Origin of the sequence: Cupriavidus necator, assembly GCF_040578825.1 — a bacterium.
Lineage (GTDB): Bacteria > Pseudomonadota > Gammaproteobacteria > Burkholderiales > Burkholderiaceae > Cupriavidus > Cupriavidus necator_E.
On record NZ_JBEFLI010000023.1, the window covers coordinates 1 to 56180 of the forward strand.

Consider the following 56180-nt stretch of genomic DNA (forward strand, 5'->3'; position numbering starts at 1 on the left):
TGGCGCCGCCGTATTCCTCGGCCACGGTGATGCCGAGCACGCCCAGGTCGCCCATCTTCTTCCAGGTGTCCATCGGGAACTGGTCGGTGCGGTCGATCTCGGCGGCGCGCGGTGCCAGTTCGGCCTGGGCCCAGGCGCGCACGGAATCGCGCAGCATTTCAATGTCTTCGCCGAGGTCGAACTTCAGGCCGGGCAGGGTGTTCATAGCGGTGTCGTCTCTGGTGTTGTCTGTGGAATCGGGGGAAAGGCCGGTGGCGCGCACCGGCGCCAGCGCGTCAGGCCGTCCTGGTTTCGCTGAGCTTCAGTTCCTGCGTCATGCGCTCGCGCATCACGAACTTCTGTACCTTGCCGGTAATGGTCATCGGCATCTCGTCGACAAAGCGGATGTAGCGCGGCACCTTGTAATGCGCGATCTGGTCGCGGCAGAAATCGCGGATCTCATCTTCCGTGGCAGTCGCGCCGGGCTTGAGCACGATCCACGCGCAGACCTCCTCGCCAAACTTCGGATCGGGAACGCCGAACACCTGCACTGCCTGGACTTTGGGATGGCGGAACAGGAACTCTTCGATCTCGCGCGGATAGATGTTCTCGCCGCCGCGGATCAGCATGTCCTTCACGCGGCCGACGATATTGCAGTAGCCTTCTGCGTCGATGGTGGCGAGGTCGCCGGTGTGCATCCAGCCGTCGCGGATCGCTTCGGCGGTACGTGCCTCGTCATCCCAGTAGCCCAGCATCACCGAATAGCCGCGGGTACACAGCTCGCCGGTTTCGCCGACCGGCACCGTGGCCCCTGCGTGATCCACGATCTTCACTTCCAGATGCGGCTGGATGCGGCCCACCGTGGTGGTGCGCTTGTCCAGCGGATCGGTGGTGCTGCTCTGGAACGAGACCGGGCTCGTCTCCGTCATGCCGTAGGCGATGGTCACCTCGGACATATGCATCTGCGACACCACGCGCTTCATGGTCTCGATCGGGCAGGGCGACCCGGCCATGATGCCGGTGCGCAGCGAAGAGAAGTCGTACTGCGAGAAGTTCGGGTGATCGAGCTGGGCGATAAACATGGTCGGCACGCCATGCAGTGCCGTGCAGCGTTCTTCGCTGACTGCCTGCATGGTGGCTTCCGGCTCGAACGCCTGCCCCGGGAACACCATGGCCGCGCCGGTGGACACGCAGGCCAGCACCGACAGCACCATGCCGAAGCAGTGATAGAAGGGCACCGGGATGCAGAGCTTGTCCTGTTCGGAGAAACGCATCGCCATGGCAATGAAGCGTGCGTTGTTGACGATATTGCGATGGGTCAGCGTGGCGCCCTTGGGCGCGCCCGTGGTGCCGCTGGTGAACTGCACGTTGATCGGGTCATGGCGGTCGAGCTGTGCCGTGATGGCATCCAGCGTCGCGCGCGCCACGCCGGTGCCGCGCGCCATCACGTCGGCATAGCGCAGCATCCCGGGCGTAGGGTCGTCGCCCATGCGGATCACGCAGCGCAGCGCCGGCAACCGCGCCGCCTGCAACGCGCCCGGCTCGCAGGCGGCCAGTTCCGGGGCGAGCACCTGCAGCATCTCCAGGTACTTCGAGGTCTTGAAGGCTTCCGCCGCGACGATCGCCTTGACGCCCACCTTGTTCAGCGCGTACTCCAGCTCGGACAGGCGGTAGGCGGGATTGATGTTCACCAGCACCAGCCCCAGCCGCGCGGTGGCGAACTGCGTCACCAGCCATTCGACCCGGTTGGGAGACCAGATGCCGACCCGGTCGCCTTTCTCCAGCCCCAGCGTGTGCAGCCCTGCCGCCAGCGCGTCCACGGCGTCGGCGAATTCGCGCCAGTTCCAGCGCACCCCTTGTTCGCGAAAGGCAACGGCTTCCCGCTCGGGATAGCGCGCCACCGCTTGCGCCAGCAACTCCGGCACGGTCTGCTCCGACAGCGGAATGGTGGTGTCCCCCCTCACATGCGACAGCCCGCCGATCGGCAGGATGGTGGGAGAGGACTCGGCCTGCATCGTCATACTTGTCTCCAAAGCCCGGTTGTGGTTCGTCTCGCCGGATATATGTGAGTGTTCCTCAACAAAATATCGGATCGGTGGATTCTTGGGCGGCGTCTCCGGGTTTTCCCGGATGTTTGGGCGGCCAAGCCGGATTATTGCGCAATTCTTCCGTCGTCCGCCTGACGCCTGTTGGTGCGCTGGTTGAAAAATACATGGTGCCAATCGAAATGGCAACCTAAACTTGAGTAAAGCTCAAGTCGCAGCCCGGGCCGCCCTATAATCTCGCCTTCGGGCAAGCAAGGACTCAATCAAGATGGAAGACGTCACGTCGCCCCGCCGTGTGCCCGCAGGCGCCAAGGCGGAACAACGCATCCGGGACATCCTGCGTGTCAGCCGCGAGGTATTCGCCGAGCTCGGCTATGAGCGCACCACCACCACCGAGATCGCGCAGCGCCTGGGTATCTCCGAAGGCACGGTGTTCACCTACTTCCATGGCAAGCGCGAGCTATGCGTACGCGTGATCGAGGACTGGTATGACGAGATCATCGGCACCGTCGAGCAAGGCATGCCGCACGGGCAGAGCACCAAGGTGCAGCTGGAGTTCTTTGTCAGGACCCACCTGCGGCTGTTCCTGATCCAGGGCACAGGCTTGTGCGCGCTGGTGCTGTCAGAGGGCCGCGCCAGGGGGCCGGGGCTGGGAGAGGTGTTCGTGCCGCTGCAGCGCCGCTACACGGCGCCGTTGATGGACTTGCTGGCGCGGGCGCGGGACAACGGCGAGATCCGCGATGACCTGCCGCTGAGCCTGCTGCGCTCGGCCATCCTCGGGCCGATGGAGCACATCCTGTGGGATGCGATCGCCCGGCAGCGGCAGGTGGATATCGACAAGACCGCCAGAGATATGGTGGCGTTGCTGTGGCCTGCCTTGCTGCCGGTGGATGTCGAGGTGGAGAAACTGCGGGCCTTCTACGGAGAAGTCGGCGCGGCGTTGAGAAGGGCAGGCAATGGTTGATGCGTCGGAGCGCCATGGAAGCGCCGCTCCACTAACTTGCGAGGGACTTTTGCCCGATTCACAAGCCGCCATGCGCGATCGCCTGCGGGAAGCGCCGTGGATGCAACACCTCACTCCAGAACAGCTCGCGCGCGTTGAGCGCGACACGCGCGTGTCTTGCTACCCCGCGGGCGCGGTAGTCTGCCAGCAAGGCGCGGCGGCGCTGCATTGGGTTGGCGTGCTGGACGGCATGGTGAAGGTCAACACCGTAGCGCCGGATGGCCGTGGCACGACGTTTATCGGCGTTTCCGCCGGTGGATGGCTGGGAGAAGGGGCGCTGCTCAAGCGCGAGCTTCGCCCCTACGAAGTGGTCACGCTGCGCGACAGCTGGATCGCGTTGGTGCCGGCGGAGACCTTTGACTGGTTGTTTGAAACCAGTCTGGGCTTTAACCAGTTCCTGGTGCGGCAGTTGAACGCGCGCCTCGGCCAGTTTGTTGCGGTGGTGGAGAGTTACCGCATGCAGACCACCACGGCCCAGGTGGCGATCTGCGTCGCGGAACTGTTCAATCCGGCCTTGTGCACCGCGACCTCGGAGGTCCTGCGCATTTCGCAGGAGGAGATCGCCCGGCTGTGTGGGCTGTCGCGCCAGGTGGTGAACCGTGCCCTGCATGAACTGGAGGCAGGGGGCCTGGTTCGCATGCAGTACGGCACGATCCATGTGCTCGACGTCTCGGCGTTGCATGCCTTTGGGAGAGGCATGCCCGACGGCCCTAAGCCGCCGCAGTCACAATAATCTCGACCAGCAATTCTGGCCGCGCCAGCTTCGCTTCGCAGGTGGCGCGGGTCGGCACCGCATCCTCCGGGATCCACGTTTCCCACGCCGCATTCATGCCGGCGAAATCCTTGTCGATGTCCTTGAGCCAGATCTGCGCGGACAGCAGTTTCGTCTTGTCGCTGCCGACGCTGGCGAGATAGCTCTCGATCTTCGCGAGCACGTCGCGCGTCTGCGCGCCGATATCGCCTGAGTTGTCGCTTGCGGTGACCCCGGCAACATAGACCACGCCGTTATGCACGACCAGGCGGGACAGGCGTTTGCTCGATTCGAAGCGCTGGATATTGCTCATCTGTATTTCCTCAAGAGTCAGGGTTGAACAGCAACGATGTCTAATCCCGCAACGCACCGGCAACGGCGGCGCGGGGATGGTGGAAGCGGTCGATGGCGAATGCGTCGATCGGCAATGTACTGCGTCCTTCGGTAACCAGCTCGGCGACGATCTGCCCGACAACAGGGCCCAGCTCGAAGCCATGCGCGGAAAACCCGAACGCATGCACCACGCCAGGGGCCGTGCGGCTTGGACTGATGACCGGGATCTGGTCGGGCATGAATGCTTCCACGCCGGCCCATGCGCGATTGATGCCAAGCGGCCCCAGATGCGGAAAGAGGGCGGTCACGGTCTGCGCGCTGGTGCCGAGTTCGAGCATGTCGACCTCACCGTGGCGCGCCTGCACATCGGCCGCGCAGCGCAGGCCGCCGCCGATCAGCACCGTGCCGTTGGCAAACTGCTTGAATGACAGCGCCCGTCCGGTCGCGCCAAGTACAGGCTTGACGAACGGCGCGACGCGATGGGTGATCATCAGCATCAGGCCACCGGCCTCTACCGGCACGGGCTCGCCGATCTGCGCCGCGAACTCGCCGGCCCAGGCGCCGGCTGTATTGACCAGGCGGCCGGCGCGGAACACGCCGCGCGGCGTGCTGACCTGCCACTGGCTCCCGCTGTATTCCACGCGCTGCGCCGGCGTCGCCTCGTGGACAGTCACGCCCGCGCGCTCCGCGGCCCGGCGAAAGGCGGTGACGGCACGATAGGGCAGCGCATGGCCATCGTCGCGCACCCAGATCGCGCCGGTGACATGCGGCGCGATGGCGGGGACGAGTTCGCGCACGGTATGGCCGTCGACGAGGGTCTCGTGGGTGAAGCCGTGGGCCTCGAGTTCCGCCACGCGTTGGCGCAGCACCACGAGTTCCGCATCGGTTTCCGCCACCTTCAGCTGTCCGCTCGGCACGAAGTCCGCATCGTCGCCGGTCAGCTCGGCAAGCCGGTGCCACAGCTCGCGCGACGCAAGCGCCAGCGGGATCTCGGCGAGATGCCGGCCCAGCGTGCGCACGCCGCCCGCATTGACGCCGGAGGCATGGCGGCCGCAATACTCGGCTTCCAGCAGCGTGACGCGCAGGCCGCGGCGCGCCAGGTGCAGCGCGCTGGAGGTGCCCTGCAGCCCGCCGCCGATGACGATGACGTCGGCGCCGGTGGCGCTGCCGCGATCAGTTTGAGGCTTCACGGGCCAGCTCCCCGAGCGTGATCGGCTTGATCGGCGGGCGGATGCGGTAGTAGCCCACTTCCTGCGGCGAGACCTTGCGCGCGTCGGCGATGATCTCGGTCACGGTCAGTCCGCACTGGCGGCCCTGGCACGGGCCCATCCCGCAGCGTCCGAACGACTTGGTCTGGTTGGGGCCGCTGCAGCCAAGCGCCACAAAACCACGGATATCGCCGGCGGTCACTTCCTCGCAGCGGCAGACGATCACGTCGTCGGCCGGCACGCGGTTGGCCGGCTTGGGCCGGTACAACGCATCGAGGAAAGGCCGGATGCTGAGGTGCGATCGCAGCGCCGCGCGCAGCGGCGCCGCCAGGCGGTCGCGTCGTGCGGCGTCGAGTTTGCCGACATGGTGCGCGGCGGCAAGGCCCGCCAGCTCGCCCTGCAGCGCCGCCGCCACGGCGCCGCCGATGCCGCGGCCATCGCCCGCGACCAGGATGCCGGGGATATCCAGCGCGCCCCAGTCATCGACCACCGGCTGCCAGCAAAGCTGCGCGTCGTCCCAGCGATGCGCGGCGCGCAGCGCCCAGGTGAACTGGGTGTTCGGCACCACGCCCTGGTGCAGCAGCACGGCGCGCGTTGCGATGCGCTGGGCGTGGCCGCCGCTGCTGAAGCGCAGTGCCTGCACCGCATCCTCGCCTTCCACCTGCAGGCCGGTCGCGCCCTTGTAGAACGGCACGCCGCTGCGTTTTAACGCGCGCATCAGCGCCAGCCCCTTCTTCAGGTAACGCCAGCCGGCGAGGGCGCTGCCCAGGTGCGCAAGCGCGCGCTGGTGGTCGGCGCCGTCGGTCGTATCGACGATGGCGCGGATCGGCACCCCGGCGCGCACATACTGCCACCCCAGCAGGTAGAGCAGCGGCCCGCAGCCCGCCAGCACCACCGGCTCGGCCGGGACCACATCGGCGCTCTTGAGCAGGATCTGCGCGGCCCCCGCGGTCAGCACGCCGGGCAGGGTCCATCCCGGGATCGGGAAGGGACGCTCCATCGCGCCGGTGCACAGGATGACCTGCCTTGCCTGCAGGCTGGCGACGCTGCCGCCGCGCAGATAGTGCACGGTGTGCTCGCGCGTGACCTGCCAGACCGCGGCTCCGGTGAGATGCAGCGCGCCGCAGGCGGCGAAGCGGTCGGCCAATGCACGCCCGGCGGCATAGTCGGGGCCGAGGATGCGCACGCGTTGCGCCGGCGCGCTCTGGATCGCGCGATAAATCTGGCCGCCGCAGGCTTCCTGCTCGTCGAGCAGCGCCACGCGCGCGCCGTTGGCGGTGGCGGCGATCGCGGCGGCCATGCCGGCCGGGCCCGCGCCGATGATCGCGATATCGACGTCGAGATCAGCCATGTTCGACCTCCGCTGCGCGATCGATCTGCACGGGCGGCAAGGGCAGCGTGCGGGCGCCGTCCTGCGTGCGCACCCGCATCCCTTCGCGTACCGTGACCAGGCAGCTCTGCCGGCTGGGCTCGCCGTCGATCTCCATCAGGCATTCGAAGCACACGCCCATCATGCAGTACGGCGCGCGCGGTGCGCCGCTGACGGGGGAATTGCGCAAGCGCGTGACACCGCTGGCCAGCAGTGCCGCGGCGACGCTGCATTGTGCCGGCACCTGCAGCGGGGCGCCGTTGAAGTCGATGGTGACCGTCGGAGCGGGCGCGGCGATCCTCTGGAACAAGGTCTCAGTGGGCATGATGGAGTGGCTGGTTGGCGTTCAGGAAGCGGTCGCCCGCAAAGACGTCGATGCCCGGCGGCTGCGCGCCGCCGGCCACCCATGGGGCGACCAGCAAGGCATGCGCGGCCGCCAGCGTGACGCCGCTGTGGCAGGTAGTGACGAAAGCGCCCGGATGACTGGCGCTCTGCTGGTAGATCGGATAACCGTCCGGGCTCATCACGCGTAGCGCGCCCCAAGCGCGCACCAGCTTGAGTCCGGCCAGCGCCGGGAAGCTGCGCACGCCGCGTTGCGCGATGCTGGCGAGCACGTCAACGGTGGTGCCATCGTCCAGACCCACGTCCTCCATCGAGTCGCCGAGCTGGATCGTGCCTTCGTCGGTCTGGCGCACGTAGGTCGTGGGGAAGTCGAGGAAATGCGCCGCGCGCTCGCCGATCAGCACCTGCCCGCGGTTGGGTGCCACCGGGGCATGCAGGCCCACCTGTGCGGCCAGCGCGCGATTGCCCAGGCCGGCGGCAAGCACGATGCGCGGTGCCGCGAAGCGGGTCTTGCCGGCCTGGACGGTAAAACCGCCCGCTTCGGGCGTGATCCGCTGCGCGCCGTGCCGGCCCAGGATGCGCACACCGCGGCGCTGGCAGGCGGTGTGCAGCGCGCGCAGCAGCTTCAGCGGATTGGTGTGCCCGTCCATCGGTGTATAGCTGGCGCCGATCACATCCGGCCCCACGCCGGGCAGCCGTTGCGCCAGCGCATGATGATCGAGCATCTCGAACGGATAATCGCCGCCCAGGTCATGCTGGATGCGTTGCAGGCGCTGCTGGCGTTCCGCCATGTCCTGCGCGGAGAAACACAGGTGAAAGCCGCCTGGCTGCCTGAGCTGCACGTCGATGCCGGTTTCGTCGCGCAGCGCGTCGCGCAACTGCGGCCAGAGCCGGGCCGAGCCCACGGTCCAGCGCGCATAGGGCGCCATGCCGAAGCCCTTGCCCTGCACCCAGACCAGCCCGAAGTTGCCGCGCGAGGCACGGAAGGCATCGTCGCCCTCGTCGAGCACGGTGACGCGCGCGCCGTGCCGGGCCGCGCCATAGGCGATGGCGGTGCCGACCAGGCCGCCGCCGATCACGATCAGATCGCTTGTCGTCATATGAATGGAAGTTGTAGGGAGCCGTGCCGCTCAATGCCTGCCGATCAGCACGCGGTCCAGGCCCACGATGCGGTCGAGCAGCACCATCAGCACCAGCGTGCCCACGATCAGCACGGTGGAGACCGAAGCCACCAGCGGGTCGATGGTCTGGGCGATCTGGTGGTACATTGCGACCGGCAGCGTGGTCGTGCCGGGCGTGGCCACGAACACCGTCATGGTCAGTTCGTCGAAGCTCTGGATAAACGCGAGCATCCAGCCACCGGCCACGCCGGGCAGGATCAGCGGCAGCACCACGCGGCGGAACGCGGTGAAGCGGTTGGCGCCCAGCGACAACGCGGCGCGCTCGGCATCGCGATCGAGCCCCGTGGCCGCGGCCAGCACCAGCCGCAACGCGTAGGGCATCACCACCACCACATGCGTCAGCGCCAGCCAGAGGAACGAGCCGGTCACGCCCAGCGTGGTGAAGAAGCGCAGGAACGCCACCCCAAGCACGACGTGTGGAATCATCAGCGGCGACAGGAAGAACCCCATCAGCGCACCGCGGCCGGGAAAGCGATGGCGCGCCAGCGCCAGCGCCGCCGGCACCGCCAGCGCCACGGCGATGGTGGCGCTGACCAGCCCGAGCGTCAGCGACAGCCGGAACGCGCCGACGATTTCGCGCGCGTCGCCGATGGCGCGGAACCAGCGCAGCGACAGGCCGTCGGTGGGCATCGAGATATAGCCCTTGCCGGTGAAGGACACCGCGATCACCACCAGCAGCGGCGCGACCATGAAGGCGATAAAGAGGCTGTGGTACAGCAGCGAGAGCAGGCCGTTCTTGCGCATGATGGTGGCTCCTTAACCTTCGAAGACCTGGCGGAAGCGGCGCTCCACCAGCCGGTTGCAGCCGACAATGACGATCACGTTGGCAATCAGCAGCAGCACCGCGATCGCGGCGCCCAGCGGCCAGTTCAACGTATTGAGGAATTCGTCGTAGGCGGCGGTGGCAACCACCTTGAGCCTGCGCCCGCCCAGGATCGCCGGCGTGGCGAAGGCCGAAGCGGACAGCGCGAACACGATGATGCTGCCCGACAGGATGCCCGGCATGATCTGCGGCAGCACCACGCGGCGGAACACGGTGAAGGGCGAGGCACCGAAAGCCTGGCCGGCCTGCTCCACCTGCGGATCGAGCTTCTGCAGCGAGGCCCACACCGAGATCACCATGAACGGCATCATCACGTGCGTCAGCGCGATGATCACGCCGGTCTGCGTAAAGACCAGCTTCACCGGTCCGTCGACAAGGCCCAGCCATTGCAGCGCCTCGTTGATCAGGCCGTTGTTGCCCATCAGGATGGCCCAGCCCAGCGTGCGCACCACCACCGAGATCAGCAACGGCCCGAGAATCACGATCAGGAACAGGCCGCGCCACGGGCTGCGCATCCGCGCCAGGATGATGGTCTCCGGCACGCCGAACACGATCGCCAGCAACGTGACCGCCAGCGCCATGCCCGCGGTGCGCAGGAAGATCTCGTGGTAATAGCTGTCGCCCACGATCTCCAGGTAGTTGGCCGCGGTCATCTGCGGCAGCACGCCGCGGGTGCCGTCGAAGGCGTGCAAGGACAGCAACGCCGTCAGCGCCAGCGGGATCAGCAGCAGGCCGCAGAACAGCAGCAGGGCAGGGGCCGACAGCAGCCACGGCGCGGCGTTGGCGAGCGGCTTGTGGTTGGTGGACGTAGAGGCAGGGGCGGCGACGCCGCCGTGCAGGTCCGGCGTAGCGGTATCAGCCATGGTGCGACTCCGTCGTCAGCACGCGCAGGTCGTGATCGGCCCACAGCACGCTTACCGCCGCGCCTTCCGCCGGCGGCGCGTCGCCGAGGTTGGGCTGGCTTACGCGCAGGCGGCCCAGCGCGCTGTCGACTTCCAGCATCCAGTGGTTGCCGAGGAAGAGCCGCGTCTGCACCGTCGCGGGAATGCCGCCGTCGCCAGCCTGGCCTAAGCGGATTTTCTCGGGGCGGACGTAGACGTGCACGTCGCGCCCGACTTCGCGGCCTTCGTGGGGTACGTGCGCCAGGGTGTCGCCCAGGCGCACCTCGCAGCAGCGTGGGTTGATGTTCTCGACCACGCCACGGATGCTGTTGGTCTTGCCGAGGAAGCCGGAAGCAAACGCCGATTGGGGCCGCTCGTACGCTTCGAACGGCGTCGCCAGTTGCACGATGCGGCCGCCGTGCATCACCGCAATGCGGTCGCTCATGGTCATGGCCTCGACCTGGTCGTGCGTGACCAGGATGGTCGTGATGCCCAGGTGCCGCTGGATCGCGCGCAGCTCGATATGCATGTCCTCGCGCAGCTTGGCGTCGAGATTGGACATCGGCTCATCGAGCAGCAGCACTTCCGGCCGGATCGCCAGCGCACGGGCAATGGCCACGCGCTGGCGCTGGCCGCCGGACAGCTCCTTCGGATAACGCTTGCCGAGGCCACTGAGGCGTACCAGCTCCAGGGCCTCGTCAATGCGCCGCGTGCGGTCGCCCGCCGGCACGCCGCGCATTTCCAGGCCGAAGCCGATATTTGCCGCGACCGTCATATGGGGAAACAGCGCATAGCTCTGGAACACCACGCCCATGCCGCGCTTTTCCGGACGCAGCCCGGTGATGTCGCGCCCATCCAGCACGATGCGCCCGCGTGTCGGCTCGATAAAGCCCGCGATCATCTGCAACGTGGTGGTCTTGCCGCAGCCCGAAGGCCCGAGCAGGGACAGGAATTCTCCGCGCTGGACGTCGAGGCTCAGGTTATCGACGGCAAAGGCGCCGCCGTAGGCCTTGGCGAGGCCGGTCAGTGTGAGGAAGCTCATGGTTATCCGGATGCTGTCGTGGGGGGCTCAGGGCTTTTTGCTTGCTGACAAAGCCAGCACGCCACTTGTTTGCTGCCCTCTCCCGCGTGCGGGAGAGGGGCGGGGGAGAGGGCGGGCGCGGGCAGAACTGCGGGATACCAACGCACCGACGCCCCGTGCGGCGAGCAAACCGACGCGGTGATGGATGCCGTTAGCGTTCCACCGTCCGGTTCCACCGATTGGTCCACTCGGCCCGCTTCTCATTGACGAGCGTCCAGTTGGTCGGCAGCAGCTTGTCGATCTGCTCCTTGCCGTATGGCACCTTCGCCGCCACCTTTGGCTCGAGCTTCACCTTGCCGTTGATCGGCCCCCAGCCCTGGCTGTCCGCCAGGATCGCCTGCACCTCGGGGGACAGCAGATACTGCAGCAGTGCCTGCGATGGCTCGGGCACATCGCTCTGCACCACCGGGCAGGCGGCGGTCAGCAGCGCCGGCGCGCCTTCCTTCGGGTAGACGAACTCGACCGGGAAGCCCGTGTCCTTCAGGCTCTGCACGCGGCCGCTGCCCCAGACCGCCAGCGTGATATCGCCGTTCTGGAACAGCTCGGTCATCTTGCCCGGCGACGGCTCCCACGCCAGCACATTGGGGCCGACCTCCCTGGTCAGCGCGGTGAAGCCTGGATCGATGTTCTGGTCGCTGCCCTTGCGCATCTTGGCGAACTGCATCAGCGTCTGCAGGCCGTAGGTATTGCTGATTGGCGGGATCGCGATCTTCTGGCGGTACTTCTTGTCGGTCAGCACTTCCCAGGAATCCGGCTTCGGCAGCCCGGCCTTTTTGAAGGCCTCGGCGTTGTAGGCGAGGCCGGTGGCCACCACGCCGATGCCGGTGGCCTTGTCGCCCATCTTCGCCAGCGGGTACAGGTCCTTGTAGACCGGCGCATCCTTGATGGTGTCGCAGAAGCCGAACTGCATGGCCTGGTACATCGGGCCATCATCAAGCAGCACCACGTCGAGCTCCTGCTTTGCCTTCTGCGCCTGCAGCTTGGCCAGCGTGTCGGTGGAATTGCCGGGGACGTACACCACCTTGACCTTGTGCTTCGCCTCGAACGGCGGAAGGATCTTCTCCTTGAACACCTTCTCGGTCGAGCCGCCATAGGCTCCGACATACAGCGTGGGTTGCTGGGCCAGGGCGGCGGTCGTGCCGCACAACGTGGCAAGGGCTGCCGCCAGAACTTGTGGTTTCATGTTTTTCCTCCCTTCTGTGCACCATCAAAATGCAATCGATCACCAAATCCATGCATACCCGTTATGGTTGCACCGCAACGAAAAAAAGACTGCAGGCATACGGTCTGGGCATAGAGTAGGGCGATGTTTTGGCGCTGGAAAATTCTTTTTTTTGCGACGTCCATAACATCGTGCTATAGAATTGCCGCATGAAAATCCGCCAGCTCGAAGCCTTCCGGGCCGTGATGCTTTGCCAGACGGTCACGCGCGCCGCCGAGATGCCTGCATATCTCGCAGCCGGCCACGACGCGGCTGATCGCCGACCTGGAAGAGCGCGTCGGGTTTACCCTGTTCGAACGGATGCGCGGCCGGCTGCACCCGACCGCCGAGGCGCAGGCGCTGTTCGAGGAAGTGCAGCGCTCGCTGGTCGGCATCGACCGCATCGCGCAGACCGCGCTGGAGATCCGCGACATGCAGCGCGGCTCATTGCAGATCGCCGCGGCCCCGGCGCTGGCGCTGTCGTTCCTGCCGCGTGCCATCGCGGCCTTCATGCAGCAGCACGCGCAGACGCAGATCACGTTGCTGGCGCATTCGTCCCGCACCGTGGTGAACATGGTTTCGGAGCAGCGCTGCGACGTGGGCTTCGCCATCCTGTCGATGAACCATCCCAGTACCCATGGGGAGCGGCTGCTCAGCACGCGGATGGTCTGCGCCTTGCCGGTGGGGCACCGGTTGTGCAGCCAGGAGGTAATCACGCCCCAGGACCTGGCGGGCGAGAGTTTTGTGTCGCACCCGCGCGTGCTGGATTCGCGGCTGCAGATCGACGCGCTGTTTGCGTCCTACGGCATCGAGCGCAAGCTGCAGGTGGAGACGCAGGTGTCGTGGAGCATCTGCGCGTTCGTCGAGGCGGGGCTGGGCGTGGCGCTGATCGATCCGATCACGGCGCTCGATTATCACGGGACCGGCGTCTGCTTCCGGATGTTCGAGCCGCTGCTGACGACGGACTTCTCGGTGCTGTTCTCCGCGCAGCGGGTGCCTTCGATCCTGCTGAAGTCATTCGTGACCCATACGCGGGAATTCGCCGTGTCGCGGCTGGATCCGCGCCTGGTGGTGAGTTGAGGACGAAAACGCGGCTCACCCGTTGCAGCGGCTTACCATTGCAATTGAGTTGCGTTAATATAGCCGTCCTCGACACAGCCACCGCTTCCCCGAATGCGCAAGCCTGCGGACTTCGTCCGTCTCGTCTGGGCCATGCTCCTGCTCGCTCTCGTCCAATCGTGGGGCGCGGTGACGCACATGCATGCCTTGCCGGAAACGCGGGCCGCGGCGGTGGTGGCCGACGCCAATGCCGTTGCCCCGGCCGCGGCCGCAGCGGCAGCGGCAGCCACCGCAGCGATCGCGGACACGGACGAAGCGCCTGACGACGGCACCACGGATTGCCATTGCCTGTGGTGCTCGCCGCGGCTGCATCTGCTCCTGAGCGTGGCCATCGTCGCGCGGCTGCTCCGTATCGTGCTGCGCCTGCTGTCGCGGGTGTGGATCGATTTAACGGTGCCGACCTGGCGCACCCGTTTCCTCTCCCCACCTCCCTCGCGCGCGCCTCCGGCGCTGCACTGCGCCGCCGCCTGATCCCGCGGCGCTGCACCGCCGACCTTTTCGGCGTCCTCGTCCGTTTCGCCTGATCCCGCTCCCGATGCGCCACGCAATACCGGGAGGCTTACTCACGTCCGTCGATCCTGTACGGCAAGCCCTTGGCCCCTAGCAGATACGGCCGGCTGCCGCGCGCCTCATGAAGAACAAACCAAAACAAAACCCTCGTCCCGCACGCCCCATGGCTTGCGCGCTGATCTCGCTTTCCTCCGGCGCGCTGAGCCAGGCCGCCTATGCCCAGGCCGATCATCCCGTCCTCCCCGAAGTCAACGTCGTGGCGCAGAGCGACGTCAACCTGCAGGGCAAGCGTACCGTGGTGACCACGGACAGCACCGGGCTGCCGGCCCCGGTATCGGTGGTTACGGCCGAAGAGCTGGGCACCATCAATATCGGCCGCGATATCTCCAACATGTTCCGCCGGGTTCCGGGCGTGGTCGCCAACAACATCGACCAGGGCGATACGGGCAACGGCTTGCGCATGCGCGGCTTCGCCACGCAAGGCACGCACGGCGCGGACACCGCGGTGTATGTCGACGGGGTGCCGCAGAACATGCCGTCCAGCCAGGCCGGCGCCGGCCATGGCCCGGCGTTCCTGGAATGGCTCACGCCGGACATGATCGGCCAGATCGATGTCATCAAGGGCCCGGTCTCCGCGCTGTATGGCGACCAGAACCGCGCGGGCGCGGTGCCGATCAGCACGCAGGCGGGCGAGGTCCCATCCAGCATCGGCATCGCGCTGGACCGGTACGAGGGCAAGCGCGCGTCGCTGGTGTTGTCGGGCAGCTATGCGATGCGGCCCGAGTCGCCGCCGATCCAGTCGCTGTTCATCGCCGACATCTACCGCACGCACAGCTATCGCCACGATGGCAGCACCGACCGCGACAACTTGTTCTGGAAGCTGTCGGCCAGGATCGGCGACGGCGTCTACAGCCTGCGGCTGAACCACTATCGCTCCGAATCGACGGCCGCCGGCTACCTGCTGCTGAGCGACCTGCAGTCGGGCAAGGTGGACCCGCGCTCGACCCAGTACGGGCTGCCGGGGTTCGGCAGCGGCAAGCGCTCGATGTTCGCGCTGAACCGCGCACCGGCAAATGGCCAGGACGGCTGGTACGCCACGCTGTACGGCGAAACCTTCGAGCGCGAGCGCGGCATTGCCACCAGCAGCGTGCAGCATACGGTGGGGTCGGATGACCGCAATATCTTCGGCGGACGGCTCGCCAGCAACTTCACGTTCGGCGAGCGGGCCGCGCTGATGGTGGGCGCCGAGGTGCGCCGGGACCGCGGCGACGCGCAGCGCCAGATCCGGGTCCGTGGCGTGCCCAGCGCGAACTACATCAATGCGCAGGGGCTGGACCTGCTGACCTACGGGCTGTTCGTCCAGGGCCAGGTCAGGCCAGTGGATACGGTCAAGCTGACCGGCGGCCTGCGGCGCGACTGGTTCGACTACGACATCGTCAACCGCAAGCTGCCGGCGGCAAGCACCGACTATTACGCCGGCGTGACCACGCCCAAGCTCGGCGCGGTCTGGTCGGTGCTGCCACGGCTGGACCTGTTCGCCAATGTCGCGCAGGGCTTCCGCTCGCCGGCCGCTGAGCAGATCAGCAGCAGCGGTCCGGTCGGCCCGCTGGGCGCGCCCGGGGGGACCCTCTACGACGTGTCGCCGTCGAAGGTGAAATCCTACGATGTCGGCTTCACCGCCACGCCGGCCACCAACCTGACCGTCACCGCCGCGGCCTACTACACGCTGAACGAGGACGAGATCGTGGCGCAGCCGGATGGCTCGTTCAAGTCCGTCGGCGATACCACGCGCAAGGGATATGAGCTCGAAGCCCGCTGGCGGCCCCTGCGCGCGGTATCCGTGTACGCCAGCTACGGGCACATCATCCAGGCCGAAGCGAACAACCCGCTGCCCAACACCGGGGCGCGGCTGTCGGTGCCGCGGCACCAGGTCAAGCTGGGTGCCGAGTACCGCCAGCGGCTGCAAGGCGCGCAACTGACGGTCAATGCCGATGCCTACCTCACCTCGGGCATTCCGTACTACATGGGGACGCCGCAGACGCAACTGCGTTTCATGCCGGCCTACACGCGGTATGACCTGCGTGCGGTGCTGGACTGGAAGCAGTACCAGCTTTCGCTGTTTGCCGTGCTGCAGCCGCACCGCTTCTCATCCGAAGCCGCGTACGGAGCGCCGGCCGGGCTGCTGGTCTCGCCGCAGCCGAAATGGCAGTTCGGCATGGCCGCGCGTTATTTCTTCTGAGCGCAGAGGTACAACGATGCTTGAGATCACAGACCTGGTCCTGCGCCGCGACGGGCGCACGGTGGTGAACCGCCTGAGCCTTGCCGTACCGAAAGGCTGCGTCTACGCCTTGCTGGGCGGCAACGGTGCCGGCAAGACCACGACGATCGATGCGGCGCTGGGGTTTATCACGCCGGCGCAAGGCACGGTGCTGGTCGACGGACTGTCGCCGGCGGACGATCCCGCGGGGGTCAGGCGGCGCGTCGCCTATCTGCCGGAGAACGTCGCGCTGTATCCCTACCTGTCCGGCCTGGAAAACCTGCATTATTTCTGCGCCATCGGCGGGATCCGGCTGGCGCGCGGCGAAGCTTCAGCGCTGCTGGAACGAGCCGGGCTGCCCCGCGATGCGCACGGGCGGCGTGTGGCGAAATACTCCAAGGGCATGCGGCAGAAAGTGGGCCTGGCCATCGCCCAGGCCAAAGCGGCGTCACTGATGCTGCTGGACGAGCCGACCTCCGGGCTGGACCCGGCCGCGGCCGACGACATGGCACGCCGTGTCCGCCAGGCGGCGGATGCCGGCATGGCGGTGCTGATGGCCACCCACGACCTGTTCAATGCGAAGCAGCTCGCCGACCGGATCGGCATCCTGCGCGCCGGCGTGCTGGTGGCGGAGTTCGACGCGCGCACGGTCGATCACGAGGCCCTGGCGCTGACTTACCTGGCCTATGCGCGCGGGGAGGGCATCGCCTCATGATCGGGACCGTCATCCGCAAGGAAATCCGCGCAATGGTCAGGGACGGGCGCTACCTGGTGCTGCTGCTCGTCGGCGCGGCGGTACTGGCCGTTGCGCTGATTGCTTCCTTGCAAAAGCAGGCGGCGGTTGCGCGCGAGGTGGCTCAGGTCGCCGCCGCGACACGGCAGCAATGGGACGACCAGGGCGACAAGCATCCGCATCGCGGCGCGCACTTCGGCCTGTACGTGTTCCGGCCGGGCTCTGCGCTGACGGCGATCGAACCGGGGCTGGGCGATTACTTCGGGCAGGCGCTGTGGCTGGAACCGCATCGGCGCAATATCGCGCGCTTCGAGCCGGCGCAGGACGCGCTGCCGTCCACGCGCTTCGGCGACCTGAGCGCAGGGTTTGTGTTCGCCACGCTGTTGCCGCTGCTGGTAATCGCCGTCACGTTCGATGCGATCAGTGGCGAGCGCCAGCGCGGCGCACTGCGCATGATGCACAGCGTGGGGCTCGCGCCGGGCCATCTCGTCGCCGGCAAGTTCGTGGCGCTGGCCGCGAGCTTTGCCGTGTTTGCGCTGATGCTGGCGATGGTGCCGGTGATCGCGGCTTACGCCGGTGGCGAGCGGGAGAGCGGCTTGCTGTGGCGGGCGCTGGGGCTTGGAGCGGGTTATTTGCTATACACCGGGATCCTGGTCGGGCTGGGCCTGGTGGTATCGGCCTGGGCCGCCGACGGCAGGAGCGCGCTGCTTGCGCTCGTGGGCCTGTGGCTTGCCTTCGTCTTCGTGATTCCGGGATTGGGCGCGGCCGCGGCGCGACATGCGGTGCAGCTACCGTCGGCACAGGCGTTCTGGGCGGCGATCCAGCGCGACTACACGGAGGGCTTGCCGGGCGACGGCAACCTGGCCGCGCGCCAGCAGCGCCATGACGCGGCACTGCTGGCGCGCTATGGCGCCAGCCGCCTCGAGGACCTGCCGGTGGGCGCGGCCCCGCTGCGACGGCTGGCGCGCGACGCCTATGCCGACCGCGTCCATGCCTTGCATTTCGACAGGCTGTGGCAACGCTACGCGGCGCAGGAGAACGTGATGCGCGCTGCTGCGTTGCTGAGCCCCACGCTGGCGATCCGCAACTTCTCCATGAAGATGGCCGGCACCGATCTCGCGCATCAGCGCGACTACGAAGCCGCAGCGGAGCGCTATCGCCGCACGGTCAATACGGCCATCGACCAATGGGATGCCAGCCATACGCGCGGGCTGACCTCGTTTGAAGACAAGTACGCGGGCGCGGCGCTGTGGCGCGCGATCCAGCCCTTTGCCTACGCGATGCCGCCGGCGAATTTCGCGCTGCGTGCCGCGTTGCCGGAGATTGCGATCCTGTGCCTGTGGTGCGCGCTGGTCGTGGCCGGCCTGTCTTTCTCCCTCCGCAAACTGCAGCCATGAGTCATTTGAAACAGACCTTTATCGCGGAATGGCGTCGCTTCTTCGCGGCCGGCACTGCGCGCCGGGCGATGCAGTTGTTCGCTGTCGCCCTGTGCGCCTGTGCCTTGGCGTCGGGGTTCGGGGCACGGGCCTGGCATGCGAAGTTCCAGCAGCTGGAGGCAAGCGGCCACGCCGCGCCGCGGCTTGCCGAGGCCCGGGCCGCACCGGCATCGCCCGGTCAGTCGCCCGACCAGGCAGCCATGGCGGCATTCCGCTTCGCCAGGTCCGAGGCCCCGCCGGCGCTGCTGCGGCCGGCAGGGGGCCTTGCGCTTGGCAGCGGCCTGTTCGATCTGCTGCCGCCGGCGATCCGCGTCACCGTGGAAAGCCGCCACACGGATGCGCGCAACGAGGAGAAGCTGGCCAATCCGCTGTTGCAGCGCTACGGTACCTTCGACCTGGCAACGGCCATCGCGCTGCTCGTGCCGCTTGTGCTGGTGTGCCTGTGCGCGGGAATCGTGCAGGGCGAGCGCGAACGCGGCACGTGGCGGATGTCGGTGGCCAACGGCGCAGCGGCCGGGTGCGTGCTGGCTGCCGCGATGGCGGTGCGGGCCGGCGCGGTGTGGGGGATTGCCGCGCTTGCCTCCGCGCTGGCATTCCTGCTGGACCCGGCCGCGACACTGGTCGCGTATCTCGCATGGATGTTCTGCGTCACCGCGTTCGTTGCATGCTGGAGCGCGGCCAGCGCTGCGCTTAACCTGCTGCCCGGCCCGGGTGCCACGGCGGTACTGGCGGGGCTGGGCCTGTGGGCCATCGCCACCTTCGGCACGCCGGCCATGATTTCCGCGCTGGCCGACCGCTCGGCGCCGATGCCGTCGCGGCTGGCTGCGATCGTCCAGATCCGCTCGGCGCAGCAGCACGCTGAGACCAGCATGCCGAAGCTGGTGGAAGACTGGTACCGGGCGCATCCCGGCTGGCTGCCGGGAACAGCCCGCCAGCACACCTGGCCGGTCACCTACATGCCGCGCTACCTCGACCAGCAGGCGCGGATCCAGCCGGTCGTGTCCGCGTTCGACCGCGTGCGCGCGGCGCGTTTCGAGCAGGCACAGCGCTGGGCCTGGCTCTCGCCTTCGCTGTCGCTGCTGCTTGCCGCCGACCGGCTGGCGGGCAGCGACGCGCCGCGCTATGCCAGCTTCATGGCACAGGTGGACAGTTTTGAAGCGCGGTGGCGGGCGTTCTTCGTGCCGCGCATCATGAGCTATCGTGGCGTCGCGCCCGCCGAATACCGGGACGTGCCCCGCTTCGCATGGACCGAAGGCGCGCGCACGCCGGCCTGGCATGGCGGCCTGCAGCAACTTGCGCTGGCTGCGGCGATACTCGGCCTGATCTTCCTGTTGCGCGCGCGCCTGGCGCGCCCGTGAGCGGACAGCCTTCACTCGATCATGGAATCAAGACAACCTCCACCCACTGCGATGCTGACCGGCATCGCTTTCACCTGGCCGGGGCAGGACGCCCCCTGCCTGCGGCTGGACCGGTTCCGCGTGGCCGCCGGCGAACACGTGTTCGTCTCGGGCGCCAGCGGCAGCGGCAAGAGCACGCTGCTGGGACTGCTGGCGGGCGTGCTGGTCCCCGAGCAGGGGCAGGTCGTGCTGAACGGGACGGCGTTGAACCGGCTGACCGGTGCGCAACGCGACCGCTTTCGCGCGGACCATATCGGCATCATCTTCCAGCAGCTCAACCTGCTGCCGTACCTGTCCGTGCTCGATAACGTGCTGCTTGGCTGCAAGTTCTCGGCCCGCCGCCGGCAGCGGACAGTGGAGCAGGGAGGCGGACCCGCCGCCGCTGCCGCGATGCTGCTGGCACGGCTGGATCTGCCGGAAGCGATCTGGCGCCGGCCGGCGGCGCAGCTGTCGGTGGGACAGCAGCAGCGCGTGGCAGCCGCGCGCGCATTGCTGGGCCGGCCTGAACTGGTACTGGCCGACGAACCCACCTCGGCCCTCGACGCTGACCGGCAAGACGCATTCATGGACCTGCTGCGGCAGGAATGCAGGGCGGCCGGCGCCAGCCTGGTCTTTGTCAGCCATGACGCCAGCCTGATGCCGTCGTTCGACCGGCATGTCGCGCTGGCGGCCGGCATCGTCACGGAGGCGGCATGATGACCCTGGCAGGCCTGGCGGCGCGCAGCGCCTGGAGCCGGCGCTACAACCTGTTGCTGATGGTGCTGGCCATTGCGCTGTCGACCGCGCTGCTGCTTGGCGTGGAGCGCGTCAGGCATCAGCTTCGCGTCAGCTTCTCGCAGTCCGTTTCGGGTACCGACCTCGTCGTGGGGGCGCGGGCCAGCCCGGTGCAACTGCTGCTGGCCACGGTGTTCCGCCTCGGCGGCGTGCAGCACGACATCGGCTGGGACAGCGCGCAGCGGATTGCCGCGCATCCGCTGGTGGCGTGGACCATTCCGCTCTCGCTGGGCGATTCCCATCGTGGCTTTCCGGTGCTGGCGACAACGGCGGAGTACTTTCGGCACTATCGCTATGGCGACCGGCGCGCGCTGGAGCTGGCCGCGGGCAAGCCTTTCCAGGCGGTGTTCGATGCCGTGCTGGGTGCCGAAGTGGCCAGGCGGCTGCACTATCGCGTGGGCGACCGCATCGTGCTCAGCCACGGCGATGCAGAAGGGCCGTTGGCCGGCCATCATGACCATGCCGACAAGCCGTTCGTGGTGACCGGGATCCTGGCGCCGACGGGAACGCCGGTCGACCGCACCGTGCATATCCGGCTCGATGGCATGGAGGCGATCCACCTGGACTGGCAGGCGGGCACGCCGATGCCGGGGCTGTCGATCCCGCCGGACCAGGTCGGCAAGTTCTCGCTGGTGCCCGAGCATGTCACCGGCGTCCTGGTCGGGCTGAAACTGCGTTCGCGCGTGTTCGCGTTGCAGCGAGACATCGCCGACGATGCGCACGAGCCGCTGATGGCGGTGCTGCCCGGCGTGGCCCTGGACGAGTTCTGGCGGATCGTCAGTATCGGCGAGAAGGGTTTGTTGCTGATGTCCGCGTTGATCGTGGTGGTGGGGCTGGCGGGACTGGCATCGTCGATCCTCGCTGCGCTGGGCGAGCGGCGGCGCGAACTGGCGCTGCTGCGCGCGGTGGGTGCGCGGCCAATGGACCTGCTGGTGCTGCTGGCGACGGAAGGGATGCTGCTGATGCTGGCCGGTACACTTGCCGGTTTCTTGCTGCTCACGGTGGGAAGTATTGCGCTGGCACCGTGGCTCGAAGCCAGCCTCGGCATGGCGCTGCCGGTGGCATGGCCGCATGCGGGCGAGTGGCCGCTGCTGGCGGCAATCATTGCGGCCGGAGCCATCGCTTCGCTGTTGCCGGCATGGCGGGCGTACCGGCTCAGCCTGCATGACGGGCTGACGCCTTCTATCTGAGGATCGTATGGGAAGACAAGCGGGGCGCGTATCGGCACCGGTGCTGGCCACGATTGGCATTGTCGTGGTCGTGCTGTGCGCTGGCGCTGGGCATTGGCTGCTGTCGCGGGGTGAGGGCGTGAAAGGCAAGGCGGCGGATACGTATGCGGTGGGCCAGGCGCTGACACCGCCTCAAGCTTCCGCGGTAGCGGCTGATGCTGTCTATCGCGAAATTGGCTGGAAGGATCTGCTGCCGAAGGCGTGGGACCCGATGGCGCCGTTCAAGGGCCTTCGGCTTCAGGACATGGCTGACGATGACCCGCGCGCGCAGGCGGCCCTTGAAAAGGCGAAGGAATACTGGCGTGATGCGCCGGTGGAGCCCGCGATGGACGGGGTGGCGGTACGGCTGCCGGGGTTTGTGGTGTCGCTGGACGGGGAGGGGGAAGCGATTCGGGAGTTCTTGCTGGTGCCGTATTTTGGCGCTTGTATTCATGTGCCGCCGCCGCCGGCTAATCAGGTTGTTCACGTACGCGCTGGCAAGCCGCTGGAGGGGTTGCGGACGATGGATACTGTCTGGGTCAGCGGCACCATGCGTGTGGAGCGTGCCGAGACCATGATGGGGGATGCGGGGTATGCGATTAGCGGGGCGCGGGTGGAGGCGTATGTGCAGGGGCGGTGAAATGCGTGCGGTGTGGTTTGCTCTCCTCTCCCGCGTGCGGGAGAGGGGAGCGTTCACCAGCGGTGGTGGCTTCGTTCGGCACGCAGGTGAACAAGCGCTCTACTACCACCGTGTCTCTGAAACTCAGACTTAAACCCCGTCTAATTTCAAAAATCGCAGCATCGCCTAGTATAGATGCGCATGGCATCTCACGGCGTTCCCGGCACATTCACGCCTGGTTCGAGGGAGGGAAATCTTGGACGAGGCTGCGCAATCCCGGTTCCAGATCCTCGCGCTGTCTGGCGGCGGCTACCGTGGCCTGTACACGGCGAAGCTGCTTGCCGATTTCGAGGATGAGGTCGGCGCGCCCATCGCGACCCGCTTCGACCTGATCGCCGGGACCTCGATCGGCGGCATCATTGCGCTGGCCCTTGCGCTGGAGGTGCCGGCGCGCCGCATTGTCGATCTGCTGACCGAGTACGGCGAGGAGATCTTCAGGCGCCGCTGGTCGCTTGCGGGCATCTGGCGCGCGCCGTTTTCTTCGCGCCGCCTGGCGGAGTTGCTGTCGGGCAGCGAGATGTTCGGCGACCGCGTGCTGGGCGCCTGTTCGCACCGCGTGGTGATTCCGGCGATCAATTACTCCACCGGCCGGCCGCAGATCTTCAAGACGCCGCACCATATCAATTTCAAGCGCGACCACAAGTTCCGGATCGTCGATATCGCGATGGCCACCAGTGCCGCGCCCGCTTACTTCTCGCGCTACACGTTCAACCACAACCAGTTTGTCGATGGCGGCCTGTACGCCAATGCGCCGGGCCTGCTGGCCGTGCATGAAGCCCAGTATTCCTTGCTGCAGTCGCCCGCCGATATCCACGTGATGGCGATCGGCACCATGTCGTCCAAGTTCACCGTGAACCCCCGGCGCAATCGCGAGGGCGGTACCTATGACTGGGGCGGCATCAATCCCTCCAATATGCCAAAGCGCCTGTTTGGCCTGTCGATCTCGGTGCAGGAGGCGCTGAGCGATTTCGTGCTCACGCATCTTCTGCCCGGACGGTATGTGCTGGTCGACGACGAACTGACGGACCAGCGCTCGCGCGCGGTAGGGATGGACAAGGCCGACCGGGCCGCGCGGGAGGTCCTGCTGGGCGCGGCGTCGGAGCGGTCGAAGATATGCATCGGCAGCCGGGATGTCCAACGGTTCCTGCGGCATGTCGTGCCGCCCGCGACCTTCTTCTACGGGGAGCATGCGAACTTGCCGACGGGGCGCGTCGCCAGCATCACGGCGCGGCTCCAGACGGCCGCACCGTCGAGATAGGTAGCGAGGAACTTCCGCCGCGGCCGTGGTACCGTTAATGCCTGCCATGGGCGAGACAAGCGATGAAGACGGTGAAACGATCGGCGGGACTGGTCGTGCTGCGGCCGCAGGCAGGCGAGTGGCGTTGCCTGATCCTGCGCGCCTACCGGAACTGGGACTTCCCGAAGGGGTTGCCGGAGCCCGGCGAGACACCCCTGCAGGCGGCGTTGCGCGAGACCGAAGAGGAGACCGGGCTGACCGGCCTGCAACTTCCCTGGGGCGAGGACTACCGCGAAACCGCGCCTTACGGTGCCGCGGGCAAGATTGCCCGCTTTTATCTGGCAGTCTCGGCCCGGGGCGACGTTGCCTTGCCGGTCAGCGCGGAACTGGGCCGCCCCGAGCATCATGAGTTCCGCTGGGCGACGTTCGACCAGGCGCGGCAACTGCTGCCGCCCCGGTTGTTGCCAATGATCGAATGGGCGTGCGCGGTGGCCGGTACTGAACGCTAAGCGACGCTCACATCCGGCACTTCCAGGGCACCAGCACTTTCGCCAGCTTGCGCATCAGCAGATCGAAGACATAGGCGATCAGCCCGATCAGCACGATGCCCATGATCACCACGTCGGTACGCAGGAAGTTGGAGGCGTTGAGCACCATCTGGCCCAGGCCGGCGGTTGCCGCCACCATTTCGGCTGCGACCAGGGTGGTCCAGCCGAAGCCGATGGCAATGCGCATGCCGGTAAGGATATCGGGCAGCGCCGCGGGGATCACCACATGGCGTACCACCTGCCATGGCGTGGCACCCATCGAGTAAGCCGCATTGATCTGCTCGATCGTGACCGAGCGCACGCCAGCCTGCGCCGACATCGCCAGCGGCGCGAAGCAGGCCAGGAAGATCAGCAGCACCTTCGAGGTCTCGTCGATGCCGAACCAGATCACGATCAGTGGCAGGTAAGCCAGCGGCGGCAACGGGCGGTAGAACTCGATCGGTGGATCGAAGATGCCGCGCGCGATGCGCGATACGCCCATCATCACGCCGATCGGCACCGCCGTGACCGTGGCCAGCCCGAAGGCGCCGAACACCCGCAGCATGCTGGCCGTGAAATGCTCGGTCAGGGGCTGGCCGCCTTGCAGGTTGCCCTGCCAGGCGTCGATGAAGGCGGTGACGATGGACTCCGGTGTTGGCAGGAACAGTGGCGGGAGCCAGCGCAGATGGCTGGCCAGCCACCACAGCGCGAGCAGCAGGATCACGGTGACCGTGGAGATGCGCGAGCTTGACCCTTCTCCCGGCAGGCGATAGCCCGAGACGGTCTTCATGGGCGTGCGCGTCGTTGCTGTCCCCGCTGCGGCAACGGCGGGGCCGGGCGGCGTGGGTTCGATGCGTTGGACGGAAGCTGACATCTTGTGTTCCTCAGGCGGTGGCATGGATCAGATCGACGATCTCTTCGCGATAGCGGATGAACTCGGGGTCGGACTTGACCGCGCGGGCATCCCCGCACTCGATGAAGCGCCGCGCGAACGGCAGCTCATAGGTATGCGCGATGCGCCCGGGCGAGGGCGTCATGACGATCAGCCGCGTGGCCAGGAACAGCGCCTCTTCCACGCTGTGGGTGATGAAGAAAACGATCTTCTGCTCCCGCGCCCAGAGCTTGAGGATCAGCGCCTGGATCGACTCGCGCGTCAGCGCGTCGAGCGCGCCAAGCGGCTCGTCCATCAGCATCACCGCGGGATCGCAGGCAAGCGCCCGCGCGATGCCGACGCGCTGCTGCATGCCGCCCGACAGTTGATAGACCGGCTTGCCGGCGACTGCTTCCAGTCCGACCTCGGCCAGCTTCTGTTGCGCGATCCGCAGCCGCTCGGCACGCGCCACGCCGCGCAGGCGCAAGCCCAGTGCCACGTTGTCCACCACGCTGAGCCATGGCATCAGCGCGTGCTTCTGGAATACCACGCCACGCTCGGCACCCGGCCCGCGCACCGGCTTGCCGCATAGCCGGATCTCGCCTTCGGAGGGTTCCATAAAGCCCGCGATGCACGACAGCAACGTGGTCTTGCCGCAGCCGGAGGCACCCAGCGCCACGACGAAATCGCCGCGCGCCATCTTGAGGTTGACTTGTGAAAGGGCCAGCGTCCTGGCACCGCCGCCAGTGCCGTAGTTGACACTGAGGTTATCGATTTCTAGTTGGTACATGATGGGCTTCCCAGACTTCCGATATTCCGATACGGGACTTGCGGGGCCGCCGCGCGGCGGCCATCTTCAGCGACACGGACACGGCGTCAACGCATGGCCCGCTTCGCCCATTCCGCATTGACGCCGGCGCCGTAGTCCGGCAGGACGGTCTGGATCGTGCCTTGCTCCTTGAGGAACTGCGCCGCGGACTGCAGCGCGCGCGCCGCGCCGCCGCCCAGCCAGCGCGCCGATACCTGCTCCTCCAGCGTGGGGAAGGCGTACAACGCCATGCTCGCCGGCACCGTCTCAGCCTTGGCGCCGGACCGCTTCGCTACCGCCTTGACCATGGGCGAATCGGCGGTCCACGCAGCCTTGTTCTTGCGGTAGTTCTCATCGGCGGCAGCCAGCACGCGCACCAGCCTGACCATGAACTCAGGGTTCTCGCGGGCGAACTTCTTGTTGGCGATCATGCCGTCGAAGGTGGCCTTGCCCGTGTCGGCGGCGATCTGGCCCGAGGTGGTCAGCACGGTGCCCGACTGCTTGAGCTTGGCCAGTACCGGGTCCCAGATGAAGGTGGCATCGATGTCGCCGCGCTCCCAGGCGGCGGCGACCTCAGGGGGCCGCATATTGACGATGCGGACCTCCTTGGGATTGACCCTGGCGCGCTCCAGCGCGACCAGCATGTGGTAGTGCGTGGTCGATACGAACGGCACCCCGACGCGCTTGCCCTTCAGGTCGGCGACACTGGCGATCTTGCTGCCGTTGCGCGCGACCATTGCCTCTGCCGCATTGATGTCGTCGAGGATCCAGAACAGCTCGACGTCCAGCCCTTGCGACAGGGCCGAAGCAATCGGCGAAGTGCCGGCTTCGCCGATGGCGATCTGGCCCGAAGCCATGGCGCGGATCACATCGCCGCCTCCCGCGAACTGGCGGAATGAAACGGTGTAGCCGGTCTGCTTTTCCAGCTCCTTCATTTCCTGCGCGTAACGCCAGGGCACCACCATGTCCTGGTAAGCAATCACTACATTCTTGCCTTGCGCGTGCGCGGCTGGCGCCAGCGCTGCTACCAGGGCCAAACACGTTGCAATCTGCCTGATCCACCGCATGGTTGTGCTCCTCGAAAAGGAAAAAGTTGGGTGTCCCGGGTTTATAGGTGAGGGCCGGGACAGGCCAATAGGTCCAGTTCGGGCAATTCGCTGGGGCCAGGATGCCGCGCGCGGGCGCAAGCCGCCGCGGGCCGGGCGGAGCGGTGGCGCCCGGCGGCGTCAATCATGGAAATCCTGTAGGGGGGTTGGGGGCGGTGAGGTGCGGTGGCGTGCTGAGGCTTAAAGGGCCAGCCTGCTGCGGGTTTGTTCCCCTCTCCCGCGGGCGGGAGAGGGAGCGTTCACCTGCGGTGGTGGCTTCGGATCAGCGTGCAGGTGGACGAACGCTCCTCACCTGGCTACCGAGCGCCTGCACCGCAATCAAATGTCAAAGTACAGATAAAACTCCCACGGATGTGGCCGCAGCTTCAACGTATCGATCTCGCGCGTGCGCTTGTACTCGATCCAGGTGCTGATCACATCTTCCGTGAAGACATCTCCCTTGCGCAGGAACGCTGAGTCGGCTTCCAGCGCGGCAAGCGACTCTTCGAGCGAGCCCGGCACCTGCCGGATGCCGGCGGCTTCCTCCGGGGGCAGGTCATAGATATTCTTGTCGAGCGGATCGCCGGGGTCTGTCTGGTTTTCAATGCCGTCAAGGCCGGCGAGCAGCATGGCCGCGAACGCAAGGTAGGCATTGGCCGACGGGTCAGGGCAGCGGAATTCCACGCGCCGGGCGGCCGGGGAATCCGAATACATCGGAATCCGCGCCGCGGCAGACCGGTTGCGCTGCGACATGGCCAGGTTGACCGGCGCCTCGTAGCCGGGCACCAGCCGCTTGTAGGAGTTGGTGCTCGGCGCGCAGAAAGCCATCAGCGCGGGCGCGTGCCTGAGCAGGCCGCCGATGTACCAGCGGCACATCTGGGACGTCAGCGCCCAGCCGTTTTCGTCATAGAACAGGTTCTCGTCGCCGCGCCACAGGCTCTGGTGGCAATGCATGCCGCTGGCGTTATCGGCAAACAGCGGCTTCGGCATAAACGTGGCGACCTTGCCGTGGCGGCGCGCGACGTTCTTGCAGATGTACTTGTACATCATCACGTTGTCCGCCATGCGCGTCAGTGGCGCAAACCGCATGTCGATTTCATTCTGGCCCGCCGTGGCGACTTCATGGTGATGCACTTCGACGCGGATGCCGGCCTGCATCAGCGCCAGTACGATTTCGGAGCGGATGTCCTGCAGCGTATCGCTTGGCGGCACGGGAAAGTACCCCTCCTTGTACCGCTGCTTGTAGCCAAGGTTGCCTCCGCCATAGGCGCCTTCGTCACGGCCCGAGGTCCATTCGCCTTCGGCCGATTCGACATGGTAGTAGCCCGAGTGCTGGTCCTGCCCGAAGCGAATGGAGTCGAAGATAAAGAACTCCAGTTCCGGGCCGACGTAGCAAGCCGTGGCAAGGCCGGTCTGCTCGAGGTACCGCTCCGCCTTTCTGGCGATGTGGCGCGGATCGCGCGAATACGGCTGCTTCAGCACGGGGTCCAGCACGTCGCAGATCAGCGCCAGCGTGGGTGTCGTGCAGAACGGGTCGATGAATGCCGTGGCCGGGTCGGGCCTGACCAGCATGTCGGATTCGTGGATTTCCTGGAAGCCCCGGATGGAAGAGCCGTCGAAGCCGATGCCTTCCGAGAACAGGTCGTCGCCGACTTCCGGCAGCGTGATCGAGAAATGCTGCCACACGCCGGGCAGGTCGGTGAACCTGAGATCGACGACCTGGATCGCATGCTTCCTGATCAGGTCGATCACTTCACCGGGGTTTTGCGGCGGGGCAAACTGATAGCTGCCAGGTTCTATTGAGACCATGCCCATGACTGCCTCCGTCGTCTTCCCGCGGCATAGTCCAACATTAGCCTGTCAGCTTGCGAATGCAAGGGTGGCCCCGCGGCCGCCTTCTACATCCCGGCGCTAGGACCGCAGGCCGAACAAGCCGTGCCAGAACGAATCGAAGGCGCCGGGGTGACGCCGGGGCCGCGTCGCTTCGTCGTGGTCTGGCGCCGCCGCGGCGCCGGGCGGCGGGGCCGCCTTGGCGTCGGATGCGTCCGCGGCCCGCGCAGCGGCGCGCCGCGACTCCTGCAACGCCCACACGCTGTCGGCGATCCGTGCGGCCAGTTCCGCGTCGCAGTCGCGGCCGAGCAGCACGCCGAACATGACGTCCCGGTTGTGGCCGTCGTCGCCAAAGCGCATCGCGATCGCGACCATCTGCTCGTAGTGCTCCTGCGCGACGCGCTGCGCCTCACGTTGCGCCTCGCGCTGCTGTGCTTCCTGCGCGTGGTGCTCTGCCTGCCAGCGTTGCATCTCGCGCTCGAAGACCTCGTCGTAGATCTGGCGCTGCACGGCATCGGAAAGAATGGCGTAGGCGTCGCGGATTTCCTGGAAGGCCGTGTGCGCTTCCTTCTCGCGGCCAAGGTTGCGGTCGGGATGCCATTTCATCGCGGCACGCCGGTAGGCGCGCTTGATCTCGTCCAGGGTGGCGTCCGGTTGTACGCCGAGGGTTGAGTAGAGGGTTGTCATGGCCGATGCGGCAGCTGCTGGGCGGGCATTCATCCTAGCACGGGGTGATGGCTGTCTCGCTGACGCGTGCAGGCCCTCCTAGAATGATCAAGGGCGCCTGGGCATCCGGCCGGGGCGCAGATGCCTGCGGAGGCGCACGAAACGGAGTGCGATATGACGATCGAAACCGAATATGACTCGCTCGCTGCGGAGGTTGAGCGTTTCTGGAAAGAGGACCTCGAGGGCAAGGGTCATGTCGAGGTGCGAAGCTTCGACAACGCCGAATTCATCGTCACGCTGCTGGCGGTGGCCAGGGACAGGAACGGCCGCAGCTGGCTGCGTTGCAAGGATGGCAACAGGCGGTACGCATTGCTCTGGCTGCCGGGCAAGCTTTACTTTGCCGGGAGCCGCGCTGACGATGAGCTGATCAGGCCGGAGCGGACGCGGGAGCCGGAGCTGCTGGAGTAGGGCGATAGCTCTTCACGATGAAGCTGTTTTCTCCCCTCTCCCATTTATGGGAGAGGGGCGGGGGAGAGGGCAGGAGCCTCCACGGAGTGAGGCGTTTCGATGCTTGCCATGCGCCAGCCCTCTCCCCCGGCCCCTCTCCCGCGCGCGGGAGAGGGGAGCGTACGCGCGGCTTCGTGGCTTCGTGTACACGCGTAAACGTGCGCTGCGCGGCTGTTTGCTCAGCTGCCCCCAGGCTCACTGCCATCACGCGCCTGCAATGCGTCAAACGACAGCAACTCCCCACCGATCGCGCTGGCTGCCACCGTAGGCGGACTTGCCAGCCAGACCTGCCCGGGCCCTGAGCGCCCGGGGAAATTCCGGTTGATCGAGCTGACCGTCACCTGATCCGTGCGCACTGAAGACCCCGGCCCACAGTTGGCGCACGCGCCGCAAGAGGGCTGCAGTATCCGCGCACCGACCGCATGGAACGCATCCATGTAGCCCTGCCGGATGCAATAGTCCCGCACGTCAGTGGTGCCGAACTGCAGATACAGGGTGACGTGAGCCGGAACGCTCAGGCCTCGCTGCGCTGCCCAGGACAGGACCTCGTGGTACAGGTCAAAGTCCTCCCGCTTGCCGGCGGTGCAGGAGCCTCCGTAGGCAATATCCACTTGCACACGCTGGTCCAGCGCCGCCAGCGGCACGCCGTTCCCCGGATCGCCGGGGCGTGCCACCATGGGGCCGAGCGTCCGGCAGTCGAGCTCCAGCGTGGTGGCAAAGACGGCGTCGTCGTCGCTTCGCATCCATGGCTCGACCACGAAATCGATGCCGCGTCGTTCCCTCAGGAAGCGGACCGTCTCTGCATCGGGCGCGACAATGCCGGTGAAGCCGCCCAGTTCGGCGCACATATTGGTCAGCGTGGCGCGCTCGTCGATCGACATCGCGCCGACAACCGGGCCGGTGAATTCGAACACCTTGCCCACTCCGGCTCCTGCCTTGATCTCCGTTTGCGCCAGCAGGTGGAGCACCACGTCCTTTGCCGTGACCCCGGGCGCCAGCGCACCGTGAAGCCTGACACGGATGCATTGCGGCATCGTCATGCGCACGGCCCCCGTGACAAACGCATTGGCCATGTCGGTAGTGCCGACCCCGAACGCCACGCATCCCAGCGCCCCGCTATGCGGCGTGTGCGAGTCGGTACCCACCACCACCTGTCCCGGCAGCGCATAGCGTTCGGCCATCATGGCGTGCGAGATGCCAGCGACATTGCTGCCATCGTCGCCGCGGGACTCGTCCTCGGTCAGCGTGCGGTGGCACGTCAAGCCATAGGTGCGTACGAAGTCCCGCTGCGCCGCACACATCCTGACGACGTTGTCCACCAGCCCGCCATGCACATGTGCCGGGCTTTCCGCGACATAGGCGGTGTGATCCTCGAACACGACGATATGGTCGGCATCCTTGAGCTGAAGCGGCTTGCCGAAGGTGGCGTGCAGCATGTGGGCGCACATGCCGGTGTAGTACTCGTGAATGAAGCGCCAGTCGGCGCGCACGAAGATGCCGTCGCCGGGGGCGGGCTGTGCCGGCGTGAGAGGCGTCGCCAGCAGATGCCGGTGGACGATCTTCTCGAACAGGGTTTGCGGCCGCGCCGGCATGGCGGGGGGCGCTTCACCGACGTTGCCGAGGTATTTCTGCCCGAACTTCAGCAGCCCGCCGTTCAGCAGCACGGCTGCGGCCAGTGCGTCGCGCCCGGCCACGAGCGTGTCCAGCCCGATGGGCTCGCCTTGTTGCAGGCGAGGAATCAGGCTGACGTCCGTCGAGGTGAACAGTCCGATGTTGTCGGCGTTCTGGCGGTAGATGCGTTCGAAGCTTTTGGCGATGACCAGCCGGATGCCGGCCAGCTGTTCCGCTGCGGGGCTATGTTCACGCGACGATCCCTTGCCGTAGCGGTTGCCCGCGACCGTCACCGCAAAGCCGCCGTCGCGAATCGCGTTGGCTGCGATCGGCAGTGTCCCCTCGACCTTGTAGCCCGTGTAAGGGTAGCGGCCGAGCGCGTCGTCATAGTGCGTCAGGATCGGTACGGGCGTGATTTCGTCCGTGGACACGTCGTCGCGCAGCGTGCCCGCTTGCTCCAGGGTCATTGCCTGGCCCTGGAGCTGTCTCTCCATGGCCGCCGCTGAGTCGGCCAGGAACAGGATGCGGCCTGACGGCGCAAGGACACTCATGCCAGTCTCCGGTGGGGATGTTTGCGCAACTCTACTTGCCGTTGCGCGGCGACACGAAGCGCTGATGCGGCATGGCGGATATCCGTTGGCGCGATATCAGGGTAAACGCCTGTGTATGCAGCGCGCCGGCCGCAAGGTTAGTATCAGGCGACATTTCGGCCTGCCCGCATGGGCTTTCTGAAGCATGCACCGCATCGATCCCGTCAATATCCAACTCTTCCTGGCAGCGGCGCGTGAGGGCTCCATCAAGCGGGCGGCGGAGACCGAGCATATTGCCCAGTCCGCGCTGAGCCGGCGCATTGCCGAACTGGAGCGCAGTCTCGGCGTGGTGCTGTTCGTGCGCTCGCCATCCGGCGTGGTGTTGACCGATGCGGGAGCGCGCGCGCTGGAACTGGGGCGCAGGCTGAACGAGGACATCGCCAGTTTTGCGCGCGAGGTGCAGGACCTGGGCGACCAGGTGGCCGGCGTCGTGCGCCTGTCGGCGAGCCCGTCCGCCATCATCGGGTTTCTTCCCGAGCGCTTGCATGCCTTCAAGGCGGCACACCCGCTGGTGGAGATCGCGCTGTACGAGCGATCGACGGCCGAGACCATCCGGGCCTGCCTCGATGACCGCGTCGACATCGGCATCGGCGTCGCGGCGAAGGCGCCCGCCGGCCTGGAATCCTGGCAGTTCGCCAGCGACCCGCTCAATGTGGTGATCCCGTCCTCGCATCCGCTAACCAGGCGCAAGCGGATACGCTATGCCGAAGTCCTGGAGCATCCGCTGGTGGTGGTGCAGCCCGGCGGCGCGCTCGACCAGGAGCTGAGGGAGCAGGCGGCGAACCTGCGGCTGCCCTTCAACCAGAGCGTGGCGGTCTCCAGCTTTGAGGCCGCTTGCCGCATGGTGGAGGCGGGGCTGGGCATCGCCGTGCTGCCGGCCAGCGCCAGCGCCGCCTATGCCGGCACCCGGCGCTTCGTCCGCATTCCGCTGGATGAGCCATGGCGCGAGCGCCAGCTGCTGATCTATGCCCCTTACAAGCAGCCGCGGCTGCGGGCGATTGCCGCGTTGATCGGCGCGCTGCAGCCGACGGGAGAGCCAAGGGGAGAGCCAAGGCGGGTAGCCAAAGGGGCATCGCACGGTATGCCAGGCTGAGATACCCGCTCCAGCGGATTAGCACTCTGCCGCCGCGGCAGCGCAACACTACACTCCGTCCCAAAGAGCACTGTCCCTGGTGCCACTCAATGAACGGAGACAAGGAATGCCGACTTCGCTGTTTCGACAGGCCTGCAATGCGCTTGCCGCCCTGACCACCCTAGCCGTCTTCGGCGGCCTGAACGCAGCCGCCGCCCACGCGCAGGCCACCGATTCGAAGCCCGTCAGGCTCATTGTGCCGACCCAGCCAGGTTCGCAGGCCGACGCCGTGGCCCGGGCCCTGAGCCAATCTCTTGGGAAGCACCTCGGGCAGTCAGTGGTGGTCGAGAATATCGCGGGCGCTGGCGGTGTGCCGGGCACCCAGCAAATCGTCAGGGCGCCGAAAGACGGGTCCACGCTGGGTCTGATTTCATCGAACCACGTCATTAACCCGTTTATCTACAAGAACCTGCCCTATGATGCGCTGAAGGACATTACCCCGATCACGGTGATCGGCACGCTGCCGCTGGTGCTGGTAGTCAATCCTGGGGTCAGTGCAAGCACGGCAAAGGACCTGATCGCGCTGCTGAAGTCGAAGCCGGGCGAGCTTAACTATGGCTCGTCAGGAAACGGCACGGTCCTGCACCTGGCCGGCCAGCTTTTTGCCAGCGAAGCGAACGTCGATATCCGCCACGTGCCATACAAGGGGGCGGGCAACTACACCACCGACCTGGTCGGTGGCCAGGTACAGCTCGGCTTCCTGACGGTGCAGGCCGTCCTGCCGCTGATCAAGGCCGGCAAGCTGAAGGCCATCGCGGTGTCCACCGCGCAGCGTGTGCCGGCGTTGCCCGATGTGCCGACGCTGGCGGAGTCAGGGCTGCCGCGATACAGCTTCGACGCGTGGCTCGCGATCGTCGGTCCTGCCGGGATGCCGAAGCAGACTGTGTCGACGCTGCAGTCGAAGACCAAGGCCACGCTGCAGGAGCGCGAGGTCCAGGACCACCTGGCGGGGCAGGGCGTGGTCGTGACCCCCACCGGTGCCGACGCGGCCGTGCCGTTTTTCAAGAGCGAGCTGGACAAGCATGCGCGCATCGTGAAGCAGGCTGGCGCCACGCTGAACTGAGACAGCGCCTGACCACGTTTGCCTCAACGCCCACATGCGTAGATCAGGAAGTCCCGCAGCGCCACCGCCGCGGGGCTCAGTTCCGCGTCCTTGCGCCACAGCAGGCCGACTTCCATGTCCGGGATGGCCGCGGACAGCGGTCTCGCTTCGATTTCCTTCCCTTCCAGCGACCAGGGACGGAACACCATATCCGACAGCACCGTAATCCCGAAGCCGTGCGCGACCAGCCCACGAAGCGCCTCCATCGATGTGGTACGGAATGCCACGTTCGGTGCCAGCCGCTTCGAGCGCCAGTACCGCAACGTGGATGCTTCGCCTTCGTCGACCGTCAGCAGGATATACGGGAACTCGGCCACCTGCCGCAGCGACGGCGCGTCGCCCGCCAGCAGCGGATGCCCCGGCGCCGCCCACAGCTGGCGGCGCGACCGGATTAGCGAGCGATGCGAAAACCGCTCAGGTTCCGCGACATTGGACAGCAGCACGACGCCGAGCTCGACTTCACCGCTGAGAATGCGCTCCTCGACCTCGGCGCGATGCAGGTCGCGCAGGTCCAGGTCCACGTTGGGATAGTGATTCCGGAACCGCGCCAGCAGTGAAGGCAGGAAGTAGCCCAGCACCGTATAGGTGGCGGCAATGCTGACGCTGCCCCCCATGCTGTCCAGCCTGATGCGCGGCTGCGTCAGCGCATCGTCGACGGATTGGAGGATGCGCGTGACGTGCTGGTAGAGGTGATTGCCTTCTGCCGTCAGCGCCACGCCGTGCGGCAGCCGGTCGAACAGGCGCGCGCCGAGCAACTGCTCCAGCGCCAGCACGGCATTGGTGATGGCCGACTGGGATACATGCTCTTCCGTGGCAGCCATCGAGAACTGTCCCGTCGCGGCGGCGGCGCGAAAGTAGCGCATCTGCCGCAGCGTGATTTCCTTTGCCGCCGGCAAAGCACTTTCCGGGACTGAGTTTTTCCGGCTGCCGGAGCGGGAACCGCGCTTAGTCGGAGACATATGGAAATCGGATACCTGTTGTCTGAAATTGTGATTTTACGATACAGCAAGCGCTTTCTACACTGGCTCGACATATCCATAAAAGCAAGCCTTTGACCCCGGAGACCCCGTCTGTGAACAGCCCTCTTTCCCCTCAATCGCAGCAGGCGCTGGCCGACACCCTGGCCGAAGCCAGTCTTGACGACAAGTACACCCTGCCCAAGGGCCGCGTCTACATGAGCGGCACCCAGGCGCTGGTGCGCCTGCCGTTGCTGCAGAAGGCGCGCGACGCGGCCGCGGGTTTGAACACCGGCGGCTATATCTCGGGATACCGCGGCTCGCCGCTGGGCGGACTGGACCAGGCGCTATGGCAGGCCAAGTCGCACCTGGCGGCCAGCGACGTGGTGTTCCAGCCGGGCGTCAACGAGGACCTGGCCGCGACGGCGGTCTGGGGCACGCAGCAGGTGAATCTCTTCCCCGGCGCCACGCGCGACGGTGTGTTCTCGATGTGGTATGGCAAAGGCCCCGGCGTGGACCGTTCCATCGATGTGCTCAAGCACGCCAACTCGGCCGGCTCGGCGCAGCACGGCGGCGTGCTGGTGCTGGCCGGCGACGACCATGCGGCCAAGTCGTCTTCGGTGGCGCACCAGTCCGAACACGTGCTGCTCGCGTCGGGGATCCCGGTGCTGTATCCGTCCAATGTCCAGGAATACCTCGACTACGGCCTGCACGGCTGGGCCATGAGCCGGTATTCCGGGCTGTGGGTCGCGATGAAATGCGTGACGGACGTGGTCGAATCCACCGCTTCGGTCGAGATCGACCCCGAGCGCGTGCAGATCACGCTGCCGCAGGACTTCGCCATGCCCGAGGGCGGCCTCAATATCCGCTGGCCGGACCCGCCATTGGCGCAGGAGGCGCGCCTGCTCGACCACAAGTGGTATGCGGCGCTGGCCTATATCCGCGCCAACAAGCTCAACCGCGTGGTGCTGGATTCGCCCAACGCCCGCTTCGGCATCATGACCGCCGGCAAGGCCTATCTGGACGTGCGCCAGGCGCTGACCGACCTGGGGCTGGACGACGACGCCTGCCAACGCATCGGCATCCGCGTGTTCAAGGTGGGCTGCGTGTGGCCGCTGGACGCGCAGGATGCGCGCGAGTTCGCCACCGGGCTGGAAGAGATCCTGGTGGTGGAGGAGAAGCGCCAGATCCTGGAATACGCGCTGAAGGAAGAGCTGTATAACTGGCGCGAGGACGTGCGGCCCAAGGTCTACGGCAAGTTCGACGAACGCGGCAACCACGGCGGCGAATGGTCGGTGCCGCGCGGCAACTGGCTGTTGCCCGCGCATTACGAGCTGTCGCCGGCGCTGATCGCCAAGGCCATTGCGCGCCGGCTGGAGAAGGCCGATCTGCCCGCCGACGTGCGTGCGCGCATTGCCGCGCGCGTGGCGCTGATCGAGGCCAAGGAGCGCGAGGCCGCGCGCCCGCGCCTGACGGTGGAGCGCAAGCCCTGGTTCTGCTCGGGCTGCCCGCACAATACCTCCACGCGCGTGCCGGAAGGCTCGCGCGCGCTGGCCGGCATCGGCTGCCACTACATGGCGATGTGGATGGACCGCAATACCGAGACCTTCAGCCAGATGGGCGGCGAAGGCGTGGCGTGGACCGGCCAGATGCATTTCACCAGCGAGAAGCATGTGTTCGTCAACCTGGGCGACGGCACCTACTTCCACTCCGGCCTGCTGGCGCTCCGGGCCGCCATCGCGGCCCGCGCCAATATCACCTACAAGATCCTGTTCAACGATGCCGTGGCGATGACCGGCGGGCAGCCGGTGGACGGCGTGCTGACGGTGCCGGCGGTCGCCCACCAGGTGGCGGCCGAAGGGGCGCGCGAGATCGTCGTGGTCACGGACGAGCCGGGCAAGTACGGCGACGGCAGCATGCTGCCGGGCGGCGTCAGCGTGCATCACCGCGACGAGCTCGATGCCATCCAGCTACGCCTGCGCGACACGGCGGGCGTGACCGTGCTGATCTACGACCAGACCTGTGCCACCGAGAAGCGCCGCCGCCGCAAGCGCGGCACCATGGCGGATCCCGCCCGGCGCGCGTTTATCAACGACGCGGTGTGTGAAGGTTGCGGCGACTGCTCGGTGAAGTCGAACTGCCTGTCGGTCGAGCCGCTGCAGACCGAGCTTGGCACCAAGCGCAAGATCAACCAGTCCTCTTGCAACAAGGACTTCTCCTGCGTCAACGGCTTCTGCCCGAGCTTCGTCACGGCCGAAGGTGCGCAGTTGCGCAAGCCCCGTGTGAGCGGTGATAAAACCGGGATGGACCCAGCGGCGCTGCCCCAGCCGGCGCTGCCGGCACTGGACCGTCCCTACGGCATCCTGGTGACTGGCGTGGGCGGCACCGGCGTGGTCACCATCGGCGGCCTGCTGGGCATGGCGGCCCACCTGGAGCGCAAGGGCGTGACCGTGCTCGACATGGCGGGCCTGGCGCAGAAGGGCGGGGCCGTGCTGTCGCACGTGCAGATCGCACCGTCGCCGGCCGCGCTGCATGCCACGCGCATCGCCACCGGCGAGGCGCGGCTGCTGATCGGCTGCGACGCCATCGTATCGGCCTCGCCCGAGGCGTTGTCCAAGATGCGGCGCGACGTGACCGCCGCCGCGGTCAACAGCGCCAACACGCCCACCGCGGAGTTCATCGGCAACCGGAACTGGACGTTCCCCGGCGCCACCGCGGAGCAGGAACTGCGCGCCGCGGTGGGCGATAGCTGCAGCTTCCTCGACGCCAACGCGTGGGCGGTGACGCTGCTGGGCGATGCCATCTACGCAAATCCGCTGTTGCTGGGGTTCACCTGGCAGAAGGGCTGGATCCCGTTGTCGCAGGCGAGCCTGGTGCGCGCCATCGAACTCAACGCCGTTGCGGTGGAGAAGAACCTGCGCGCCTTCGATTGCGGCCGCCTGCTCGCCCATCGCGGCGAGGAAGGCGTGCGTGCGCAGCTGAAGGCAGCGCCGGTGGCGCAAGTGGTGCCGATGCCGGAAACACTGGACACGCTGCTGCGCAAACGCGAGGCGCTGCTGACCGCCTACCAGGATGCCGCCTACGCCAAGCGGTACCGGTCCGTGGTGGAGCGCGTACGCACCGCTGAATCCGCGCTGGCGCCGAACGGCAAGCTGCCGCTGACGATGGCAGTCGCGCGCAACCTGGCCAAACTGATGGCCTACAAGGATGAATACGAGGTGGCACGGCTGTATGCCGACCCCGCGTTCCTCGACAAGCTGCGCGCCCAGTTCGAGGGCGAGCCGGGCAAGGACTACCAGCTGAACTTCTACCTGGCGCCGCCGCTGCTGGCGAAGAAAGACGGGCAGGGCCGCCTCGTCAAGCAACGCTTCGGTCCCGCGGCCATGACCGCATTCCGCGTGCTGGCCCGCCTGAAGCGCTTGCGTGGCACCGCGTTCGATCCGTTTGGCCGGACGGCGGAGCGGCGCGAGGAGCGGCGCCTGATCGACGAATACGTGGCGATGACCGAGGCATTCTGCACTTCGCTGCGTGCCGACACCCTGGATATCGCCGTCAGACTGGCCTCATTGCCGGAGGACATTCGCGGCTTCGGGCATGTGAAGGAAGCCAGCCTGGAGACGGTGGCGAAGCAGCGCGAGGTGTTGCTTGCGCAGTTCCATGGTGCGGGCGATGGGGCACGGCCATCGCGTCAAGTCGCCGGCAGTGTATCGGTCGCAGCCGAGGCATGACGGCGGTGCCGCGGGGGCGTTGAGCCCGAAGGCATCGTGCTCTACGCGGAACCGGTTCATGGCGCGCAATCCAGCGAGATATTGGCCTTGGCCGCCACCGCCTTCCAGCGCGTGATCTCGCGAGCGCGTCGGCCAGCGTGCCGCCGTGCGTATTGACGGTCCGGCAGGCGTCGTACACCACGTCGTGCGCCTGCTGTCGGCCGATGTGGGGCGCCATGCCCATCATCACGGCTTCGGCCACGATCAGCCCGTTGGAGATGCCCAGGTTGTGCTTCATGCGGGCTTCGTCGACGATCAGGCCGCCCAGCGCAAACCTGGCCTGGTGCAGCGCGCCGGCGGTCAGGATGAAGCTCTCGGGGATAGCGATCCATTCCGCATGCCAGGGCCGGTGGCGCGCTCGAAGTCCTGCACCATCGCGTCGACCATCAGCCCGGCATGCTGGCGCACCGCCCTGGAGTCGGCCAGCATCGGCTCGCTGGAGATCGGATTGCGCTTCTGGGGCATGGTGCTGCCACCCCCTCAGCGCTGCTGCAGGCTGCCCGACTTGCGCTTCCTGGCACGCAGCACCAGGCCGGCCAGCGCCGCGACCACCGCCAGGATGCCGACGGTAATGAAAAACGGTAAGGGCCGATCGATGGCCAGGCTTTCCCCGGCGACGACGATACCCAATGCATAGCCCGCTTCGGCGATGGCGATCGCGGCCAGGAATTTCGGGAAGGGGTAACGCATGGTGCCGAACAGATAGCCGGGAATCTCCGATGGCACCGCGATACAGAACAGCAGCACGGCCCAGAACTTCATGCGCTGCGACACGTAGTCCTGGTACTTCGCCAGCTTGTCCGCGTAACCACTACGGGCGAGCAATGGATAGGCCAACCGGCCGATGCCGTAGGCGGCAGCAGCGCCCAGCAGCCAGCCGCCCCAGAGCAGAAGAACAGTGAGCGGCTTGCCCCACACCGCGCTGGCCGGTGGCACCAGGACCACGCTGGAGGCGAAGGCGAGCATGGCGGACACGGCGGAGAACAGGAAGAAGACCAGCGCGCCCGCCGCGGGGTGCTGTTCTATCGTCGACTGCGCCCAGGCGATGGCCTCGTCGGCGAGGGCCTTGAAGGGAGGCGACAGGACGAGCAGGGCGATCAGCACCGCTACGGTGCCGACTGCAAGCCAGAACCAGATGGCGCGTCGATTAGCAGACAATTTGCTCAGCATACAAAAATTAGAACCACGTGCCGGGGCAAAGTTTCTACGGCCTCAGCCAGCCATCGGCGAGTTCGCGTGTGCGCGGACTGACAGTTCTTTGTATTATTGCTGCGCAGCATCGATACAAAGATCTGGGCCGCATAGGCGTATTGGCCGCTTCCGGGATGAGCGATTCGGTTTATATCAGCCGCTCATGCTGCCGTTCTGGGGAAGTCCGCCACGGATCGCCCGTCTTAAAGGAACGATGATGACGCTCACCCCTGCCATCGGCCACGGGCGGCTGCGGGCCCGCCAGGCCAGGACCGCTGCCGCGTTCACGACCTCGATGCTCGACGGCGGCGTGGTCTTTGACCATCGCCATTGGGCCTGCGGCGAGGCGGAATTCCGCTGGAGCGCCCCGCGCCATTTGATCGTGCTGACCGAGCGCGGGACGACCGGGCGCACCTGTATTCACAGTGAAGGACGCCTGATGCATGACGGGCGCGATGGACCGGGCTCGCTCAGTTTTGTGCCCGCCCATGCGGAACGCAGCGGCCATTTCCGCGACGCCGACCTGGTCTATACGGCGCTATGGCTCGATCCCGCGCTGGACCTGCCGGGCTGCGACCGGCTGGCGCAACTGCCGATGCGCATCAACGACACTGCCGACGCGGTGGTGCAGGCATTGTTGAAATCGTTCAGCGCGGACATGGCCGCTGGCCGCGTTCCCGAAGCCGTCTACCTTGAGCAACTGGTTTCCCTGGTGGCGCTGCGCATCGCCGGCGCCACGCCGGCCGCGCCCGTGCGCCGCGTCCCGGCGCTGGGCAAGCGGCTGCTGGCGCGCCTGACCGACTACATCGACTCGCGGCTGGATACGTCGCTCTCGCTGAGCGACCTGGCCGGCGTGGCCGGCATGCCGGTCGACACCTTCGCGCGCCGCTTCAAGGCCGAGACCGGAATGGCCCCTTACGCCTACGTCATCGCGCGACGCGTGCGGCGCGCGCAATGCCTGCTGCGCGGCAGTTCGATGCCGCTCAGTGCCGTGGCACTGGAGCTGGGGTTTTCCAGCCAGAGCCATTTCACCTCCACCTTCCAGCGCCTGACCGGCACGACGCCGCGCAGCTATCGCACGCACTTGCGCCAGGATTCTGATATTTCCTCCTGATATGTGAAAGAAACGCCGCCGCGGCGTCCGACATACTGCCGGTGCCGGCTGTGGCGGCTTCCGCGGGGGAAGTCGGTCGCGCCGCGCGGCAGGGCCAGGCCTTGCCGTCCTTATCAGGAGCAGACCATGGATCAGGCGGACCATCCGCAAAACCCGGGTCGCCGCGCTGTGCTGCGGGCCAGCGCGGCGAGCGGCATGTTGTTCGCAGTTGGCGCTGCGCCGGCCCAGGCCGCATCGGCCGCGCCAGCCGCCCCAGCCGCATCGACGGCTGCGCCAACCGCCGCCGTGCCGGTACGGCCGCTGACCCTGCGCATCAACGGCGCGGAACATGCGGTCGAGCTGGACGTGCGCACGACCCTGCTGGACGCGCTGCGCAACCAGTTGGGCATGACCGGTACCAAGAAAGGCTGCGACCACGGCCAGTGCGGCGCCTGCACGGTGCTGGTGAACGGCCGTCGCATCAATGCCTGCCTGACGCTGGCGGTCATGCACGAAGGCGACGAGATCACCACCATCGAAGGCCTGGCCGACGGCGACAGGCTGCATCCCGTGCAATCCGCGTTCATCGCGCGCGACGCTTTCCAGTGCGGCTACTGTACGCCCGGGCAGATCTGCTCCGCTGTCGGCATGCTGGCCGAAGCGCGCGCCGGCTGGCCCAGCCATGCCAGCCGCGACGTGGCCGGGCGCGACTTCGCGCTCGACGAGGCCGAGATACGCGAGCGCATGAGCGGCAACGTGTGCCGCTGCGCCGCCTATCCAAACATCGTGGCCGCCATCCGCGACGCCGCCCGGGGAGGCCGCTCATGATGACCTTCAGCTACGAGCGCGCCGAAGACCCGGCCCAAGCCGTGCAGGCCGTTGCCTCCCGGGCCGGCGCGCGCTTTATCGGCGGTGGCACCAACCTGCTCGATCTGATGAAGCTGCGCATCGAGCAGCCGCGCCATCTGGTCGACGTCAGCCGCCTGCCGCTGGCCACCATCGACGAGACCGCGGACGGCGGGCTGCGCATTGGCGCGCAGGTGCGCAACAGCGATCTGGCGGCCGATCCGCGCGTGCGGGCGCGCTATCCGTTGCTGTCGCAGGCGCTGCTGGCCGGCGCGTCCGGCCAGATCCGCAACAAGGCCTCGACCGCCGGCAACCTGCTGCAGCGTACGCGCTGCGCCTATTTCTACGACCCGCACATGCCCTGCAACAAGCGGACGCCCGGCAGCGGCTGCGCGGCGATGCAGGGCCACAACCGCATGAACGCCATCCTGGGCGCCAGCGAATCCTGCATCGCCGTGCATCCGTCTGACATGGCCGTGGCGATGGTGGCGCTGGACGCGCGCGTGCACACCGTGCTGCCGCAGGGCGGCGGGCGCGTCATCGCCGTGCGTGCGCTGCACCGGCTGCCGGGTGCGACGCCGCATATCGAGACCCAGCTCGAGCATGGCGAGATGATCGCCGCGGTCACGCTGCCGCCACCGCCGGCCGGCCGGCAGCTTTACCGCAAGGTGCGCGACCGCGCTTCGTATGCATTTGCGCTGGTGTCGGTGGCGCTGGTGCTGGACGTGGCAGACGGCCGCGTGCGGGGCGCGCGCATCGCGCTGGGCGGCGTGGCCCCGCGCCCCTGGCGGGCGGACGCCGCCGAGCAGGTGCTGGCCGGCAGGGCGGCGGACGCGGCCGGCTGGCGCGCGGCCGCTGACGCAGCGCTGGCAGGCGCACGGGGCCATGGCGGCAACGACTTCAAGATTCCGCTGGCCGTGCGCACCTTGCGGCAGGCGTTGGCTGTTGCCGCGCAGCCCGCCCCGCAGCGGGCATGACCGCAGGGTGTTATTTCGATACGCCGGTGGCCGCGGCGACGTGCAATAGCGACAGAGAGCGAACATGACGACGAATTTGCAGGGTGATGCAGGCAAGGGGCCGGGCGCTCCGGTGGGCCTGCCCATCGACCGGGTTGACGGCAGGCTGAAGGTGACCGGCCGCGCCACCTATGCCTATGAGCAGCGGGCGGACGGCGGCGCGCCGATGGCGTACGGCTATATCGTGGGTGCCACCATCGCGCGCGGCCGCATCCTTGCCATCGACACCCGGCAGGCGCGGCAGGCGCCCGGGGTGCTCTATGTGATGACGCATCTGAACGCGCCGGCGCAGCCTCCTTTCGGGCCATCGGTGCCGCCCACCCCGCGCGACGTGTTCACGCGCGCCCGGCCATACCTGGCATCGGACCGCGTGCGCTACTACGACGAGCCGGTGGCGCTGGTCGTGGCCGAAACCTTCGAGGCGGCGCGCGCCGCGGCCGCGCTGGTACTGGTCCGCTACCAGGCTGAGCGGGGTGAATTCGAGCTGACGCCAAGGCTGAGCGAAGCCTACAAGCCACCGCGCACCAACGCCGGTTTTGCGCCCGACAGCGCGACGGGCGACTTTGACAACGCGTTCTCCCAGGCCGCCGTCGCGGTGGACGTGACATACGCCACGCCGTACCAGAGCCACAACCCGATGGAGCCGCACGCCACCATGGCGGTATGGTCGGATGCGGGCCTGACCGTCTACACGGGATCGCAGACGGTTGGCAATTTCCAGGCCGGCCTGGCCGCCACGCTGCGCATCCCGCCGGAACGGGTGCGCGTCGTCAGCCCCTACACCGGCGGCGGATTCGGTTCCAAGCTGATCATCCATGCCGACACCGTGCTGGCCGCGCTGGCGGCCCGCGAACTGCGGCGGCCCGTGAAGATCGCGCTGACGCGCCAGCAGATGTATGCCAATGCCGGCCATCGCGCGGCCATGTCGCATCGTGTCCGCCTGGGCGCGGACCGCGACGGGCGGCTGTCGGCGATGGGCTATGAAGTCTGGTCCGCCACCTGCCGGTTCGAGGAGTACTGCGAGCAGACCGCGGTGTTCGCCCGCGCGTTGTACGCCGCGCCCCACCGCGCGACGCGCCACCGGCTGGTGCCGGTCGACCTGAATCGCGGCGAATGGATGCGTTCGCCCGGCGAGGCGCCAGGCATGCAGGCCTTCGAGTGCGCCATGGACGAGCTGGCCGAGCGTCTGCGGCTCGACCCCATCGAGCTGCGCGTGCGCAACGAGCCCAAGCGCGAGCCCGAGACCGGCCTGCCTTACTCGACCCGGAACCTGGTGGCCTGCATGCGCACCGGCGCCGAACGCTTCGGCTGGCAGCGCCGCCGCGCCGCGCCACGCAGCGTGCGCGAAGGGCGCTGGCTGGTAGGCATGGGCATGGCGGCGGCGATACGGCCGAACTACCTCGGCGCCGCGGCGGCACAGGTGGCCATGGACGCCCGCGGGCGCGTCACGGTGCGGCTGGACATGACCGACATCGGCACCGGCACCTACACCATCCTGACGCAGATCGCGGCCGAAAGCCTGGGCGTCCCGCTGAACTGGGTGCGGGTCGAGCTGGGGGACAGCCGGTTTCCCCGCACGGCGGGGTCGGGCGGGTCCTGGGGCGCGGCCAGCGCCGGCTCGGCGGTCGCTGATGCCTGCGCGCAGCTCAAGCGCCGGATCGTCGCCGCCGCGCGCGGGCAGGCCGAAGGCGCCCCCACTGAGGCGCGCTTCGCTGATGGGGCCGTTACCCTGGGTGGTCAGACGCAACGACTGGACGACCTGCTGGCGCGCATCGCGCCTGGCGGGCTGCAGGCGGACGGCCGCGTGGCAGGCATGGGTGAAGCATACAAGGCGTATTCTCACCATGCCTATGGCGCGCATTTCGCCGAAGTCGCAGTCGATGCCGATACCGGCGAAGTCCGCATGCGGCGCATGCTGGCCGTCATCGGCGCCGGCCGCATCCTCAACCCCAAGACGGCGCGCTCCCAGATCCTGGGCGGCATGACCTGGGGCATCGGCGCGGCGCTGATGGAGCAGACGCTGCTGGACGCGCGCTACGGCGGCTTCATCAACCACGACCTTGCCGAATATCTTGTGCCGGTCAACGGCGATGTGGCGCAGATGGATGTGGTGTTCCTGGACGAGCCCGACCTTAATGCCAACCCGCTGGGTATCAAGGGCCTGGGGGAACTGGGCGTGTGCGGCGCAGGGGCGGCGGTGGCGAACGCGGTGTACAACGCCACCGGGGTGCGGGTGCGGGAGTTTCCCGTGACGCTGGATAAGGTGCTTGCCGGGTTGGAAGCCGCGCAACGGATGGCATAGGGACTATGGAAAGGACAACACCAGACTATGATCCACGCCAGGCGCCTGACCGCTGAGCTCGACGGTGAGTTCGTCGTCTTCCTGATCGGCATGCGCATCAACAAGCCATGGAAGATCCACCGATGGTTGCCGGTGGTGCTGGCCATGCCGCGCATGCTGAGCGAGGCGGTCACCCCCACCCCTCTCCCGCGCGCGGGAGAGGGGTGCGTATGCTGGACCTCGTGGCTTCGTTTGGATGCAAGAGGGGGCGATGCGCGGGTGGCAGCTCCCCTTTCCGGCAGGCAGCGGCGCTGCCCGGCTGGACGCCGTAACGGGGCAGGGATCCTTGCCGCGCCGTGCGAATCCGGGTCAAGCGGTGAGAGCAAAGCCGGTGTCGAAGGTCTGCCGCACCTCGAGCCGTTGCTTCAGCAGTCCCGCCTTCAGGTAGAAATCCGCCGTGCGCTGCTGCTCGGCGATCAGCTCGGCGTCGATATTCCGCCATTGCGTATGCCGCCGCTCGAACTGCAGCCGCGCCGCCTGCGGGGAAATCCCGATGATGCGGGCGAGCGTCGCCGAGAACTCCGGTACGTGCTGGTAGGACCATTGCTGTGCACGCACCACCCGGCGCAGGAAGTCCTGCAGCACCGCACGCTTTGTTGCCAGCGCGGCATCGGTGGCGGCGAGATAGCTGAGGCCGGACCACAGCCCGCGGCCGCTGACCAGCACGCGCGCGTGGCCACTGGTTTCGGCCATCGCGGTATAGGGCTCCCAGGTCGCCCACGCGTCCACGGAGCCGTTGCTCAGCGCGAGCTTGGTATCCGCCGGCGGCAGGAAGCGGATGTTGGCGTCCTCTGGCCTGAGCCCCGCGGATTCCAGCGCCTTGAGCGTGACCAGGTGCCCGATCGAGCCGCGGTTGGTGCCGATGCTCTTGCCCCTGAGGTCGGCTGCCTGCCGCAGCGGCGAGTCAGGACGCACCAGGATTGCCGTACCGTACGGATCAGAGCGGTTGGCGCCGATCAGCTTGATGCGCGTACCGGCCGCCAGCGCGAAGATCGCCGGGCCATCGCCGATCGGACCGCTGTCGACCGCGCCCGCGTTCAGTGCCTCGGCGAGCGGCGCCGCGGCCGGGAACTCGGTCCATTGGATGTCGTAGCTCAGGCCCTCGAGCGCGTTGGCGGATTCGAGCAGCGCGCGCAGGCCGCCTTTCTGGTCGCCGGCCTTCAGCACCGGGCGCCCCTGCGCTTGTGCGTTGCCGCTGGCGAAGGTGGTGAAGGAGAGGATCGGGCCCGCGGCGAGCGCGGCCGTGGCGGCGGCGCCGTGGCGCAGGAACTGTCGTCGGGAAGCGGTCATGACGTTCGCGGGGGATATCGGAACACACGAACGTACGCCCGCGGCACGCGAATGCCAACGAATAAAACCGGCATTCCATATGCGGGGGCCAGCCGACGGCGACCTCTCAGATCACGCCACTGCGGCAAACCGCCAGCGCAAGCCCGATATTGAGCGTTGCCACCGAAATCCAGCCGACAAACGAAATGACAAGTCCGTAGCGGTACATAGTGCTCTCCACTGGTTTGGTCCAGGCGCCGATGACTAACAGGGTAGGCGCCGCGGCCATGCAGCAGTAGATTCGTACCGGACTCCTCAGCGTTTCCTTATGCGCACCAATGCCGCAGCATCGACGGCAGACCTCAATGTGCCGGACTCAAGCTGCCAGTCCTCGCGCCGCAATCGGGGCATCCATATAGAAATCGCTCAGGCATTGCAGATTCAGCGCGCGGATGTGCTCTGTCATAAAGTCGATAAAGACGCGAATGCGGGTCGGCAAGTGTTGCCGGCTCAGGTAGCAGATGTAGTGTCCGCGGTCGTCGGGAGCATGCCTGGCCAGCGCCACGACGAGTTCATTGGCTGCGATATGGTCGCAGATCTGGTACCCGGCCATCTGCGCGATGCCCCATCCCTGCAGTACCGCGTCCAGCACAAGATCGGAATCGTTGAACGTCAGGCGGGCCCGCGGCAGGTATTTCCGCATGTGACCGTCGACCTTGAACTCCCATTCGAACACCCGGCCGCTTGCAAAGCGGAAGTTGATGCATTCATGCTGGCCCAGGTCCTCCAGCGTATGCGGCAGGCCGTGCGCTGCCACATAGGACGGCGCGGCACAGAGCGCCATTTGCATGGGAATCAGTTGCTTGGCAATGATGCTGGCATCCTCGATGCGCCCGTTGCGGAAGGCGACGTCGATCTGATCGGAGGCGAAATCGGTCGGGCGGTCGTCGAGCAAGAGTTCGATCGCGATGTCGGGGTAGGCTTTGATGAACTTGTCCAGCAGCGGCGCAACGACCTTCCGGCCGAAGCCAACCGTCGCGCTGATGCGCACCAGCCCACGTGGCGGGCCCTGGCGAAGCTCCAGCATGTCGTTCATGGCTTCCACGATATGCGTCACACCCTGGTGGCAGTTATCGAAGAAGCGCTGCCCCTCGCGGGTGAGTTGCGTGGTGCGCGTGGTGCGGAGGAACAACCGCGTACTCAGCTGCGTTTCGAGCTTCTGGACGTTGCGGCTCACCGCCGAGCGGCCGATGCCCAGCCGTTCGCCAGCCCTGGCGAAGCTGCCTTCGCTTGCCACCGCCATAAAGGCCAAGATGCCCGCGTAGCTCGCGGCAAAGCTCGTGGAGAGGGCGTCAGCGCGATTTGGCAGGCTGAGACGAAAACCGCGTTCCGCCGATGTGTCCGATGTGCCCGCTACGTCCAATGGATCCATTTGTGCTGCCCCAAAGTGATTGCCGCTGCTTCCTTCAGCCCTATGCCGATATACGTAGGGACTACGGGACACGTCTCGATGCATGACTGAATTCCTGCGGCGGGACTGCCAGGCTGGATCGAAACGCTTACCCGGATGGCGACTGCGCTGATCTTAATCAGGCCCTCCTGTACCGTAAATGACAGCGTGCCCAGATTTCCTGCCAAACGGCCAGCCCCTCTCGCCACGCGGCGCGGGCTTTATCGGGGATTGGTGCGAAAGTGGAAACCTCGCCGCTACGCCAGTTGTCTCCGGCGGGACACCAACCGCGGGACATGACAGCGGCCGGCGCCTCGCTTGCGCACGATCGTTCAGATGGCATACCATCGCTCGATTTCAGCGATTCCAGCCATGGTCTTGATCCCACCGCCGCTCACCCCGGGAACCATTGAAGAGATGCCACGTAACGTTCTCTTCGTGGCCTACCCCGATGTGAGCCTGCTTGACCTCGCCGGGCCCCAGACGGTGTTCTGGGCTGCCTCCGGCTACGCGCGCGAGCGGGGCATGGCAGGTTATCGCTGCCATACCGCCAGCCTGTCCGGCGGCGGGGTCGCGGCGGTGGAAGGCACTTCGATGCAGACCGCGGCGCTGGCATCGTTCGACATGAGACTGGTCGACACGGTGGTGGTGCCGGGGTCCCCGAACATGCTCGAGGTTGCGAAGGATTCCGGGGCACTGATTGCGTGGCTGGACACCGCCGCCAAGGAAGTCCGGCGCGTGGCATCGGTATGCAGCGGGGCTTTCCTGCTGGCATACGCGGGCTTGCTGGATGGCAAGCGCGCGACCACCCATTGGGCGATGCACAACAGGTTCCGCGAACTGTTTCCGACGGTCGACCTCGACCCCGAAGCCATCTTCGTGCAGCAGCAGCATCTCTGGACCTCCGCCGGCGTCACCACCGGTATCGACCTGGCGCTGGCCATGGTCGAGGAAGACTATGGCCACGAGGTGGCGCTGAATACCGCGAAGGAGCTTGCGGTCTACATGAAGCGGCCGGGTGCCCAGCCCCAGCTCAGCGAGATCCTGATCACGCAAAGCCGGCAGGTGCCGGTCTTCGAGACGCTGCACCTGTGGATCGTGCAGAACCTGTCCCGGGAAGAACTCTCCGTCGAGCAGCTTGCCAGCCGCGTCGGCATGAGCCCGCGGAATTTTGCGCGGGTCTACAAGCAGAAGACCGGACGCACACCGGCCAAAGGCGTCGAGCATTTCCGGCTGGAAGCGGCGCGGCGCCTGCTGCAGGACCAGCACCGGCCGGTCGACCAGATCGCGCGCGAGTGCGGCTTTGGCAGCGAAGAGCGCATGCGTGTGGCCTTTCAAAGGCACTTCGGGCTGTCTCCCAGCGAATACCGGCTGAAAGTGAATCGCTAGCGTCCCCGGCTTTCGCCCGGACAACGTCCCCCCAACGCTATTCACCGGCATCGGGCATGCGGCTGCGGCGCCGGCATCCGGATTGGTGCCAGACAGGAAACACCGTGTCGTCCCGCGTCGGTCTGGCGGGGCGCCGCCGCTTTACCTAGCATGGGTGTGGATTCGTTCCAACCTCATCAAGGAGAAGCAGCATGAAAATCGTTGTCATCGGCGGTACCGGCCTGATCGGCAAGAAGGTTGTGGCGCGGCTTGCCGCCCAGGGCCATGACGTCTTTGCCGCCGCGCCGCAGACGGGCGTCAATGCGCTGACGGGACAAGGCCTGGCCGAAGCGCTCGCCGGCGCGCAGGTGGTGGTGGATGTGGCGAACTCGCCTTCGTTCGAAGACAACGCCGTGCTGCATTTCTTCGAAACCTCGGGCCGCAACCTGGCGGCAGCCGAGAAGGCGGCGGGCGTCAGCCACCACGTCGCGCTGTCCGTAGTGGGTACCGACAAGCTCTCACAGAGCGGCTACTTCCGCGCCAAGATTGCCCAGGAGGCCCTGATCCGGAATGCGGGCATTCCCTACACGATCGTCCGGTCGACGCAGTTCCTGGAATTTCTCGGCGGCATCGTGCAATCCGCGGGGGAGGGCGACACGATCAAGCTCTCGCCCGCACTGATCCAGCCCATCGCTTCCGATGACGTCGCGCACGCGGTGGCGGATAGCGCCGTTGCCGCGCCGGTCAATGGCATTGTCGAGATCGCCGGCCCGGAGCGCTTCAAGATGAGCGACCTCGTGCAGCGCTACCTGAAGGCCATCGGCGACTCGCGCACCGTCGCGGCCGATCCGGCCACGCGCTACTTCGGTGCCGAGCTCCAGGAAGGCACGCTAGTGCCGGAAGGCGAGGCGCGCCTCGGGCGCATCACCTTCGAAGAATGGATGCGCCAGTCGCAGCAAAAATAGTCCGGGGACCCTATATGAAAAAGGAGAGGCTGCAGCCGCCACCGCTGACGCTGCTCGATCGATACCGGGGCCAGGGATTCACCGCGCTGTACACGACCACGGTCACGGTATCGGGCGGAGAGTGCGCGCACGGCCGCGCATCCGGCGTCGCGAGATCCGACGATGGCAATCTCGTGCTCGACCTGCGCTTGCCCGGGGCGCTGGGCGGGCCGGGCAGCGGCACCAATCCCGAGCAGTTGTTCGCGGCAGCCTACGCCGCCTGCTTCCACGGCGCGCTGAGTCTGATCGCGCAGCGCGCGCAGATCGATATCGAGGGCACCGTGGTGGCGGTCGAAGTGTCTTTCGGCCGCGACCCCGTCGATGGCGGCTACGCGTTGATTGCCGACGTCCGCATCCGCATGCCGGTCGTGGAACGGCATGTCGCGGAGGAACTCGTCCGCCATACCGAGCGCCTGTGCCCCTATGCAAAGATGACTCGCGACGGCATACACAGCGTTGTGACGGTTTCAGACTGACGGTGCGATGGCTGGGGTCGCGAATGGTGCCGCGATTGGTGCCGAACCGACAACAGCGTGCGCACCGTCGCGGCACTACCGGCCTCCTGTGCCAAAGCCTACGATTCTTCCCAAGCCCTACCTGCTGCAACAAGCATGCAGCAGGTACGGTGAACCCGACTCACCCAGCTCACCAGGAACGACATCATGACCCAACGCCTCAACTACTTCCAGCAATCCCCGGAACTGTCCAAGAAGCTCATGGAGCTTGGCGCGCTGTTCCAGAAGACCACGATCGAGCAGCCCATCCGCGAACTCGTCGAGATCCGCGCATCGCAGCTCAATGGCTGCGGCTTCTGCGTCGACATGCATATCAAGCAGGCCAGGATCCACGGCGAGCGCGAACTGCGCCTGCATCATGTGGCAATCTGGCGCGAGTCGACGCTGTTCTCACCGCGCGAGCGCGCCGCGCTGGCATGGACCGAGGTGCTGACCAACCTTCCCGCCCACGGCGTGCCCGATGACATCTTCGAGCGCGTACGCACCCAGTACTCGGAGAAGGAGCTTTCGGATCTGACCTTCCTGGTGGGGTCGATCAATACCTGGAACCGCCTGAACGTGGCATTCCGCACGGTACCCGGCTCGTCGGACAAGGCGTTCGGACTCGACAAGGCCAACCTGGAGTGATGCCATGAAGAAAGCCCTTTGCGTCGCGACGACCGTGCTGTTGTCGAGCCTGACGATTGTGCCGCCGGCAGCGGCTGCACCGGAGGTGAAGGTCACGCCTCTGGCCACGGAACCGTTGCCCGAGTACGCGGGCAAGGAGGTCCAGATGATCGCCGTGGAGTATCCGCCTGGCGGCGGCGATCCGGTCCATCGCCATGACGCGCACGGCTTCATCTATGTGCTCGAGGGCAGCATCGTCATGGGCGTCAAGGGCGGCAAGGAAGTGAAGCTCAACGCCGGCGACACCTTCCATGAAGGCCCTAACGACATCCACACCGTCGGGCGAAATCTCAGTAACACGCAGCCCGCGAAGTTCATCGTGTTTCTGATCAAGAACAAGGGCGCGCCGATTCTGACGCCGGTGAAGCAGTAACCGGTTTATCTACGTCGTACCGCTAACGTCCCGCTTGGCCGACGTCCCCCTCCCGGAGACGTCGGCTTTTTTTTCTTTGGGATATTTCTGATTCCTTGACACATTGCGTCTACAGATGCCTACCTGCGTGTTTCCTATATTGAGATCAACCAATTCTGATTGATGTGGGATTTCCACGAAGGGCTGGGATATAGCGCACTTTGCCTTAAGTGTTAAAAATGTGTATCTTATCAAATCCAAAATTCTGGGCAGATCACAACAGGCATTGGTGACCATGCCGTACGCCGATGACGAGACGATCATGGGTCTGCTGTATGCCGGGGATGTCCCGCGTAGCCACGGACTTCGGCTTGATCCGTCCATCAACCCTTTGCGAGCAAAAATAATGCAGATCCCGCCCGGCGCGGTCGTGGTGCCGTGCTCGACCTGCTTGATGTGTCGAAGTTTCAACCGCATATCAAGACGCTGACCGAGACGCTCAAGAGTAACCGACTGGTGGAGGCGCTGGATGCTGGCACCCGCCAGCGTATCGTTGACACCGCCAATCGCTTGCAGCCAGGTTTGAACAAGCAATTCGGAAAGTTCTCAGGCGAGGTGCGGGGTTGGTTGAAGAAGCAGCCGAACAACTCTGCCGAGGCCGATTACGTCAGCAAGAAGGTGCCCAAGAAGGCAGAGAAGCCGAACGCCAAGGGTGGAACCGCCTCGGAAGCGAAAGAGCATTCCAGCATCGGGCACACCGGGCGGGAGAGCATCTTCCACGCAGCGGTCTCGGAACTCACGCAGAGCCGCCTTTTCTTCAAGGGCGTGCTCGGTGAGCACATGGCTGATTACTGGGTGATCGAACAGGGCTGGGCCGCTGGTTGGCAAACACATGACTGGGGCATGGATGGCAAGTGGCCGAGCCCAGATCCCAAGGCTCCGCGCAAGCTCAATGACCGTGGTGCGATGACGCCGCTGTTGCCCTTGGTCCTCCGAGGCCGCGGGATTGATGCACTGTGGCGCACCAACGGCAAGAACGGTAAGTCTTATGCCGTGATTGAGGCCAAGGCTTACACTAATCCCGCCACGCCGCTGAGCACGATGCTCGAGGACCGACACGACAAGCAGGAATATGGGGACTACAAGGAGAAGCTCCGTGAGTGGAAGGGCAAGCGTAGAGGTGGACGCGGTCGAAGCGGCAAGCGTAGCAGCAAGGTCGCTCAACAACCTCACCAGCCCGCATCGTTGCCACCACCGCAAAAGCCAGAGCCGAAAACTATGCAGATGAGCCACACGTGGATCCAGGATCGCATCAGCAATGCGACTAACGACTTAGTAGCTCGCAGCGAACTCTTAATTCCCGCGGGCAATCAGGCGCGCTATTCGAGGCATGTGCTCCTATTCAGCGTACCGGCGGTTTACGACCACACAATCGCGCTGGCGAAATGGATAAGGCATCAAGCGAATGGCGGACAACCGCCGCAGGATAGCGAACATGACTGCCATAACGCGACGCGCATTTTCGGTGACGCAGAACTGGCTGCGGAAGAGCGCCGGAGAGCGAAAGCACGTGCTTCCAAAGGCGGAGTGAAACAATGACCAACACACCATCATTATTCCCGCAGCCGCCAGACTTCGAGAGGCGCAAGCGGCAACCATTCCTGTTCGAAACGTACTACTCCAGCTACATTAAGTGGTTCGAAAGCGTCATGCGGCCTGCCTTGAAGGAGGGATCTGTTTCGAATACGGAACCCAAATGGTTGCACCTCGCATGGCGCGCATATGCAAGTGAGTTGTTCACAGTGCTGGCTCTTAAGTACACGGCGGGGGAGTCTGTCGAAGAACTGCGAGACCAACTCGCCGAAATCGTTCAGTGCCACGAACAAGCAGCAACGGCGCAAAGGGAGGCCGAAGGCGACCCGCACTGTTCCGGTGTTGACCTAGCGTACATTGACGACTACGTGCACTATGTCGGGTTGCTTTCACTTGCCATCCTGTTGCATCGTGAGGACTTGATTCCTCGCCTTCACGGCTTGATTGCAGGCTCGGCGTTCGATAAAGACGATGCCTTAGTAGAAGAACTGCTGACTCGCTACTTGCGAGATCGTCCCTATCTCGACACGTTCTATCACGACGAACCATACGAGCCGCTACTGGATGCCACCGCAGGTGACACACCGGATGAGAAGTTGGCGGACCTCAAAACCTACCTCAAGAAGTGGTACGGCGGCATGAAAGGCACTGGCTGGTATAACGCTCACAAGGGCATGACGGACGAGGGCGGTGGAGGTTACTTTGGCTACTGGGCATGGGAAGCCGGGGCAATCGCATACCTGCATGGCATCGACGATTCGACCATTAACTCGATGTACTACCCGAAAGACCTCGTAGCCTACGCCCGCTCCGTGTCGCCGCCCCCGACCGATGGCTCTTCGTCCGCGTCTTCAACGCTTCTGCGCTGCGAAGCCGGAGAGCCGTGCCCGCGGAGCGGTTTCTGGACTTCACCCGCATACACGGGCGGCCGTCGTCAGTTCCAGCAAGGCGAGATCATGCCTGAAATCGAAGGCAACTCGTGGGGTGCGACCTTCTGGTACTTCGATGAAGCGGGCCAGTAGCGCGATGATCGCTTCGCGTGTAATTCCTAAGCGAGCAGTAGATCACGTCTTGACGGCATCGCGCGCCCACCGCAAAGCCAGGCGCAATTCCAAGGCAGGAGGTAGGAAGTGACTCACCCCCCGTCACTCTATGCGCGGTCGTCAGATTTTGAGAAATGCAAAAGGCAACCGCTTCTATTTGAAGCTTACTACCGCAATTATGTGCATTGGTTCAAAGAGGAGATCATCCCTGACTTTGTTGATGCGATTCCGTCGGTGACCTTGCCTGAAAGACTCGTCCTTGCATGGGCTGGACACGGAGATCGCCTCTGCAACCTACTGTTACTGGAATACACTGCAGGCGAACCCATTGAGTCCGTGAGCGGGTGGTGCCTGCCGGTGGTCTTTATCACCGGCCATGGCGATATCGAGATGACGGTACGGGCGATGAAGGCTGGTGCCGTTGACTTCCTCGCCAAGCCGTTCCGTGACCAGGACTTCCTGGATGCCGTCACCGAAGCTGTCGCAATGGATCGCAGCAAGCGCCAGGCGCTGCAATGCGGCGATGACCTGCGCGCGCGCTTTGCGTCGCTCAGCGACCGTGAGCGCGAGGTTATGCTGCTGGCGGTATCGGGACTGATGAACAAGCAGATTGCGGGGGAGATCGGCATCAGCGAAGTGACCATCAAGGTCCACCGTGCCCGGGCCATGCGCAAGATGGCGGCGCGGACCTTTGCCGATCTCGTCAAGATGGCGCTGCAACTGGAACTGCCGCAGCATCGCGCCACCCCCTCAGCGGCGCCGCGCCATGGGGTTGGCGCGGTGCCGCAGCCGATGGCCGCCTACTGACTGAGCTCGGCATGCCGCCGGTGGATGTCATGCGTGACGAACGGGTTCTCGTGCGTTGGCATGGCAAGCCATTCGGGATGCTGCAGCGTCCCGCGGATGTCTTCCAGTCCGCTCGCCCAGTGCTCCTTCATGGTCAGCGGCCCGAACTGAAAGTCCTTCGCGCTGCCTTCAAACGACTTGTCGCGGTAGATTAGCTGGATGACGTTGCGGCGGGCGTCGCAGGCATTGGCCGCCGCACGCTGGAAGGCCTCGCTTTGCCGGCGCGCTGGCGGCACCAGTGCGAGAACATCGTTGAGCATGCGACGGAAGTTCTGCTGCTCGCTCATATAGTCGGTGATGAAGCGCGTCCTGCTGGAATACAGGACATCCTTCTGGCGCGCCGCCACCGCCATCAGGTCTTCGGGCAGCGGTCCGCGTGCGCTCCACAGGTCGACCTGGAAGATCAGCGCGTTGCGCCTTGGCCTTGCCCTCAGGATGGCGGAAAGCGGGGTGTTGGAAACCAGACCGCCGTCCCAATAGAATTCGCCGTCGATCTCCACCGCGGGAAAGCCTGGTGGCAGCGCGCCGGAAGCCATGAAGTGCTCGGCGCGAAGCCTGGTCTCGGTATTGTCGAAGTAGACGAAGTTG

The 56180-nt window shown here is 66.3% G+C and carries 51 protein-coding genes and 2 pseudogenes (1 of these 53 running past the window's edge); 30 read left to right on the plus strand and 23 right to left on the minus strand.

Annotation, left to right across the window (positions count from 1 at the left end; translation table 11 throughout):
• A partial coding sequence (locus AB1I47_RS13610; protein ID WP_354684273.1) for an acyl-CoA dehydrogenase family protein occupies positions 1 to 205 on the minus strand: 205 nt, incomplete at its 3' end.
• A 70-nt stretch (positions 206 to 275) separates the two neighbouring features.
• Positions 276 to 2000, minus strand: a complete 1725-nt coding sequence (locus AB1I47_RS13615; RefSeq protein WP_354684274.1) for an AMP-binding protein — start codon at positions 1998 to 2000, stop codon at positions 276 to 278.
• Positions 2001 to 2292: 292 nt separating this feature from the next.
• On the opposite strand from AB1I47_RS13615, the gene AB1I47_RS13620 reads away from it, so the two are divergent.
• Both AB1I47_RS13620 and AB1I47_RS13625 read left to right on the plus strand, forming a co-directional pair.
• Positions 2293 to 2988: a TetR/AcrR family transcriptional regulator gene (locus tag AB1I47_RS13620; protein ID WP_354684275.1), complete on the plus strand. Its 696-nt coding sequence runs from the start codon at positions 2293 to 2295 to the stop codon at positions 2986 to 2988.
• A gap of 70 nt (positions 2989 to 3058) precedes the next feature.
• Entirely contained in the window at positions 3059 to 3760 is a 702-nt protein-coding gene (locus AB1I47_RS13625) for a Crp/Fnr family transcriptional regulator (RefSeq protein ID WP_354684276.1), read from the plus strand.
• Here the strand turns inward: AB1I47_RS13625 and AB1I47_RS13630 are convergent.
• From AB1I47_RS13630 to AB1I47_RS13670, 9 genes are all read right to left on the minus strand, one after another.
• Positions 3738 to 4091, minus strand: coding sequence for a RidA family protein (locus tag AB1I47_RS13630; RefSeq protein WP_354684277.1), 354 nt, complete (start codon positions 4089 to 4091; stop codon positions 3738 to 3740). The two genes, AB1I47_RS13625 and AB1I47_RS13630, sit on opposite strands and share 23 nt — an antisense overlap.
• Positions 4092 to 4131: 40 nt before the next feature.
• The gene (locus AB1I47_RS13635; RefSeq protein WP_354684278.1) at positions 4132 to 5301 is read right to left on the minus strand and encodes an NAD(P)/FAD-dependent oxidoreductase; all 1170 of its coding nucleotides are present in this window, start codon (positions 5299 to 5301) and stop codon (positions 4132 to 4134) included.
• Positions 5285 to 6670: an FAD/NAD(P)-dependent oxidoreductase gene (locus AB1I47_RS13640; protein ID WP_354684279.1), complete on the minus strand. Its 1386-nt coding sequence runs from the start codon at positions 6668 to 6670 to the stop codon at positions 5285 to 5287. Before AB1I47_RS13640 ends, AB1I47_RS13635 begins: the two co-directional genes overlap by 17 nt.
• Positions 6663 to 7013, minus strand: coding sequence for a (2Fe-2S)-binding protein (locus AB1I47_RS13645; protein ID WP_354684280.1), 351 nt, complete (start codon positions 7011 to 7013; stop codon positions 6663 to 6665). The genes AB1I47_RS13640 and AB1I47_RS13645 overlap by 8 nt, the downstream gene beginning before the upstream one ends.
• Positions 7003 to 8130 (minus strand): NAD(P)/FAD-dependent oxidoreductase, encoded by a 1128-nt coding sequence (locus AB1I47_RS13650; protein WP_354684281.1) that lies wholly within the window; start codon positions 8128 to 8130, stop codon positions 7003 to 7005. Before AB1I47_RS13650 ends, AB1I47_RS13645 begins: the two co-directional genes overlap by 11 nt.
• A gap of 30 nt (positions 8131 to 8160) precedes the next feature.
• A complete protein-coding gene (locus tag AB1I47_RS13655; protein ID WP_354684282.1) occupies positions 8161 to 8955 on the minus strand; it encodes an ABC transporter permease in 795 nt (264 codons plus the stop codon).
• A gap of 12 nt (positions 8956 to 8967) precedes the next feature.
• The gene (locus AB1I47_RS13660) at positions 8968 to 9897 is read right to left on the minus strand and encodes an ABC transporter permease (protein WP_354684283.1); all 930 of its coding nucleotides are present in this window, start codon (positions 9895 to 9897) and stop codon (positions 8968 to 8970) included.
• Complete coding sequence (locus AB1I47_RS13665; protein WP_354684284.1) at positions 9890 to 10957, minus strand: ABC transporter ATP-binding protein; 1068 nt, start codon at positions 10955 to 10957, stop codon at positions 9890 to 9892. The genes AB1I47_RS13660 and AB1I47_RS13665 overlap by 8 nt, the downstream gene beginning before the upstream one ends.
• Before the next feature lie 190 nt (positions 10958 to 11147).
• Entirely contained in the window at positions 11148 to 12179 is a 1032-nt protein-coding gene (locus AB1I47_RS13670) for an ABC transporter substrate-binding protein (RefSeq protein WP_354684285.1), read from the minus strand.
• A gap of 339 nt (positions 12180 to 12518) precedes the next feature.
• Between AB1I47_RS13670 and AB1I47_RS13675 the strand changes: the two genes are divergently transcribed.
• The 11 genes from AB1I47_RS13675 to AB1I47_RS13725 all read left to right on the plus strand — a co-directional run bounded on the left by AB1I47_RS13675 (position 12519) and on the right by AB1I47_RS13725 (position 24056).
• Positions 12519 to 13277: a LysR substrate-binding domain-containing protein gene (locus AB1I47_RS13675; RefSeq protein ID WP_354684286.1), complete on the plus strand. Its 759-nt coding sequence runs from the start codon at positions 12519 to 12521 to the stop codon at positions 13275 to 13277.
• 93 nt (positions 13278 to 13370) lie between these two features.
• Positions 13371 to 13787: a hypothetical protein gene (locus AB1I47_RS13680; protein WP_354684287.1), complete on the plus strand. Its 417-nt coding sequence runs from the start codon at positions 13371 to 13373 to the stop codon at positions 13785 to 13787.
• Positions 13788 to 13989: 202 nt separating this feature from the next.
• A complete protein-coding gene (locus AB1I47_RS13685; protein ID WP_354684288.1) occupies positions 13990 to 16065 on the plus strand; it encodes a TonB-dependent receptor in 2076 nt (691 codons plus the stop codon).
• Positions 16066 to 16081: 16 nt separating this feature from the next.
• Positions 16082 to 16798, plus strand: a complete 717-nt coding sequence (locus AB1I47_RS13690) for an ABC transporter ATP-binding protein (RefSeq protein WP_354684289.1) — start codon at positions 16082 to 16084, stop codon at positions 16796 to 16798.
• Positions 16795 to 18213: an ABC transporter permease gene (locus AB1I47_RS13695; RefSeq protein WP_354684290.1), complete on the plus strand. Its 1419-nt coding sequence runs from the start codon at positions 16795 to 16797 to the stop codon at positions 18211 to 18213. Before AB1I47_RS13690 ends, AB1I47_RS13695 begins: the two co-directional genes overlap by 4 nt.
• Positions 18210 to 19610, plus strand: coding sequence for a DUF3526 domain-containing protein (locus AB1I47_RS13700; protein ID WP_354684291.1), 1401 nt, complete (start codon positions 18210 to 18212; stop codon positions 19608 to 19610). Before AB1I47_RS13695 ends, AB1I47_RS13700 begins: the two co-directional genes overlap by 4 nt.
• Before the next feature lie 21 nt (positions 19611 to 19631).
• Positions 19632 to 20345, plus strand: a complete 714-nt coding sequence (locus tag AB1I47_RS13705; RefSeq protein WP_354684292.1) for an ATP-binding cassette domain-containing protein — start codon at positions 19632 to 19634, stop codon at positions 20343 to 20345.
• Entirely contained in the window at positions 20342 to 21613 is a 1272-nt protein-coding gene (locus AB1I47_RS13710; RefSeq protein ID WP_407935832.1) for an ABC transporter permease, read from the plus strand. The genes AB1I47_RS13705 and AB1I47_RS13710 overlap by 4 nt, the downstream gene beginning before the upstream one ends.
• Positions 21614 to 21620: 7 nt before the next feature.
• On the plus strand, positions 21621 to 22271 hold the full coding sequence (locus AB1I47_RS13715; RefSeq protein ID WP_354684293.1) for a DUF3299 domain-containing protein: 651 nt from the start codon (positions 21621 to 21623) through the stop codon (positions 22269 to 22271).
• Positions 22272 to 22506: 235 nt separating this feature from the next.
• Positions 22507 to 23568: a CBASS cGAMP-activated phospholipase gene (locus tag AB1I47_RS13720; protein WP_354684294.1), complete on the plus strand. Its 1062-nt coding sequence runs from the start codon at positions 22507 to 22509 to the stop codon at positions 23566 to 23568.
• 62 nt (positions 23569 to 23630) lie between these two features.
• A complete protein-coding gene (locus AB1I47_RS13725) occupies positions 23631 to 24056 on the plus strand; it encodes a bis(5'-nucleosyl)-tetraphosphatase (RefSeq protein WP_354684295.1) in 426 nt (141 codons plus the stop codon).
• A gap of 7 nt (positions 24057 to 24063) precedes the next feature.
• On the opposite strand, the gene AB1I47_RS13730 is transcribed toward AB1I47_RS13725, so the two are convergent.
• The 5 genes from AB1I47_RS13730 to AB1I47_RS13750 all read right to left on the minus strand — a co-directional run bounded on the left by AB1I47_RS13730 (position 24064) and on the right by AB1I47_RS13750 (position 29355).
• Positions 24064 to 24948, minus strand: coding sequence for an ABC transporter permease subunit (locus AB1I47_RS13730; protein ID WP_354684296.1), 885 nt, complete (start codon positions 24946 to 24948; stop codon positions 24064 to 24066).
• Between the two features lie 10 nt (positions 24949 to 24958).
• Positions 24959 to 25735 carry a taurine ABC transporter ATP-binding protein gene (locus tag AB1I47_RS13735; RefSeq protein WP_354684297.1) on the minus strand — a complete coding sequence of 259 codons (777 nt, stop codon included), beginning with the start codon at positions 25733 to 25735 and terminating at the stop codon, positions 24959 to 24961.
• Between the two features lie 86 nt (positions 25736 to 25821).
• Positions 25822 to 26820 carry a taurine ABC transporter substrate-binding protein gene (gene tauA, locus AB1I47_RS13740; RefSeq protein WP_354684298.1) on the minus strand — a complete coding sequence of 333 codons (999 nt, stop codon included), beginning with the start codon at positions 26818 to 26820 and terminating at the stop codon, positions 25822 to 25824.
• A 357-nt stretch (positions 26821 to 27177) separates the two neighbouring features.
• Entirely contained in the window at positions 27178 to 28653 is a 1476-nt protein-coding gene (glnA, locus tag AB1I47_RS13745; protein ID WP_354684299.1) for a type I glutamate--ammonia ligase, read from the minus strand.
• Between the two features lie 96 nt (positions 28654 to 28749).
• Positions 28750 to 29355: a J domain-containing protein gene (locus AB1I47_RS13750; protein ID WP_354684300.1), complete on the minus strand. Its 606-nt coding sequence runs from the start codon at positions 29353 to 29355 to the stop codon at positions 28750 to 28752.
• A 153-nt stretch (positions 29356 to 29508) separates the two neighbouring features.
• Here AB1I47_RS13750 and AB1I47_RS13755 point away from each other — a divergent pair, with 153 nt between their 5' ends.
• Positions 29509 to 29802, plus strand: a complete 294-nt coding sequence (locus AB1I47_RS13755; RefSeq protein ID WP_354684301.1) for a hypothetical protein — start codon at positions 29509 to 29511, stop codon at positions 29800 to 29802.
• A 218-nt stretch (positions 29803 to 30020) separates the two neighbouring features.
• Here AB1I47_RS13755 and AB1I47_RS13760 read toward each other — a convergent pair whose 3' ends face one another.
• The gene (locus AB1I47_RS13760; protein ID WP_354684302.1) at positions 30021 to 32003 is read right to left on the minus strand and encodes an aconitase family protein; all 1983 of its coding nucleotides are present in this window, start codon (positions 32001 to 32003) and stop codon (positions 30021 to 30023) included.
• Positions 32004 to 32187: 184 nt separating this feature from the next.
• Here AB1I47_RS13760 and AB1I47_RS13765 point away from each other — a divergent pair, with 184 nt between their 5' ends.
• Positions 32188 to 33135, plus strand: coding sequence for a LysR family transcriptional regulator (locus AB1I47_RS13765; protein ID WP_354684303.1), 948 nt, complete (start codon positions 32188 to 32190; stop codon positions 33133 to 33135).
• A 106-nt stretch (positions 33136 to 33241) separates the two neighbouring features.
• Positions 33242 to 34237, plus strand: a complete 996-nt coding sequence (locus tag AB1I47_RS13770; RefSeq protein ID WP_354684304.1) for a tripartite tricarboxylate transporter substrate binding protein — start codon at positions 33242 to 33244, stop codon at positions 34235 to 34237.
• Between the two features lie 23 nt (positions 34238 to 34260).
• Here AB1I47_RS13770 and AB1I47_RS13775 read toward each other — a convergent pair whose 3' ends face one another.
• Entirely contained in the window at positions 34261 to 35139 is an 879-nt protein-coding gene (locus tag AB1I47_RS13775; RefSeq protein ID WP_354684341.1) for a LysR family transcriptional regulator, read from the minus strand.
• Positions 35140 to 35348: 209 nt separating this feature from the next.
• Here AB1I47_RS13775 and AB1I47_RS13780 point away from each other — a divergent pair, with 209 nt between their 5' ends.
• On the plus strand, positions 35349 to 38960 hold the full coding sequence (locus AB1I47_RS13780; RefSeq protein ID WP_354684305.1) for an indolepyruvate ferredoxin oxidoreductase family protein: 3612 nt from the start codon (positions 35349 to 35351) through the stop codon (positions 38958 to 38960).
• Between the two features lie 118 nt (positions 38961 to 39078).
• Here AB1I47_RS13780 and AB1I47_RS13785 read toward each other — a convergent pair.
• Together AB1I47_RS13785 and AB1I47_RS13790 are read right to left on the minus strand one after the other, a co-directional pair.
• Positions 39079 to 39479: pseudogene (locus tag AB1I47_RS13785) on the minus strand (3-carboxy-cis,cis-muconate cycloisomerase); the annotation flags it as partial.
• On the minus strand, positions 39480 to 40169 hold the full coding sequence (locus tag AB1I47_RS13790; protein WP_354684306.1) for a VTT domain-containing protein: 690 nt from the start codon (positions 40167 to 40169) through the stop codon (positions 39480 to 39482). It lies immediately after the preceding pseudogene.
• Positions 40170 to 40407: 238 nt separating this feature from the next.
• Between AB1I47_RS13790 and AB1I47_RS13795 the strand changes: the two genes are divergently transcribed.
• The 5 genes and pseudogenes from AB1I47_RS13795 to AB1I47_RS13815 all read left to right on the plus strand — a co-directional run.
• Positions 40408 to 41304, plus strand: coding sequence for an AraC family transcriptional regulator (locus tag AB1I47_RS13795; RefSeq protein ID WP_354684307.1), 897 nt, complete (start codon positions 40408 to 40410; stop codon positions 41302 to 41304).
• A gap of 126 nt (positions 41305 to 41430) precedes the next feature.
• Entirely contained in the window at positions 41431 to 42111 is a 681-nt protein-coding gene (locus AB1I47_RS13800) for a 2Fe-2S iron-sulfur cluster-binding protein (RefSeq protein ID WP_354684308.1), read from the plus strand.
• Positions 42108 to 43106 carry an FAD binding domain-containing protein gene (locus AB1I47_RS13805; RefSeq protein ID WP_354684309.1) on the plus strand — a complete coding sequence of 333 codons (999 nt, stop codon included), beginning with the start codon at positions 42108 to 42110 and terminating at the stop codon, positions 43104 to 43106. The genes AB1I47_RS13800 and AB1I47_RS13805 overlap by 4 nt, the downstream gene beginning before the upstream one ends.
• 64 nt (positions 43107 to 43170) lie before the next feature.
• Positions 43171 to 45447, plus strand: a complete 2277-nt coding sequence (locus AB1I47_RS13810) for a xanthine dehydrogenase family protein molybdopterin-binding subunit (protein WP_354684310.1) — start codon at positions 43171 to 43173, stop codon at positions 45445 to 45447.
• 27 nt (positions 45448 to 45474) lie between these two features.
• Positions 45475 to 45603 (plus strand): annotated as a pseudogene (locus tag AB1I47_RS13815) (monooxygenase family protein); the annotation flags it as partial.
• Between the two features lie 192 nt (positions 45604 to 45795).
• Here the strand turns inward: AB1I47_RS13815 and AB1I47_RS13820 are convergent.
• Positions 45796 to 46776, minus strand: coding sequence for an ABC transporter substrate-binding protein (locus tag AB1I47_RS13820; protein ID WP_354684311.1), 981 nt, complete (start codon positions 46774 to 46776; stop codon positions 45796 to 45798).
• Between the two features lie 355 nt (positions 46777 to 47131).
• The gene (locus tag AB1I47_RS13825; RefSeq protein ID WP_354684312.1) at positions 47132 to 48187 is read right to left on the minus strand and encodes a LysR family transcriptional regulator; all 1056 of its coding nucleotides are present in this window, start codon (positions 48185 to 48187) and stop codon (positions 47132 to 47134) included.
• A gap of 435 nt (positions 48188 to 48622) precedes the next feature.
• Between AB1I47_RS13825 and AB1I47_RS13830 the strand changes: the two genes are divergently transcribed.
• The 8 genes from AB1I47_RS13830 to AB1I47_RS13865 all read left to right on the plus strand — a co-directional run bounded on the left by AB1I47_RS13830 (position 48623) and on the right by AB1I47_RS13865 (position 55553).
• Positions 48623 to 49594, plus strand: a complete 972-nt coding sequence (locus AB1I47_RS13830; protein ID WP_354684313.1) for a GlxA family transcriptional regulator — start codon at positions 48623 to 48625, stop codon at positions 49592 to 49594.
• A 191-nt stretch (positions 49595 to 49785) separates the two neighbouring features.
• Positions 49786 to 50538 (plus strand): SDR family oxidoreductase, encoded by a 753-nt coding sequence (locus AB1I47_RS13835; RefSeq protein WP_354684314.1) that lies wholly within the window; start codon positions 49786 to 49788, stop codon positions 50536 to 50538.
• Positions 50539 to 50552: 14 nt separating this feature from the next.
• A complete protein-coding gene (locus tag AB1I47_RS13840) occupies positions 50553 to 51053 on the plus strand; it encodes an Ohr family peroxiredoxin (RefSeq protein WP_354684315.1) in 501 nt (166 codons plus the stop codon).
• 186 nt (positions 51054 to 51239) lie between these two features.
• A complete protein-coding gene (locus AB1I47_RS13845) occupies positions 51240 to 51719 on the plus strand; it encodes a carboxymuconolactone decarboxylase family protein (RefSeq protein WP_354684316.1) in 480 nt (159 codons plus the stop codon).
• A gap of 4 nt (positions 51720 to 51723) precedes the next feature.
• Positions 51724 to 52131 carry a cupin domain-containing protein gene (locus tag AB1I47_RS13850; protein WP_354684317.1) on the plus strand — a complete coding sequence of 136 codons (408 nt, stop codon included), beginning with the start codon at positions 51724 to 51726 and terminating at the stop codon, positions 52129 to 52131.
• A 417-nt stretch (positions 52132 to 52548) separates the two neighbouring features.
• The gene (locus AB1I47_RS13855; protein ID WP_354684318.1) at positions 52549 to 53709 is read left to right on the plus strand and encodes a hypothetical protein; all 1161 of its coding nucleotides are present in this window, start codon (positions 52549 to 52551) and stop codon (positions 53707 to 53709) included.
• Positions 53706 to 54725, plus strand: coding sequence for a PoNe immunity protein domain-containing protein (locus AB1I47_RS13860; protein WP_354684319.1), 1020 nt, complete (start codon positions 53706 to 53708; stop codon positions 54723 to 54725). Before AB1I47_RS13855 ends, AB1I47_RS13860 begins: the two co-directional genes overlap by 4 nt.
• A gap of 108 nt (positions 54726 to 54833) precedes the next feature.
• A complete protein-coding gene (locus AB1I47_RS13865) occupies positions 54834 to 55553 on the plus strand; it encodes a LuxR C-terminal-related transcriptional regulator (protein ID WP_354684320.1) in 720 nt (239 codons plus the stop codon).
• Here AB1I47_RS13865 and AB1I47_RS13870 read toward each other — a convergent pair.
• Positions 55547 to 56180, minus strand: partial view of a patatin-like phospholipase family protein gene (locus AB1I47_RS13870; RefSeq protein WP_354684321.1) — the 3' portion only. 584 nt of this gene lie beyond the right edge of the window; only the last 634 of its 1218 coding nucleotides appear in the window; the start codon falls outside the window, past its right edge; its stop codon occupies positions 55547 to 55549. The genes AB1I47_RS13865 and AB1I47_RS13870 overlap by 7 nt on opposite strands.

What these genes read in the sequence shown, in the direction of transcription:
- AB1I47_RS13800 (WP_354684308.1), top strand. Translation starts at nt 41,431, where the DNA reads ATGGATCAGGCGGACCATCCGCAAAACCCGGGTCGCCGCGCTGTGCTG.
- AB1I47_RS13850 (WP_354684317.1), top strand. Translation starts at nt 51,724, where the DNA reads ATGAAGAAAGCCCTTTGCGTCGCGACGACCGTGCTGTTGTCGAGCCTG.
- AB1I47_RS13790 (WP_354684306.1), bottom strand. Translation starts at nt 40,169, where the DNA reads ATGCTGAGCAAATTGTCTGCTAATCGACGCGCCATCTGGTTCTGGCTT.
- AB1I47_RS13775 (WP_354684341.1), bottom strand. Translation starts at nt 35,139, where the DNA reads ATGCGCTACTTTCGCGCCGCCGCCGCGACGGGACAGTTCTCGATGGCT.
- AB1I47_RS13715 (WP_354684293.1), top strand. Translation starts at nt 21,621, where the DNA reads ATGGGAAGACAAGCGGGGCGCGTATCGGCACCGGTGCTGGCCACGATT.
- AB1I47_RS13730 (WP_354684296.1), bottom strand. Translation starts at nt 24,948, where the DNA reads ATGTCAGCTTCCGTCCAACGCATCGAACCCACGCCGCCCGGCCCCGCC.
- AB1I47_RS13840 (WP_354684315.1), top strand. Translation starts at nt 50,553, where the DNA reads ATGAAAAAGGAGAGGCTGCAGCCGCCACCGCTGACGCTGCTCGATCGA.
- AB1I47_RS13770 (WP_354684304.1), top strand. Translation starts at nt 33,242, where the DNA reads ATGCCGACTTCGCTGTTTCGACAGGCCTGCAATGCGCTTGCCGCCCTG.
- AB1I47_RS13670 (WP_354684285.1), bottom strand. Translation starts at nt 12,179, where the DNA reads ATGAAACCACAAGTTCTGGCGGCAGCCCTTGCCACGTTGTGCGGCACG.
- AB1I47_RS13620 (WP_354684275.1), top strand. Translation starts at nt 2,293, where the DNA reads ATGGAAGACGTCACGTCGCCCCGCCGTGTGCCCGCAGGCGCCAAGGCG.
- AB1I47_RS13750 (WP_354684300.1), bottom strand. Translation starts at nt 29,355, where the DNA reads ATGACAACCCTCTACTCAACCCTCGGCGTACAACCGGACGCCACCCTG.
- AB1I47_RS13650 (WP_354684281.1), bottom strand. Translation starts at nt 8,130, where the DNA reads ATGACGACAAGCGATCTGATCGTGATCGGCGGCGGCCTGGTCGGCACC.
- AB1I47_RS13710 (WP_407935832.1), top strand. Translation starts at nt 20,342, where the DNA reads ATGATGACCCTGGCAGGCCTGGCGGCGCGCAGCGCCTGGAGCCGGCGC.
- tauA (WP_354684298.1), bottom strand. Translation starts at nt 26,820, where the DNA reads ATGCGGTGGATCAGGCAGATTGCAACGTGTTTGGCCCTGGTAGCAGCG.
- AB1I47_RS13660 (WP_354684283.1), bottom strand. Translation starts at nt 9,897, where the DNA reads ATGGCTGATACCGCTACGCCGGACCTGCACGGCGGCGTCGCCGCCCCT.
- glnA (WP_354684299.1), bottom strand. Translation starts at nt 28,653, where the DNA reads ATGGGCATGGTCTCAATAGAACCTGGCAGCTATCAGTTTGCCCCGCCG.
- AB1I47_RS13860 (WP_354684319.1), top strand. Translation starts at nt 53,706, where the DNA reads ATGACCAACACACCATCATTATTCCCGCAGCCGCCAGACTTCGAGAGG.
- AB1I47_RS13755 (WP_354684301.1), top strand. Translation starts at nt 29,509, where the DNA reads ATGACGATCGAAACCGAATATGACTCGCTCGCTGCGGAGGTTGAGCGT.
- AB1I47_RS13675 (WP_354684286.1), top strand. Translation starts at nt 12,519, where the DNA reads ATGCGCGGCCGGCTGCACCCGACCGCCGAGGCGCAGGCGCTGTTCGAG.
- AB1I47_RS13655 (WP_354684282.1), bottom strand. Translation starts at nt 8,955, where the DNA reads ATGCGCAAGAACGGCCTGCTCTCGCTGCTGTACCACAGCCTCTTTATC.
- AB1I47_RS13695 (WP_354684290.1), top strand. Translation starts at nt 16,795, where the DNA reads ATGATCGGGACCGTCATCCGCAAGGAAATCCGCGCAATGGTCAGGGAC.
- AB1I47_RS13725 (WP_354684295.1), top strand. Translation starts at nt 23,631, where the DNA reads ATGAAGACGGTGAAACGATCGGCGGGACTGGTCGTGCTGCGGCCGCAG.
- AB1I47_RS13700 (WP_354684291.1), top strand. Translation starts at nt 18,210, where the DNA reads ATGAGTCATTTGAAACAGACCTTTATCGCGGAATGGCGTCGCTTCTTC.
- AB1I47_RS13685 (WP_354684288.1), top strand. Translation starts at nt 13,990, where the DNA reads ATGGCTTGCGCGCTGATCTCGCTTTCCTCCGGCGCGCTGAGCCAGGCC.
- AB1I47_RS13640 (WP_354684279.1), bottom strand. Translation starts at nt 6,670, where the DNA reads ATGGCTGATCTCGACGTCGATATCGCGATCATCGGCGCGGGCCCGGCC.
- AB1I47_RS13835 (WP_354684314.1), top strand. Translation starts at nt 49,786, where the DNA reads ATGAAAATCGTTGTCATCGGCGGTACCGGCCTGATCGGCAAGAAGGTT.
- AB1I47_RS13760 (WP_354684302.1), bottom strand. Translation starts at nt 32,003, where the DNA reads ATGAGTGTCCTTGCGCCGTCAGGCCGCATCCTGTTCCTGGCCGACTCA.
- AB1I47_RS13630 (WP_354684277.1), bottom strand. Translation starts at nt 4,091, where the DNA reads ATGAGCAATATCCAGCGCTTCGAATCGAGCAAACGCCTGTCCCGCCTG.
- AB1I47_RS13830 (WP_354684313.1), top strand. Translation starts at nt 48,623, where the DNA reads ATGCCACGTAACGTTCTCTTCGTGGCCTACCCCGATGTGAGCCTGCTT.
- AB1I47_RS13805 (WP_354684309.1), top strand. Translation starts at nt 42,108, where the DNA reads ATGATGACCTTCAGCTACGAGCGCGCCGAAGACCCGGCCCAAGCCGTG.
- AB1I47_RS13810 (WP_354684310.1), top strand. Translation starts at nt 43,171, where the DNA reads ATGACGACGAATTTGCAGGGTGATGCAGGCAAGGGGCCGGGCGCTCCG.
- AB1I47_RS13665 (WP_354684284.1), bottom strand. Translation starts at nt 10,957, where the DNA reads ATGAGCTTCCTCACACTGACCGGCCTCGCCAAGGCCTACGGCGGCGCC.
- AB1I47_RS13825 (WP_354684312.1), bottom strand. Translation starts at nt 48,187, where the DNA reads ATGGATCCATTGGACGTAGCGGGCACATCGGACACATCGGCGGAACGC.
- AB1I47_RS13645 (WP_354684280.1), bottom strand. Translation starts at nt 7,013, where the DNA reads ATGCCCACTGAGACCTTGTTCCAGAGGATCGCCGCGCCCGCTCCGACG.
- AB1I47_RS13690 (WP_354684289.1), top strand. Translation starts at nt 16,082, where the DNA reads ATGCTTGAGATCACAGACCTGGTCCTGCGCCGCGACGGGCGCACGGTG.
- AB1I47_RS13795 (WP_354684307.1), top strand. Translation starts at nt 40,408, where the DNA reads ATGACGCTCACCCCTGCCATCGGCCACGGGCGGCTGCGGGCCCGCCAG.
- AB1I47_RS13625 (WP_354684276.1), top strand. Translation starts at nt 3,059, where the DNA reads ATGCGCGATCGCCTGCGGGAAGCGCCGTGGATGCAACACCTCACTCCA.
- AB1I47_RS13680 (WP_354684287.1), top strand. Translation starts at nt 13,371, where the DNA reads ATGCGCAAGCCTGCGGACTTCGTCCGTCTCGTCTGGGCCATGCTCCTG.
- AB1I47_RS13820 (WP_354684311.1), bottom strand. Translation starts at nt 46,776, where the DNA reads ATGACCGCTTCCCGACGACAGTTCCTGCGCCACGGCGCCGCCGCCACG.
- AB1I47_RS13615 (WP_354684274.1), bottom strand. Translation starts at nt 2,000, where the DNA reads ATGACGATGCAGGCCGAGTCCTCTCCCACCATCCTGCCGATCGGCGGG.
- AB1I47_RS13735 (WP_354684297.1), bottom strand. Translation starts at nt 25,735, where the DNA reads ATGTACCAACTAGAAATCGATAACCTCAGTGTCAACTACGGCACTGGC.
- AB1I47_RS13845 (WP_354684316.1), top strand. Translation starts at nt 51,240, where the DNA reads ATGACCCAACGCCTCAACTACTTCCAGCAATCCCCGGAACTGTCCAAG.
- AB1I47_RS13765 (WP_354684303.1), top strand. Translation starts at nt 32,188, where the DNA reads ATGCACCGCATCGATCCCGTCAATATCCAACTCTTCCTGGCAGCGGCG.
- AB1I47_RS13705 (WP_354684292.1), top strand. Translation starts at nt 19,632, where the DNA reads ATGGAATCAAGACAACCTCCACCCACTGCGATGCTGACCGGCATCGCT.